The 54,700-nt window shown below is 71.8% G+C and carries 59 protein-coding genes (1 of these 59 only partly in view); 24 read left to right on the top strand and 35 right to left on the bottom strand.

Annotated features, from left to right (window positions below):
• Nucleotides 1–174, bottom strand: the beginning of a protein-coding gene (locus ACZ45T_RS08690; RefSeq protein ID WP_468439389.1) for an acyl-CoA dehydrogenase. The gene continues 1,653 nt to the left of window position 1, outside the view; the window shows 174 of its 1,827 coding nt (coding positions 1–174); the start codon lies at nt 172–174; its stop codon lies beyond the left edge, outside the window.
• Between the two features lie 172 nt (nt 175–346).
• Here ACZ45T_RS08690 and ACZ45T_RS08685 point away from each other — a divergent pair, with 172 nt between their 5' ends.
• The 4 genes from ACZ45T_RS08685 (at nt 347) to ACZ45T_RS08670 (ending at nt 3,698) form a co-directional block, all read left to right on the top strand.
• Entirely contained in the window at nt 347–814 is a 468-nt protein-coding gene (locus tag ACZ45T_RS08685; protein WP_468438874.1) for an SseB family protein, read from the top strand.
• 104 nt (nt 815–918) lie between these two features.
• Nucleotides 919–1,881 (top strand): ArsR/SmtB family transcription factor, encoded by a 963-nt coding sequence (locus tag ACZ45T_RS08680; RefSeq protein ID WP_468438872.1) that lies wholly within the window; start codon nt 919–921, stop codon nt 1,879–1,881.
• A gap of 130 nt (nt 1,882–2,011) precedes the next feature.
• Nucleotides 2,012–2,578, top strand: a complete 567-nt coding sequence (locus ACZ45T_RS08675) for a peptidase inhibitor family I36 protein (RefSeq protein WP_468438870.1) — start codon at nt 2,012–2,014, stop codon at nt 2,576–2,578.
• Nucleotides 2,579–2,696: 118 nt separating this feature from the next.
• On the top strand, nt 2,697–3,698 hold the full coding sequence (locus ACZ45T_RS08670) for a pirin family protein (RefSeq protein WP_468438868.1): 1,002 nt from the start codon (nt 2,697–2,699) through the stop codon (nt 3,696–3,698).
• Nucleotides 3,699–3,716: 18 nt separating this feature from the next.
• On the opposite strand, the gene ACZ45T_RS08665 is transcribed toward ACZ45T_RS08670, so the two are convergent.
• Together ACZ45T_RS08665 and ACZ45T_RS08660 are read right to left on the bottom strand one after the other, a co-directional pair.
• Nucleotides 3,717–4,778: an AI-2E family transporter gene (locus ACZ45T_RS08665; RefSeq protein ID WP_468438866.1), complete on the bottom strand. Its 1,062-nt coding sequence runs from the start codon at nt 4,776–4,778 to the stop codon at nt 3,717–3,719.
• A gap of 17 nt (nt 4,779–4,795) precedes the next feature.
• Complete coding sequence (locus ACZ45T_RS08660) at nt 4,796–7,021, bottom strand: SpoIIE family protein phosphatase (protein ID WP_468439387.1); 2,226 nt, start codon at nt 7,019–7,021, stop codon at nt 4,796–4,798.
• 159 nt (nt 7,022–7,180) lie between these two features.
• Between ACZ45T_RS08660 and aspS the strand changes: the two genes are divergently transcribed.
• On the top strand, nt 7,181–8,998 hold the full coding sequence (gene aspS, locus ACZ45T_RS08655) for an aspartate--tRNA ligase (RefSeq protein ID WP_468438864.1): 1,818 nt from the start codon (nt 7,181–7,183) through the stop codon (nt 8,996–8,998).
• Nucleotides 8,999–9,058: 60 nt separating this feature from the next.
• On the opposite strand, the gene ACZ45T_RS08650 is transcribed toward aspS, so the two are convergent.
• Nucleotides 9,059–10,540, bottom strand: a complete 1,482-nt coding sequence (locus ACZ45T_RS08650; protein ID WP_468438862.1) for a VWA domain-containing protein — start codon at nt 10,538–10,540, stop codon at nt 9,059–9,061.
• A gap of 294 nt (nt 10,541–10,834) precedes the next feature.
• On the opposite strand from ACZ45T_RS08650, the gene ACZ45T_RS08645 reads away from it, so the two are divergent.
• Entirely contained in the window at nt 10,835–12,922 is a 2,088-nt protein-coding gene (locus ACZ45T_RS08645; RefSeq protein ID WP_468438860.1) for a PhoX family protein, read from the top strand.
• A 65-nt stretch (nt 12,923–12,987) separates the two neighbouring features.
• Here ACZ45T_RS08645 and ACZ45T_RS08640 read toward each other — a convergent pair whose 3' ends face one another.
• The 4 genes from ACZ45T_RS08640 to ACZ45T_RS08625 form a co-directional block, all read right to left on the bottom strand.
• Nucleotides 12,988–14,247, bottom strand: a complete 1,260-nt coding sequence (locus ACZ45T_RS08640) for a sensor histidine kinase (protein ID WP_468438858.1) — start codon at nt 14,245–14,247, stop codon at nt 12,988–12,990.
• Nucleotides 14,235–14,945, bottom strand: a complete 711-nt coding sequence (locus ACZ45T_RS08635) for a hypothetical protein (protein WP_468438856.1) — start codon at nt 14,943–14,945, stop codon at nt 14,235–14,237. Before ACZ45T_RS08635 ends, ACZ45T_RS08640 begins: the two co-directional genes overlap by 13 nt.
• 140 nt (nt 14,946–15,085) lie before the next feature.
• Complete coding sequence (locus tag ACZ45T_RS08630) at nt 15,086–17,101, bottom strand: FUSC family protein (protein WP_468438854.1); 2,016 nt, start codon at nt 17,099–17,101, stop codon at nt 15,086–15,088.
• Nucleotides 17,102–17,191: 90 nt separating this feature from the next.
• Entirely contained in the window at nt 17,192–18,019 is an 828-nt protein-coding gene (locus ACZ45T_RS08625; RefSeq protein ID WP_468438852.1) for a hypothetical protein, read from the bottom strand.
• A 125-nt stretch (nt 18,020–18,144) separates the two neighbouring features.
• Between ACZ45T_RS08625 and ACZ45T_RS08620 the strand changes: the two genes are divergently transcribed.
• From ACZ45T_RS08620 to ACZ45T_RS08610, 3 genes are all read left to right on the top strand, one after another.
• A complete protein-coding gene (locus tag ACZ45T_RS08620; RefSeq protein ID WP_468439385.1) occupies nt 18,145–18,627 on the top strand; it encodes an RrF2 family transcriptional regulator in 483 nt (160 codons plus the stop codon).
• A 256-nt stretch (nt 18,628–18,883) separates the two neighbouring features.
• Nucleotides 18,884–19,282 (top strand): RidA family protein, encoded by a 399-nt coding sequence (locus tag ACZ45T_RS08615; protein ID WP_468438850.1) that lies wholly within the window; start codon nt 18,884–18,886, stop codon nt 19,280–19,282.
• 66 nt (nt 19,283–19,348) lie between these two features.
• Entirely contained in the window at nt 19,349–19,756 is a 408-nt protein-coding gene (locus ACZ45T_RS08610) for a hypothetical protein (RefSeq protein ID WP_468438848.1), read from the top strand.
• 53 nt (nt 19,757–19,809) lie between these two features.
• Here the strand turns inward: ACZ45T_RS08610 and ACZ45T_RS08605 are convergent, their stop codons facing one another.
• The 6 genes from ACZ45T_RS08605 to ACZ45T_RS08580 all read right to left on the bottom strand — a co-directional run bounded on the left by ACZ45T_RS08605 (nt 19,810) and on the right by ACZ45T_RS08580 (nt 22,757).
• The gene (locus ACZ45T_RS08605; protein WP_468438846.1) at nt 19,810–20,016 is read right to left on the bottom strand and encodes a hypothetical protein; all 207 of its coding nucleotides are present in this window, start codon (nt 20,014–20,016) and stop codon (nt 19,810–19,812) included.
• A 72-nt stretch (nt 20,017–20,088) separates the two neighbouring features.
• Nucleotides 20,089–20,475 carry a hypothetical protein gene (locus ACZ45T_RS08600; protein WP_468438844.1) on the bottom strand — a complete coding sequence of 129 codons (387 nt, stop codon included), beginning with the start codon at nt 20,473–20,475 and terminating at the stop codon, nt 20,089–20,091.
• Nucleotides 20,476–20,609: 134 nt separating this feature from the next.
• A complete protein-coding gene (locus tag ACZ45T_RS08595; protein ID WP_468438842.1) occupies nt 20,610–21,209 on the bottom strand; it encodes a class F sortase in 600 nt (199 codons plus the stop codon).
• 204 nt (nt 21,210–21,413) lie between these two features.
• Nucleotides 21,414–21,656, bottom strand: a complete 243-nt coding sequence (locus ACZ45T_RS08590; protein WP_468438840.1) for a hypothetical protein — start codon at nt 21,654–21,656, stop codon at nt 21,414–21,416.
• A gap of 27 nt (nt 21,657–21,683) precedes the next feature.
• Entirely contained in the window at nt 21,684–22,466 is a 783-nt protein-coding gene (locus ACZ45T_RS08585; RefSeq protein ID WP_468438838.1) for a CbtA family protein, read from the bottom strand.
• A 72-nt stretch (nt 22,467–22,538) separates the two neighbouring features.
• On the bottom strand, nt 22,539–22,757 hold the full coding sequence (locus ACZ45T_RS08580; protein WP_360896484.1) for a CbtB domain-containing protein: 219 nt from the start codon (nt 22,755–22,757) through the stop codon (nt 22,539–22,541).
• 218 nt (nt 22,758–22,975) lie between these two features.
• On the opposite strand from ACZ45T_RS08580, the gene ACZ45T_RS08575 reads away from it, so the two are divergent.
• A complete protein-coding gene (locus ACZ45T_RS08575; RefSeq protein ID WP_468438836.1) occupies nt 22,976–23,437 on the top strand; it encodes a histidine phosphatase family protein in 462 nt (153 codons plus the stop codon).
• 11 nt (nt 23,438–23,448) lie between these two features.
• On the opposite strand, the gene pucL is transcribed toward ACZ45T_RS08575, so the two are convergent.
• The 4 genes from pucL to ACZ45T_RS08555 all read right to left on the bottom strand — a co-directional run bounded on the left by pucL (nt 23,449) and on the right by ACZ45T_RS08555 (nt 27,519).
• Nucleotides 23,449–24,366 (bottom strand): factor-independent urate hydroxylase, encoded by a 918-nt coding sequence (pucL, locus tag ACZ45T_RS08570; protein ID WP_468438834.1) that lies wholly within the window; start codon nt 24,364–24,366, stop codon nt 23,449–23,451.
• Nucleotides 24,367–24,597: 231 nt separating this feature from the next.
• Nucleotides 24,598–25,947, bottom strand: a complete 1,350-nt coding sequence (locus ACZ45T_RS08565) for an aminotransferase class III-fold pyridoxal phosphate-dependent enzyme (RefSeq protein WP_468438832.1) — start codon at nt 25,945–25,947, stop codon at nt 24,598–24,600.
• A gap of 79 nt (nt 25,948–26,026) precedes the next feature.
• The gene (locus tag ACZ45T_RS08560) at nt 26,027–26,935 is read right to left on the bottom strand and encodes a PaaX family transcriptional regulator C-terminal domain-containing protein (protein ID WP_468438830.1); all 909 of its coding nucleotides are present in this window, start codon (nt 26,933–26,935) and stop codon (nt 26,027–26,029) included.
• On the bottom strand, nt 26,932–27,519 hold the full coding sequence (locus ACZ45T_RS08555; protein WP_468438828.1) for a GNAT family N-acetyltransferase: 588 nt from the start codon (nt 27,517–27,519) through the stop codon (nt 26,932–26,934). Before ACZ45T_RS08555 ends, ACZ45T_RS08560 begins: the two co-directional genes overlap by 4 nt.
• Before the next feature lie 95 nt (nt 27,520–27,614).
• Between ACZ45T_RS08555 and ACZ45T_RS08550 the strand changes: the two genes are divergently transcribed.
• The 6 genes from ACZ45T_RS08550 (at nt 27,615) to kdpC (ending at nt 33,349) form a co-directional block, all read left to right on the top strand.
• The gene (locus ACZ45T_RS08550; protein WP_468438826.1) at nt 27,615–28,631 is read left to right on the top strand and encodes an alpha/beta hydrolase family protein; all 1,017 of its coding nucleotides are present in this window, start codon (nt 27,615–27,617) and stop codon (nt 28,629–28,631) included.
• An 82-nt stretch (nt 28,632–28,713) separates the two neighbouring features.
• Entirely contained in the window at nt 28,714–28,836 is a 123-nt protein-coding gene (locus tag ACZ45T_RS08545) for a hypothetical protein (RefSeq protein ID WP_468438824.1), read from the top strand.
• On the top strand, nt 28,833–28,922 hold the full coding sequence (kdpF, locus tag ACZ45T_RS08540; RefSeq protein ID WP_468438822.1) for a K(+)-transporting ATPase subunit F: 90 nt from the start codon (nt 28,833–28,835) through the stop codon (nt 28,920–28,922). The genes ACZ45T_RS08545 and kdpF overlap by 4 nt, the downstream gene beginning before the upstream one ends.
• A 6-nt stretch (nt 28,923–28,928) precedes the next feature.
• Nucleotides 28,929–30,593 (top strand): potassium-transporting ATPase subunit KdpA, encoded by a 1,665-nt coding sequence (kdpA, locus tag ACZ45T_RS08535; protein WP_468438820.1) that lies wholly within the window; start codon nt 28,929–28,931, stop codon nt 30,591–30,593.
• Nucleotides 30,590–32,692 carry a potassium-transporting ATPase subunit KdpB gene (gene kdpB / locus ACZ45T_RS08530; RefSeq protein WP_468438818.1) on the top strand — a complete coding sequence of 701 codons (2,103 nt, stop codon included), beginning with the start codon at nt 30,590–30,592 and terminating at the stop codon, nt 32,690–32,692. Before kdpA ends, kdpB begins: the two co-directional genes overlap by 4 nt.
• Nucleotides 32,693–32,713: 21 nt before the next feature.
• Nucleotides 32,714–33,349, top strand: a complete 636-nt coding sequence (gene kdpC / locus ACZ45T_RS08525) for a potassium-transporting ATPase subunit KdpC (RefSeq protein WP_468438816.1) — start codon at nt 32,714–32,716, stop codon at nt 33,347–33,349.
• Between the two features lie 138 nt (nt 33,350–33,487).
• Here the strand turns inward: kdpC and ACZ45T_RS08520 are convergent, their stop codons facing one another.
• From ACZ45T_RS08520 to ACZ45T_RS08510, 3 genes are all read right to left on the bottom strand, one after another.
• Complete coding sequence (locus ACZ45T_RS08520) at nt 33,488–33,859, bottom strand: hypothetical protein (RefSeq protein WP_468438814.1); 372 nt, start codon at nt 33,857–33,859, stop codon at nt 33,488–33,490.
• A gap of 107 nt (nt 33,860–33,966) precedes the next feature.
• Nucleotides 33,967–34,170 carry a cold-shock protein gene (locus ACZ45T_RS08515; RefSeq protein WP_468438812.1) on the bottom strand — a complete coding sequence of 68 codons (204 nt, stop codon included), beginning with the start codon at nt 34,168–34,170 and terminating at the stop codon, nt 33,967–33,969.
• A 152-nt stretch (nt 34,171–34,322) separates the two neighbouring features.
• Nucleotides 34,323–35,072: a PP2C family protein-serine/threonine phosphatase gene (locus tag ACZ45T_RS08510; protein WP_468438810.1), complete on the bottom strand. Its 750-nt coding sequence runs from the start codon at nt 35,070–35,072 to the stop codon at nt 34,323–34,325.
• 156 nt (nt 35,073–35,228) lie between these two features.
• On the opposite strand from ACZ45T_RS08510, the gene ACZ45T_RS08505 reads away from it, so the two are divergent.
• From ACZ45T_RS08505 to ACZ45T_RS08490, 4 genes are all read left to right on the top strand, one after another.
• Nucleotides 35,229–35,549 (top strand): hypothetical protein, encoded by a 321-nt coding sequence (locus ACZ45T_RS08505; protein WP_468438808.1) that lies wholly within the window; start codon nt 35,229–35,231, stop codon nt 35,547–35,549.
• 19 nt (nt 35,550–35,568) lie between these two features.
• Nucleotides 35,569–36,936 (top strand): FAD-binding oxidoreductase, encoded by a 1,368-nt coding sequence (locus tag ACZ45T_RS08500; protein WP_468438806.1) that lies wholly within the window; start codon nt 35,569–35,571, stop codon nt 36,934–36,936.
• Between the two features lie 186 nt (nt 36,937–37,122).
• Complete coding sequence (locus tag ACZ45T_RS08495; protein WP_468438804.1) at nt 37,123–38,307, top strand: serine hydrolase domain-containing protein; 1,185 nt, start codon at nt 37,123–37,125, stop codon at nt 38,305–38,307.
• Between the two features lie 122 nt (nt 38,308–38,429).
• Nucleotides 38,430–39,362 carry a GNAT family N-acetyltransferase gene (locus tag ACZ45T_RS08490; protein WP_468438802.1) on the top strand — a complete coding sequence of 311 codons (933 nt, stop codon included), beginning with the start codon at nt 38,430–38,432 and terminating at the stop codon, nt 39,360–39,362.
• A 44-nt stretch (nt 39,363–39,406) separates the two neighbouring features.
• Here the strand turns inward: ACZ45T_RS08490 and ACZ45T_RS08485 are convergent, their stop codons facing one another.
• The 6 genes from ACZ45T_RS08485 to ACZ45T_RS08460 all read right to left on the bottom strand — a co-directional run bounded on the left by ACZ45T_RS08485 (nt 39,407) and on the right by ACZ45T_RS08460 (nt 46,810).
• The gene (locus ACZ45T_RS08485; protein WP_468438800.1) at nt 39,407–41,944 is read right to left on the bottom strand and encodes an ABC transporter permease; all 2,538 of its coding nucleotides are present in this window, start codon (nt 41,942–41,944) and stop codon (nt 39,407–39,409) included.
• Between the two features lie 95 nt (nt 41,945–42,039).
• Nucleotides 42,040–42,834, bottom strand: coding sequence for an ABC transporter ATP-binding protein (locus ACZ45T_RS08480; RefSeq protein WP_468438798.1), 795 nt, complete (start codon nt 42,832–42,834; stop codon nt 42,040–42,042).
• A 146-nt stretch (nt 42,835–42,980) separates the two neighbouring features.
• Nucleotides 42,981–44,249 carry a sensor histidine kinase gene (locus ACZ45T_RS08475; RefSeq protein WP_468439383.1) on the bottom strand — a complete coding sequence of 423 codons (1,269 nt, stop codon included), beginning with the start codon at nt 44,247–44,249 and terminating at the stop codon, nt 42,981–42,983.
• Nucleotides 44,246–44,938, bottom strand: coding sequence for a response regulator transcription factor (locus tag ACZ45T_RS08470; RefSeq protein WP_468439381.1), 693 nt, complete (start codon nt 44,936–44,938; stop codon nt 44,246–44,248). The genes ACZ45T_RS08475 and ACZ45T_RS08470 overlap by 4 nt, the downstream gene beginning before the upstream one ends.
• Before the next feature lie 218 nt (nt 44,939–45,156).
• The gene (locus tag ACZ45T_RS08465; RefSeq protein WP_468438796.1) at nt 45,157–45,819 is read right to left on the bottom strand and encodes a histone deacetylase; all 663 of its coding nucleotides are present in this window, start codon (nt 45,817–45,819) and stop codon (nt 45,157–45,159) included.
• A 52-nt stretch (nt 45,820–45,871) separates the two neighbouring features.
• Nucleotides 45,872–46,810 carry an alpha/beta fold hydrolase gene (locus ACZ45T_RS08460; protein ID WP_468438794.1) on the bottom strand — a complete coding sequence of 313 codons (939 nt, stop codon included), beginning with the start codon at nt 46,808–46,810 and terminating at the stop codon, nt 45,872–45,874.
• Nucleotides 46,811–46,935: 125 nt separating this feature from the next.
• On the opposite strand from ACZ45T_RS08460, the gene ACZ45T_RS08455 reads away from it, so the two are divergent.
• A complete protein-coding gene (locus tag ACZ45T_RS08455) occupies nt 46,936–47,559 on the top strand; it encodes a TetR/AcrR family transcriptional regulator (protein WP_468438792.1) in 624 nt (207 codons plus the stop codon).
• Nucleotides 47,560–47,828: 269 nt separating this feature from the next.
• The gene (locus ACZ45T_RS08450; protein ID WP_468438790.1) at nt 47,829–48,890 is read left to right on the top strand and encodes a sodium:calcium antiporter; all 1,062 of its coding nucleotides are present in this window, start codon (nt 47,829–47,831) and stop codon (nt 48,888–48,890) included.
• Nucleotides 48,891–49,064: 174 nt separating this feature from the next.
• Here ACZ45T_RS08450 and ACZ45T_RS08445 read toward each other — a convergent pair whose 3' ends face one another.
• The 4 genes from ACZ45T_RS08445 to ACZ45T_RS08430 all read right to left on the bottom strand — a co-directional run bounded on the left by ACZ45T_RS08445 (nt 49,065) and on the right by ACZ45T_RS08430 (nt 50,548).
• Complete coding sequence (locus tag ACZ45T_RS08445; RefSeq protein ID WP_468438788.1) at nt 49,065–49,367, bottom strand: hypothetical protein; 303 nt, start codon at nt 49,365–49,367, stop codon at nt 49,065–49,067.
• A gap of 49 nt (nt 49,368–49,416) precedes the next feature.
• A complete protein-coding gene (locus ACZ45T_RS08440) occupies nt 49,417–49,683 on the bottom strand; it encodes a hypothetical protein (protein ID WP_468438786.1) in 267 nt (88 codons plus the stop codon).
• Nucleotides 49,684–49,778: 95 nt separating this feature from the next.
• Entirely contained in the window at nt 49,779–49,976 is a 198-nt protein-coding gene (locus ACZ45T_RS08435; RefSeq protein WP_468438784.1) for a hypothetical protein, read from the bottom strand.
• Nucleotides 49,973–50,548 (bottom strand): DUF5994 family protein, encoded by a 576-nt coding sequence (locus tag ACZ45T_RS08430; RefSeq protein WP_468438782.1) that lies wholly within the window; start codon nt 50,546–50,548, stop codon nt 49,973–49,975. The genes ACZ45T_RS08435 and ACZ45T_RS08430 overlap by 4 nt, the downstream gene beginning before the upstream one ends.
• A gap of 293 nt (nt 50,549–50,841) precedes the next feature.
• Here ACZ45T_RS08430 and ACZ45T_RS08425 point away from each other — a divergent pair, with 293 nt between their 5' ends.
• Entirely contained in the window at nt 50,842–51,321 is a 480-nt protein-coding gene (locus tag ACZ45T_RS08425; RefSeq protein WP_468438780.1) for a DUF5994 family protein, read from the top strand.
• 54 nt (nt 51,322–51,375) lie between these two features.
• Here ACZ45T_RS08425 and ACZ45T_RS08420 read toward each other — a convergent pair whose 3' ends face one another.
• From ACZ45T_RS08420 to ACZ45T_RS08410, 3 genes are all read right to left on the bottom strand, one after another.
• Nucleotides 51,376–51,576, bottom strand: coding sequence for a hypothetical protein (locus ACZ45T_RS08420; RefSeq protein ID WP_468438778.1), 201 nt, complete (start codon nt 51,574–51,576; stop codon nt 51,376–51,378).
• A 156-nt stretch (nt 51,577–51,732) separates the two neighbouring features.
• Entirely contained in the window at nt 51,733–51,903 is a 171-nt protein-coding gene (locus ACZ45T_RS08415) for a hypothetical protein (protein ID WP_468438776.1), read from the bottom strand.
• 37 nt (nt 51,904–51,940) lie between these two features.
• Entirely contained in the window at nt 51,941–52,297 is a 357-nt protein-coding gene (locus ACZ45T_RS08410) for a PRC-barrel domain-containing protein (RefSeq protein WP_468438774.1), read from the bottom strand.
• A gap of 433 nt (nt 52,298–52,730) precedes the next feature.
• On the opposite strand from ACZ45T_RS08410, the gene ACZ45T_RS08405 reads away from it, so the two are divergent.
• Nucleotides 52,731–53,633 carry a helix-turn-helix domain-containing protein gene (locus ACZ45T_RS08405; RefSeq protein WP_468438772.1) on the top strand — a complete coding sequence of 301 codons (903 nt, stop codon included), beginning with the start codon at nt 52,731–52,733 and terminating at the stop codon, nt 53,631–53,633.
• Between the two features lie 179 nt (nt 53,634–53,812).
• Here ACZ45T_RS08405 and ACZ45T_RS08400 read toward each other — a convergent pair.
• Nucleotides 53,813–54,700, bottom strand: an 888-nt coding sequence (locus ACZ45T_RS08400; RefSeq protein WP_468438770.1) for an LAETG motif-containing sortase-dependent surface protein, incomplete at its 5' end; no start/stop codon positions are given.

Genomic DNA, 54,700 nt, shown 5'->3' with positions numbered 1-54,700 from the left:
CGCGAAGGACTCGGCCAGCTCGTTCTCGGCAAGGCGGGCGAGCTCGCCGAGGATGCTCTTGGCGGTCTCGGTGTCCATCTCCTCGAACGGACCGGTGCCGTACTGCTTGTCGCGGCCGAGCACCTCGAAGAGGTTGAACTCGATGTCGCGGAGATTCGACTTGTAGTGCCCCATGGCGACGGCTCCGTTAAGGCTCGGGGAGACAGGTTCCTCGTACATACCAATCGGTAATGTCATGATGCTACCCGCCGGTAATAAGACGCAACCCTTCACGACTGTGACCAGCGTCAAGCCTGGCGGGAAAAGCGTGTCCTGCGGTGCGGGGCCGGTCGGTAGGCTTCGCCCCATGTACGGCTACGACCAGAACGTGAGCGCGGGGCACGCGGGGCAGCAGTACGCCGCCCCGCAGCAGATGGCCGGCGGGTACGGCGAGCAGCCGCTCTACCCGGAGCCATCGCCGCCCTCGCTCGCCGACGCGGTGCGGGCCTTCACCACCGGGTCGCTGTCCGCGGAGGACTTCCAGCAGATCTTCGCCACCTCGAAGGTCTACTGCCCGCGCGGCGAGACCCCCGGATTCCTGGCGCTGCACAACACGCAGCAGCCGGTCATCCCCATGTTCACCACGCTCAAGGAGCTGCGCCGGTACGCCGGCAAGGAGTCCAAGTACTTCGTGATCACCGGCGCCGAGGTGATCGACCTGCTGCCGACCGGGTACGGCTTCGTCCTCGACATGGAGGGCGACCACCGGATGGTCTTCGACGCGAAGGCGGTCGAGCAGATGGTCGACTTCGCGATGCGCCGCATGTATGGCTAGACGCCATTGCTGCGCAGGCGGCTAGACGCCATTGCTGCGCGGGCGGCTGGACGCCGTGCGGGCGCCGAGGCCTGACGCATGACGGGGGGCGCGCTTTGCTGAGGGTGCAGTTCACCACCGAGGACCTGCTCAACGTCACCTTCGCGAGCGAGCCGCTCCCGCTGGTGGAGCTGGCGATGGCGCTGGTCGCCTGGCAGCGCCGCGACGAGCAGGCGGTTTTCGGCCGCTGGCGCAGCCGCGTCGGCCGGGAATTACCGGGCCGGGTCCGGCCGCTCCTGGACCTGCTGCGGCCCGACGGCGACAACCCGCAGTTCGTGGAGCCGTACTCGCGCACCCTGGACGAGGGGCTGGTGGCCGTACGGGACGGGGGCGCGCTGCTCACCGCCGAGGAGCTGGCCCGCACCGCCGCCCGGGCCCCCGGCCCGGCCTCCTGGCTGCGTGCGCTGTGGGACCAGGACCGCGAGGCCTGGGAGCAGCTCGGCGGCGCGATCAGGTCCGCGTACGAGGTGCTCGTCGCCCCGCAGTGGCCGCGCATCCGGCAGTCCTTCCAGGCGGACGTGGCCTGGCGCACCCGGCTGCTGGCCGCCCACGGCATCAAGGCGTGCCTGGCCAGCACCCATCCGCAGGCCGACTGGACGGGCTCGGTCTTCGAGGTCGGGCTGCCGCCCCACTACACGACCACCCTCGGCGGCCGGGGCCTGCTGCTGATGCCCTCGCCGTTCTGGACGGGCCGTCCGCTGCTGGCCGAGGGCCCGGAGGGGCCGGACGGCAGGCGCCTGCTGATGTATCCGGCGCTGACCCCCCTGCCGCTGGTCGGACCGGGCCCGGCGGAGGGCGCGCTGGACGCGCTGCTGGGCCGGACCCGGGCGGCGGTGCTCCAGCTGCTGATCCAGCAGCGCACGACGAGCGAACTGGCCCGCGACCTGCACATCAGCCTGCCCTCGGTCTCCGAACACACCCGCACCCTGCGCGCGGCCGGCCTGATCACCACCCAGCGCGACGGCAAGGCGGTCCTCCACTCGGCCACCGGCCTGGGCGTGGACCTGCTCCACAGCGGCGGCCGCTGAAGCTTTCGGGCACGCCCGAAACCATCGCGGCCGCTGCCGGGGGTCAGGAGTATCGGTGCCACGGGGGGATCCAACGGGGGAACCCCCGTCGACACCGGAGACGAGGGAGTCCGACGTGACAGAAGGTCGTATGGCGCAGCCCCGTGGGCTGTGGCGGATGTCCATCGCCGCGTTCAGCGCGGCGTGCGTGGCCGCTCTGGGGATGACGGCGGCCACCGCCGCTCCGGCGAAGGCGCCCTTCGCCGCCCAGTCCGAGCAGGCGGGGCTGAGCGCGGCGCAGGCCAAGGAGCTGCAGGCCAGGGTCGACGGTTACCTCGCCCGGGCCGGAGGCGTCCAGACCGCCGCGAACGAGATCACGTATGACGGCGCGCGGCTGACGCTGGCCCTGCCGGACGAGGAGAAGGCCCGCAGTCTGGCGGCGGGCGCGGGTCCGGCGCCGATCAGCTGTGCCTACGGGTACTTCTGCGCGTACAAGGGGCCGTTCTTCAGCAGCGACAAGCTGGACGTGTGGAAATGCAGCGACAACCTGTTCATCCCCTGGATCGAGACGAACGGGTCCTGGTACAACGACCAGACTCCCGGCACCCGCGCCCGCTTCCAGGGAGGTTCCGGCAACTCGTGGTACGTCGGCGGAGCCCCTTCGGAGCAGCGCCAGTGGGTCAATTGGAACGACATCTACTACATCGACCCCTGCTGACCAGCATCTGAGCGCACAGCGGACCCCCGGGGAATGGTTCCCGGGGGTCCGCTGTTCTGCGGGGTGTGGCAGAAAGTTCGAGTTTCAACTAAACTCGACGCAGAAGGAGGTCCTGACCATGCCCGCAGTGACTGTTGAGAACCCGTTGACCCTTCCGCGAGTGGCCGAGCCCCAGGCCGCCGTCGCGCGCAAGGTGCTGGCCGTCGTCTCCGCTCCCGGTGGGTTCGAGGGCGAGGGATTCCCGGTGCGCCGCGCGTTCGCCGGCATCAACTACCAGTACCTCGACCCGTTCATCATGATGGACCAGATGGGCGAGGTGGAGTACGCGCCGGGCGAGCCCAAGGGCACCCCCTGGCACCCGCACCGCGGCTTCGAGACCGTCACCTACCTGATCGACGGAACCTTCGTCCACCAGGACAGCAACGGCGGCGGCGGAGTCATCAACGGCGGCGACACCCAGTGGATGACCGCCGGTTCGGGCCTCCTGCACATCGAGGCCCCGCCGGAGTCCCTCGTCGTCAGCGGCGGGCTCTTCCACGGCCTCCAGCTGTGGGTGAACCTCCCGGCCTCCGACAAGATGATGCCCCCGCGCTACCAGGACATCGGCGGCGGCCAGGTCCAGCTGCTGACCACTCCGGACGGCGGCTCCCTGCTCCGCGTGATCGCCGGTGAGCTCGACGGCCACGACGGCCCGGGCATCACCCACACCCCGATCACGATGATCCACGCGACCGTCAGCCCGGGCGCGCAGATCACCCTGCCGTGGCGCGCCGACTTCAACGCCCTGGCGTACGTGATGGCCGGACGCGGGACGGTCGGCGAGGACCGCCGGCCCATCCGCACCGGGCAGACGGCCGTCTTCGGCGAGGGCGGCTCGCTCACGGTGCGCGCGGACGAGTCCCAGGACTCGAACGCCCCGGACCTGGAGGTCGTCCTCCTCGGCGGGCTTCCGATCCGGGAGCCGATGGCGCACTACGGGCCGTTCGTCATGAACAGCCAGCAGGAGCTCCAGCAGGCCTTCGACGACTTCCAGGCGGGCCGGCTGGGACGCATCCCCACCACGGCGCGCACGGGCCTCGGCCACCGCGGCACCGGTCCGGTGGACGAAGAGACGGCCTAGAGACGGCCTTGAGACGGCCTAGAGGTCCACGGGCCCGGGCGACGCATCCGCGGCGTACCGGGCCCGCAGCTCCGAGATCACCCCGAAGGCGGCCGCGGTCAGCGGGACCGCCAGCAGCATCCCCAGGATCCCGGCCACACTGGCGCCCGCCGTGATCGCCAGCATGACCACGGCCGGGTGCATCTGCACCGTCCGGCTCTGCACCACCGGCTGGAGCACGTTGCCCTCGATCACCTGGACCGCCAGCACCACGCCCAGCGCCCATGCCGCGACCACCCAGCCCCGGTCGGCGAAGGCGACCAGGACCGCGATCGCGCCGGACAGGAAGGCGCCGAGGTAGGGGATGTAGGCCGTCACGAAGACCAGGGCGCCCAGTCCCACGGCGCCCGGCACCCTCAGGACCAGCAGTCCGACGGTGATCAGTACGGCGTCGATCAGCGCGATGAAGGTCGTGCCGCGCATGAAGCCCTCGACGGCCTCGAAGGCGCGCCGGCCCATGGCCTCGATCATGTCGCCCGAACGGCTGGGCACCAAGGACCGCAGGCCGGTCGCGGCCCGGTCGGAGTCGCGCAGGAAGAAGAAGATCAGCAGGAGCGCGAGCAGGGTGGTCGCCAGCATCTGCCCGACCACGCTGAGACCCGCGATCACGCCGGAGGCGGCCGTGCCGCCGAACTTCGAGAGCAGGTCCTTCGAATTCTTGGCGAGGTCCTCCAGTGAGGTGCCGGCCGCCCCGAAGTGCTCGGCGAGGTCCTTGCCCGCCTTGCGCAGCGAGTCGATGATCTGGTCGCCGGTCTCGATCAGCGCCAGCACCACGACGTACGCCGCCCCGCCGACCACCGCGACCACGGCCAGACAGGTGAGCGCGGCGGCGAGGGAACGGTTCACCCGCATCCGCACCAGCCATCGGTGCATCGGCCCGAGCAGGGCCGCGCCGAGCAGGGCGAGCAGCACCGGGGTGACCGCGGCCTTGAAGGTGACGCACAGCCAGACCAGGACCGCGACGACGCCGGTGACCAGGAGGAAGACGGCGCACCAGGCGGCGACCCGCCGTACGGGCTCGGGCAGAAGGGAGTTCGGCACGCGGTCATCCAACCACGTCAGTCGGAGGCGGGCTTGGACTGCTCGTACAGCTCGAACCAGATCGACTTGCCCTCGCCCCGCGGGTCCACGCCCCAGGTGTCGGCCAGCATCTCCATCAGCAGCACCCCGCGGCCGCTGGAGGACATCTCGCCCGGCTGCCGCTTGTGCGGGAGCTCGTCGCTGGCGTCCGCGACCTCGATCCGCAGCCGGCGCCCGCCCAGTTCGCCCACCGCCTCCGCCACCAGCAGCGCGTCGCCGTCGGTGTGCGTCAGTACGTTCGTCACCATCTCGGAGACCATCAGCACCGCCGAGTCCACCTGGTCGGCGTCGGCCCAGTCGTGCAACAGCTCCCGGACCTGCCGGCGCGCGCCCGCGATCCGCTCCGGTTCCGCCTGGGCCACGGTCAGCGCCGTGCGGCGCGCCGGGCGGGCCGGGTGCGCGAGGGTGGAACCGCAGCCGCAGCTCTCGCCCTCGCGGCACAGCAGCACCACGGCTATGTCGTCCTCGCGGCGGTCGGCCAGCGGGCCGGTGGTGTGGTGCGAGGAGGGTCCGTGCACGGCCTGGACCAGCAGGTCGGCCAGCCTCTCGAGGTGGCCGTCCAGCTGCCCGCCGTCGGGGCCGCCGTCGAGACCGCCGTCGATGACGCCCTCGACGCCGCCCTCCGACCCGTGCTCGTGCGCGTCGGACTCCAGGACCGCGCGCAGCCGCGCCCAGCCGGTGTCCAGGTCGTGCCCGCCGGTCTCGATGAGCCCGTCGGTGCAGAGCATCATCGTCTCGCCCGGTTCCAGGGTGAACCGGGTGGTGGGGTAGTCGGTGTCCAGGACGATCCCGAGGGGGAGTCCGCCCGCGGTGGGACGCATCAGGACGGTGCCGTCCGTCATCCGGATCGCGGGATCGGGGTGGCCGGCGCGGGCCACCTCCAGCATGCCGGTCTTCGGGTCGCACTCCACGTACAGGCAGGTCGCGAAGCGCGGGCTCTGGAAGTCGGCGTCGTCGTACGGTTCGGCCTGGTCCTCGGCGCCCGCGTGCAGCCCGGCCAGGAAGCGGGAGGCGCGCGAGAGCACCGCGTCCGGGCGGTGGCCCTCCGACGCGTAGGCCCGTACGGCGATCCGCAGCTGGCCCATCAGCCCGGCCGCGCGGACGTCGTGGCCCTGCACATCGCCGATGACCAGCGCGAACCTGCCCGAGGGCAGCGGGATCATGTCGTACCAGTCGCCGCCGACCTGGAGGCCGCCGCCCGTGGGCACGTACCGGGCGGCGATCTGCATGCCCGGGATGTCCGGGCCGAGCTGCGGCATCATCGACCGCTGCAGGCCGGTGGTGAGTTCCCGCTCGGATTCGGCCACCCCGGCCCGCTGGAGCGCCTGGGCCAGCATCCGGGCCACAGTCGTCAGGACGGACCGCTCGTCGGGGGAGAAGGACGCCGGATGCTTGAAGGCGGCCATCCAGGCGCCCAGGGTCCGCCCGGCCACGATCAGCGGCAGGAAGGCCCAGGACACCCGGCCGAAGCGCTGGGCGAGCGGCCAGGCGGCCGGGAAGCGCCGTTTGTAGTCCTCGGGGGTGGGCAGGTAGATCGCCCGGCCGGTACGGACGACCTCCGCGGCCGGATAGTCCGTGTCCAGCGGCATGTCCGTGAAGGGCCCCTCCTCCCCGGGATCGTGCCCGTGGTGCCCGGTGACCGACAGCCGGTCCCCGGCCAGGCCGAAGACGGCCAGCCCGTCGGGGCTGAAGCCGGGCATGGACAGCGAGGCCGCGACCCGCAGCACCTCCGCGGTGGACCGGGCCTCCGCCAGGGCCCGGCCCGCGTCCAGCAGGAAGGCCTCACGGGAGCGCCGCCAGTCACCGGTGATGGGGGTGTGCGCGGCCGTGGTGCCGGGCTGCGGCTCGGCGATCTCCTGGATGGTCCCGATCAGCTCGTAGTCCAGCGTGCCGTCGGCCGACCGGTTCTCCACCGGCTTGGAGCGGCTGCGTACGGTCCGCAGGACACGCCCGTCCACGTCCATGATCCGCAGCCGGGCCTCGGCGAGGGTGCCCTCGGCGACGGCCAGGTTCACGATGCCGTTGATCTCGTTCCAGTCCACCGGGTGGAAGCGGGACCGTACGGCGACCTCCGGAAGCACGACGGGCTCGGCGGGCAGCCCGAGGAGCCGGGCGGCCTCGCCGTCGAGCGTGACCGTCCCGGAGGCGTTGTCCCATCGCCACAGGCCCGTCGCGATGGCGGCCAGGACGTCCTCGGTGCGCACCCGGTCATCTTTACAGGTCATACCCGTGACGTGCCTGTTCGCGGGCCTGGCCGGGCGCGTTTGGGCAGGCGCGACGGGAGTGCCCGACCGGCTCCGCTCCCGGACGGTAACCTTGGGACGGTTGAATCCACCTTGGTATCGCGAAGAACTGGATGACTGATGCACCGGTACAGGTCCCACACCTGCGGCGAGCTCCGCGCCTCTGACGTCGCCGCCGACGTCCGGCTGAGCGGCTGGCTGCACAACCGTCGAGACCTGGGCGGCATCCTCTTCATCGATCTGCGTGACCACTACGGCATCACGCAGCTCGTGGCCCGTCCCGGCACCGCCGCGAACGAGGCGCTGAGCAGCGTCACCAAGGAGACCGTCGTCCGCATCGACGGCAAGGTCGTCTCCCGTGGCGCGGACAACGTGAACCCCGAGCTGCCCACCGGCGAGATCGAGATCGAGGTCTCCGAGGTCGAGGTGCTCGGCGCGGCCGCCCCGCTGCCCTTCACCATCAACACCGACGACGGTGTGAACGAGGAGCGGCGCCTGGAGTACCGCTTCCTCGACCTGCGCCGCGAGCGCATGCACCGCAACATCATGCTGCGCTCGGCCGTCATCGCCTCCATCCGCTCCAAGATGGTGGCCCTCGGCTTCAACGAGATGGCGACCCCGATCCTCACCGCGACCTCCCCCGAGGGCGCCCGTGACTTCGTGGTGCCGTCCCGCCTGAACCCGGGCAAGTTCTACGCCCTGCCGCAGGCCCCGCAGCAGTTCAAGCAGCTCCTGATGATCTCCGGCTTCGACCGGTACTTCCAGATCGCGCCCTGCTTCCGCGACGAGGACGCCCGCGCCGACCGCTCGCCGGGCGAGTTCTACCAGCTCGACGTGGAGATGTCCTTCGTCGAGCAGGAGGACGTCTTCCAGCCGATCGAGCGCCTGATGACCGAGCTCTTCACCGAGTTCGGCAACGGCCGCGAGGTCACCTCGCCGTTCCCGCGGATCCCGTTCCGCGAGTCGATGCTGAAGTACGGCAACGACAAGCCCGACCTGCGCGCCAAGCTGGAGCTCGTCGACATCACCGACGTCTTCGAGGGCTCGGAGTTCAAGGCGTTCGCCGGCAAGCACGTGCGCGCGCTGGCCGTCCCGGACACCGGTGACCAGCCGCGCAAGTTCTTCGACGGCCTGGGCGACTACGCGGTCTCCCTCGGCGCGAAGGGCCTGGCCTGGGTGCGCGTCGGCGAGGACAACGCCCTCACCGGTCCGATCGCCAAGTTCCTCACCGAGGAGAACGTCAAGGTCCTCACCGAGCGCCTGGGCCTGGCGGCCGGCCACGCCGTGTTCTTCGGCGCGGGCGAGTTCGACGAGGTCTCCAAGATCATGTCCGGCGTTCGCGTCGAGGCCGCCAAGCGGGCCGGCCACTTCGAGGAGAACGTCTTCCGCTTCTGCTGGATCGTCGACTTCCCGATGTACGAGAAGGACGAGGAGACCGGCAAGATCGACTTCTCCCACAACCCCTTCTCCATGCCGCAGGGCGGCATGAAGGACCTGGAGGAGAAGGACCCGCTCGACATCCTGGCCTGGCAGTACGACATCGTCTGCAACGGCATCGAGCTGTCCTCCGGCGCCATCCGCAACCACGAGCCCGAGGTCATGCTGAAGGCCTTCGAGATCGCCGGTTACGAGGCCGAGACCGTCGAGCGCGAGTTCGCGGGCATGCTGCGCGCGTTCCGCCTCGGCGCCCCGCCGCACGGTGGCATCGCCCCGGGCGTGGACCGCATCGTGATGCTGCTGGCCGACGAGCCGAACATCCGCGAGACGATCGCCTTCCCGCTGAACGGCAACGCCCAGGACCTGATGATGGGCGCGCCGACGGTGCTGGAGGAGGCCCGTCTGCGCGAGCTGAACATCGCGCTGCGCAAGCCGGTCGAGACGAAGCCGGCGGACGCGAAGCCGATCGCGGAGGCCGTCCACCCGGACGCCGCGCGCTAGGCGTGAGCCAAACGGAAGGGCCCGGGATCGAGGATCCCGGGCCCTTCCGTCGTGTCCGGACTAGAACCGCTCCAGGACACCCTTGAGGAGTGCGGCGGAGGTCAGCTCGGTGGGGGCGGGGCCGGCGTGGAAGAAGCCGGCGTTCTCGGCGTCCAGCTTGCGCAGGAAGTCGAAGGCCTTGGCGTCGTGGTCACCGAAGGCGACGAACTGCCAGTGGATGCCGGGGGCGCCGGCGGCGGCGTCGGCGATCGCCTGGCGGGCGGGCTGGCGGTTGTCGGGGGCGCCGTCCGTCTGGAACACGACCAGGGCCGGGCCCTCGCCGCCGTCCTTCTGGTAGCGCTCGACGACGGCCTCGACGGCCACGTGGTAGCTGGTACGGCCCATGCGGCCGAGCTCGGCGTGGCGGGCCTCGACCCAGCCCTGGTGGTCGTCCAGGGTGAGCTCGGCCGTCCCGTCCACCTCGGTGGAGAAGAACACGGTGTGCACGGTCGCCGCCTCGTCGAGGTGCGCGGCGAGGGCGAGGGCGTGGTCGGCGAGGTACTGGGCGCTGCCGTCCTTGTAGAACCCGCGCATCGACCCGGACCGGTCCAGGACGAGGTACACCTTGGCCCGCGCCCCGGCCTTCCCCTTGCCCCGCAGCACCTGCCCGGCGGCCTTGTACGCGCCGACCACCTCGGGCGCCCGGCGCCGCACAGCGGCCAGCGCGTTGGCGGGCCCGTCGCCCGACGGCTCGGCCGCAGTGGCCTCGGCGGCCGACGGCTCGGCCTCGGCCGGGTCCTGCGCCTGCGGCTCCGCCGCAGTTACGTCGGCCTCGGCGGGCTCCGCGACCGCGGCGGCCAGCGGCTCGCCCTGCTCCGCAGCCACGGCGACCGGCTCCGCCTCGGCGGGCTCGTCCTGCGCCTGCGGCGCGGGCACGTCGGCCTCCGCGGCCAGCGGCTCCGCCTCCGGCGCGGTGGCCTCGGCGGCCGGCGCCTCGGCCTCGGCCGGGTCCTGCGCCTGCGGCGCAGCGGTCTCAGGCTGCTCCGCAGCCGCCGTGAGCGGCTCCGCCGCAGTTACGGCGGCCTCGGGCTCCGCGACCGCGGTGGCCAGCGCCTCGGCGTCGGCCTCGGCCTGCTCCGCAGCCACGGCGACCGGCTCCGCCGCAGCGGGTTCGTCCTGTGCCTCCGGCGCAGGTACGTCGGCTTCCGCGGCCAGCGGCGCGTCAGCATCGGGCTGCTCGGCCGCAGGTGCTTCCGGGCCGGGCTTCGCCGCAGGCGACACGGCAGGCGGCACCGCCGGCGAGCGGCGGGCCTCCGGGACCGTGGGGTCCGCCACAGGCGACGGCGCCGGGGCGGTGAGGACCGTGCCCGGCTCGCGATCCCGCGGGGCGGACTGCGGGGGAACCGTGGGGTTGTCGAAGGACGCCGCCACCAGTTCGGCGGCCACGTCCAGAGGGGTACGTTCCGTCTGGTTGGGGACAGCGGCCGAAGGGGTGTCCGTAGTCTCCGGAACGGATTCCGCGGACCGTCCGAATACCTTGCGCAACAAGCTCCGAATACCCATGGGCCAGGCCTTTCGCATGTGTGCGTGCGTCATTTGTCCGTGCTGCGCGGATGATCCCTGCCCAGAGTGGACACGTAAGGTTATCGGCCGCTCGGCTCGATCTTCGGCAGGGTCGCCTTTCGTGGCGTCCGGCTCCCAAAGCTCCGCACCCCGCTTTCGAACTGCCGCACCGACGTGCCGGGTTCACCGGCCGTTCATCCCAGCGCCGCCGCTTCGGCGCAACCCGGGCCTAGCGTCACGGCTGGATTGTTCCGACACGTTGTCGGCGCCCACGCAGCTACTCGGAGGACACTCGTGCGCAAGCTCCTGCCGCTCATAGGCAACCCGCATGGGAGCGGCCGTTCCGCTCTCACCTGTCGCTACCGCTGTGGTGACGCCTGCTTCCACGAGGTGCCCAACACCAGCGACAACGAGTACGCCGGCGATGTCATCGCCCGCGCCTACTCCCGCCGCTCGATGCTGCGTACCGCCGCCGTCGTGACGGTCGCCACCGCCGCCGGTACCGCCGTGGCCCTCAGCGGCCCCGGCCAGACCGCCAACGCCACCCCCGCCGGTGAGGCCGGGGCCGCGGGCGCCGGCAAGAGCGGCGAGGCCGCCCGCGGTCTGCGCTTCAAGGCCGTCGCGCCGAACACCGACGACAAGGTCACCGTCCCCGAGGGCCACGAGCAGAACGTGGTCATCCGCTGGGGCGACCCGATCGTCAAGGGCGCACCGGGCTTCAACCCCGACAAGCAGACCGCCGCCGCGCAGGCCGGTCAGTTCGGCTACAACAACGACTTCCTGAGCCTTCTCCCGCTCGGCGGCGACTACGAGCGCCAGCAGCTGCTCGTGGCCAACCACGAGTACACGGACGAGAACCTCATGTTCAAGGCGTACGACCCGGCCAACCCGACCCGCGAGCAGGTCGAGATCGCCTGGGCCGCGCACGGCCTGTCCGTGGTCGTCGTCCAGGAGGACCACCGCAGCGGCAAGCTGACCGCGGTCAACCGCCACCAGCTCAACCGCCGGCTGACCGCCACCAGCGAGTTCAAGATGACCGGCCCGGCAGCGGGCAGCGCCCTGCTGAAGACCTCGGTCGACCCGTCCGGAACGAAGGTGCTCGGCACCCTCAACAACTGCGCCGGCGGCACCACCCCGTGGGGCACCACCCTCCACGGCGAGGAGAACTTCAACCAGTACTTCGGCAACGCCGGCCAGGTCACCGACCCCACCCAGGCCGCCCGCCTGAAGCGCTACGGCGTGACCGCCGGCGCCACCGAGCGCAAGTGGGAGCGGTTCGACAAGCGCTTCGACGTCGCGCAGGAGCCCAACGAGTCGCACCGCTTCGGCTGGGTCGTCGAGCTGGACCCGTACGACCCGAACTCCGTCCCCCGCAAGCGCACCGCGCTCGGCCGCTTCAAGCACGAGGCCGCACAGCCCCGCCTGACCGAGGACGGCCGCCCGGTCGTCTACATGGGCGACGACGAGCGCTTCGACTACTTCTACAAGTTCGTCTCGTCGAAGCAGATGAAGAAGGGCAACTCGCGCGCGGCGAAGGAGCACAACCTCACGCTGCTCGACGAGGGCACCCTCTACGTCGCCAAGCTCACCGGTGACTCCCCGGCCGCCTCGATCGACGGCACCGGCAAGCTCCCCACCGACGGCGAGTTCGACGGCTCCGGCGTCTGGATCAAGCTGGCCACCGGCAACGTCTCGCACGTCGAGGGCATGACCGCCGAGGAGGTCTACGTCTTCACGCGTCAGGCCGCCGACAAGGTGGGCGCCACCAAGATGGACCGCCCCGAGGACGTCGAGCCCTCCCCGCGCACCGGCCGCGTCTACATCGCGCTGACCAACAACACCGACCGCGGCAAGCCGGGCAAGGAAGGCGCTACCGAGCCGAACCCGCGCAACCTGAACAAGCACGGCCAGATCCTGGAGCTCGCCGAGAACTTCGACGACCCGGCCGGCGACGGTTTCGCCTGGCGGCTCTTCCTGGTCGCCGGTGACCCGAACGACCCGGCCACCTACTTCGCGGGCTTCCCCAAGGACAAGGTCAGCCCGATCTCCTGCCCGGACAACGTGGCCTTCGACCCGCACGGCAACCTGTGGATCTCCACCGACGGCAACCAGCTCGGCTCGCACGACGGCCTGTTCGGCGTCGCGACCGCCGGCGACCGCCGCGGTGAGCTGAAGCAGTTCCTGACCGTCCCGCGCGGCGCCGAGACCTGCGGTCCGCTGATCCAGGACAAGCGCGTCCTGGTCTCGGTCCAGCACCCGGGCGAGATCGACGGCGCGTCCGTCGAGAAGCCGCAGTCGGTGTGGCCCGACGGCCCCGGCAAGATCGTCCGCCCCGCGGTCGTCTCGGTCTGGCGCAAGGACGGCCGCAACATCGGCGTCTGATCCGGCCTGTTGGGCCGAATGTTTCACGTGAAACACAGCTCACGTGAAACGTCGGCCCATCCCGGTCAACTCCCGTCCGGCAGTCGCCCGACGGGAAGCCCGAGCGTCGTCAACGCGCCCCCGTCCGGCGCGTTGGCGAAGCTCAGCGCGATCTCCAGCACCGCCGCCTGACCGGCCACGATCGTCAGGCCCAGGCCGTGGCCGCGCCCGCGGCCGGGGTCCCCGGTACGGAACCGCTGCGGGCCCTGCTCGATCAGCTCGGGCGGGTAGCCCGGTCCGTGGTCGCGGATCACCACCACCGGGCCCGTCACGGTCACCTCGACCGGCGGCCGGCCGTGTTTGTGGGCGTTGACCAGCAGGTTCGCCAGGATCCGGTCCAGGCGCCGCCGGTCGGTGAGCACCACCGTGTCCCGGACCACCCGTACCGAGGCGGCCAGCCCGGTCGCCGCGACGGCCCGCTCCACCGCCCGCCCGAGTTCCACCCGGGCGAGGTCGGCCCGTTCGACGCCCGATTCCAGCCGGGAGATCTCCAGCAGGTCCTCGGTCAGCAGGTGCAGGGCCTTGAGCCGGTCGTTGATCATTTCCTTGGGGCGGCCCTCGGGCAGCAGCGCCGCCGCGGCCAGCGAGCCGGTGAGCGGGGTGCGCAGCTCGTGCGCGACATCCGCCGTGAAGCGCTTCTCCGCCTCCAGCCGGTCCTGGAGGGACCCGGCCATCGAATCCAGCGCCTGCGCCACGTCCCGTACCTCGTCCCGTGAGCGGGCCGGCCGGGCATCGTCCCCGTCGGCCGGGAAGTCCACCCGGGCTTCCAGGTCGCCGGCGCTGATCCGGCGGGCCACGGCGGCCGTGGTCGCGAGCCGCCGGCTGATCCGGTTGGCGAGGAACAGGCCGGCCAGCGCCACCACCCCCGCCGCGAGCGCCGAGGAGGCGAGGATCGCGGTGTCGATGTCCCGCAGCCGGTCGCGGGTGTTCCCGTACGGGAGCCAGACCGCGAGGGCCTTGCCGTCGGCGGGCCCGGCCGCCCACATGACGGGCTCGTCCTTCCGCTCGCCGACCATGCTGCCGGTCCGCCCGCGCGCGACGAGCTCGCGCAGCGGTCCGGGCAGGTCGGCCGGGTCCAGGGCGACGTTCACGTCGCCGTGCGCGGTGCCGTACTCGTAGTGGCCGAGGGCGTGGTCCAGGTCCGCGTCCGCCTCCTTGCGGACCTCGCCCACGATCTGCCGGGCGACCACGTTGTGCACGAGGATCCCCAGTGCGGCGGCGACCAGGCAGCACACCGTCGTGGTGGTCAGGGCGATCTTCCAGCGCAGGCTGCTCAACGCCGGCATCGGGATCCGTCCCCGCTCAGGGGGAGTTCCGCCAGGCCCGGGCACTCGTCGAGGGTGAGCTGGGACAGGTTCATGATCCCGGCCTTCGGGTCCCACACGTAGTCGGAGACGGCGACGTACGCCGGGTTCGACGTGGGCTCGCGGACCGCGAGGTGCTCGGCGGCCACTTCCACGCCCTCCAGCACCGCGCGCCGGGTCAGGATCCGGGCGATCCGCCCGTCGTCCTGGACGGTGTAGACGCGCAGCTCACTGAGCCGGCCGTCGATGTCCAGGGCGGTGATCAGCTCCTCCCGGCCGTTGCCCGTCAGGTCGTGCAGGACCCCGGGGCGCACCGGACAGTCCGGTCCGCCGTCCACAGCCTGTGTGCAGAGCGCGAGCCGCTGGATCGCCCGCGGGTCCACGAGCCGCCCGGTCCCGCCGTCCCCGGCGGTGGCGGCGGTGATGTCGGCCCGTACGACGTCCAGCGCGCTCACGCCGCGCATGCTCAGCTCGGCCACTTTGGGCAGCCCCGGGATCACGGTGGCCGTCCCCGGCTTCTGGTCCGGGTCGGGCGGGACGGGGCGGATGTTCTTCCACAGGGTCTGCGGGGCGTGCACCGTGCCGAGGTCGCCCTCGCTCTTCAGCCCCTCCACATCGGCGCACCCCGCCGTGGCCGCCACGGCGGCGGCGATGGCCGGGAGGAGGCGGAGGCAGCGCATGGTCTGATGCTCCCCCGTCGGGTGGATCCCGGCCCGGACACAGGACCATCCGGGGGACCGGCCCTGCTCGGAGCACCGGCCTGACGGCCGCACCGGGGCTCCGCCCCGGACCCCGGTCCTCAAACGCCGGAGGGGCTGGACTATTGGGCGATGGCGCGGGCGGCCGCGAGTTCCTGGTGGACCGGGGCCAGCACGCTCGACTCGTCGGCCGCCGACTCCTCGCGGACCCGGACCGGGGTCGTGCTGCTGCGCACCCGCTCGGCCAGTTCGCGCAACTGCCGCGCGATGCCCTCCACCTCGCTCGCCGCAGGCGGCACCGCGCCGTGGTTGACCCGGACCCGCGCGGCGGTGGTCGCGTCCACGATCCGCTCGACGGCGACCACCAGCGGCCACCACGCGGCGGCCCGCTCCCCCGTCGGCGGGGGCTCGGTCAGCGCCCGCTGGAACTCGCTGCGCACGCCCGACAGGTCCCGGTAGATCCGCCGCCGGGCCTGGAGGCGGGCGGTCCGCGCCGCCGCGTGCGCGGCCTCGTCCGGGGCCGGGGCGAAGGCCCGTTCCACGTAGCGGGCGGCGTCGTCCACGGAATCGGCGAGCCGGTCCCCGATCCGGGTGTGCCAGCTCTCGGGCCACAGCAGGTACCCCGCGACGAGGGTGATGGCGCATCCGATGAGGCTGTCCAGCAGCCGGGGCCGGATCAGATCGAAGCCCTGGTGGTTGAGCAGGTCCGAGAGCAGCAGGATCACCGGGGTGATCGCGGCGGTCTGGAAGGCGTACCCCTTGGCGGAGAAGGCGGGGATCAGCGCCGCGAGCACCATCATCACCGGCACGGTCCACCAGCCCCGCGGCACCTCGGCGAGCACGGCGGCCGCGACGACCAGCCCGGCAGCGGTGCCGAGCGCGCGCAGCACCGCGCGGGAGAACACCGAGCCGAAGTCGGGCTTGAGGACGAAGGTGACGGTCAGCGCGACCCAGTAGGACCGCTCGACCTCGATCACCGAGACGAGCGACTGCGCGAGCCCGATGCACAGCGCGAGCCGCAGCCCGTACCGCCAGGAGGCCCCGGACAGCATCATGTCGCGCACGGCCCGGCGGGCCCGCACCCGTAGTGCGGCGGGCCGCCCGAGGCGGTCGTCGACGTTCGGGGTCCCCCCTGGGCCGTCAGGCCCAAGGGGCGGGTCCGGTTCGGCGAGGTGCACGATCCGCGCCGCATGGCGCAGGGCCCCGTCGATGGCCCGCTCGGCGGGAGCGTGCGCGGCCGGCAGATCCAGTACGGGGGTCCCGGTGCGGCCCTCCTCGACGGCCGCCGCCAGCTCCCGTACGGCCGCCGGGATCTCGGGCGGCAGCGGCCGGCCGCGCAGGTGCGCCGCGGGCGCGGCCTCCACCAGCGGGATCACCACATTGAGCTGGGCGAGCATCCGCACCAGCGAGGGGCTGCGCCCGTGCACCCGGGCCCGGCGGCCCAGCACCAGGTCGTAGGCCTGGTTCAGGGCCTGGGTCAGCTGCCGGCGGCGCTCGTCGTAGACGGCCCCGGGGCCGCCGGCGGCCTCCAGGGTGTCGGCCAGGGCCCGGTAGGTGGCGGCGACGGCCGCCCGCTCCGGCTGCCGGCCGCGCAGCGGCCAGCCCAGCAGGGTCAGCACGAGGACGAACAGCCCGCCCGCGCTCAGCAGCAGCGGGGCCGTCCACCAGGGTTGCGGCATCGGCAGTCCGGCGCCGACGACGGCGTTGAGCAGGAGCAGCAGCCCGGACACGGAGGCGACGGTGCCGATGGAGGAGATCATCCCGGAGACCAGGGCGATGAGGGTGAGCACGCCGACGGCCAGCCAGCCGTGGCCGAAGACCAGGGTGCCGAGCGCCACTCCGACGGCGCCCAGGAGCTGGGGTACGGCGATGTTCAGGACCCGCATCCGGTAGGCGTCGGCGGTGTCGCCGATGACTCCGGAGAGGGCGCCCATGGAGGCGAGCGCGCCGTACTCGGGCTCGTCCAGGGCGAATCCGACGGCGAGCGGGGCGGCCAGTGCGACCGCCGCGCGGGCCACGGCGGCCCAGGGGATCGGAGCGGTACTCGGCTTCAGGCCGCTGAGCAGCCAGGCGGGCGGGGCCAGCGGGTGGTGCCGGGCTCGCCGCGACGCTATGTGTTCGGTGCGTTCGGTACTCATTCCGCTTCCGTGCCGCCGCTAGCGAATCGGTTCTTCTGTGCTCTTCTGCGCTCTTCTGCGTCGTTCTACATATGTTGGTACCTTCCGAGCTTATGGGGTGCGGCGTTGTCGTCCCATCAGCCATGCGGTCAGCGCGGCGGCGAGCCCGATCGCCAGGACCACCCAGGCGGTGGTGCGCAGGAACGCGGTGAGGGCGTCGTACACCGCTCCCGCGGCCGACCGGTCGATGTCGGCGGGCAGGTCGTCCAGGGTGAGCCTGCGGCAGACCCCCACCGCCAGCCACAGCAGTCCCGCCCCGATCGCCAGCCCCAGGCCGGTGGCCATGACGGCCCGCCGCCGATGGAGGGCGACCGCGATGGCCGCCGCGGCCAGGACCAGGGTCAGTACGGGGAGCCAGATGCCGGCGATCTGGAGCATGCGGAAGCCCTTCCGGAGTGCGCCGAGATCGTCGTACTCCATGACCTTCACGGACAGGTGGGTCACCGGGATGCGGTCGGCGAAGGGCACGCCGTCGGCGACGAGTTCGCCCTTGACCTGGCCGATGACGGGCGCGAGGTCGATGGTGACGGCGTCGCCGTGGCCGGTGGTGAGCGCGTCGAGGAAGGCCGCGTGGGCGGCCCGGTTGGCCGCGTCCCAGGCGGTGCGGTAGGCGGGGGTGCCGGCGAAGGAGCGCAGGGCTTCGCCGATCAGGGCGTCCACCCCGCTCTGGAAGGGGCCCGCGTCGATCTGTCCGGCGAGGGCGCGGGAGGTCTGGGTGACGACGACGTTGCGCACGGCCGGGTCCTCGGCGAGCGGGGACATCGCGGCGGTGTAGCGGTCGGCGTCGCCCAGCTCGCGGTCGGCCCAGTACGCGACGGCGCTCGCGGGTACCAGGAGGACCACGAGCGCGAGGAGTACCGCCGACAGGATGGTGCGCACGTCACCAGGGAAAGCGGACGCGGGGCCGGGCGCGAGCGGTGTTGCTGCGGGCGGGTGGTGAACGGTCCGTCGGCGTGGCACCCTTGCGCCGGTAATCCTGGATATCTAATATCCAGGATATGAAGATGAGCGAGGGCGTCGAGTGGGCGCTGCACAGCTGCGTCAACCTGGCCTGGAGCGGGCCGGACCGGGCGGTGTCGGCGGCGCGGCTGGCCGCGTGGCACGACCTGCCCGCGGCCTACCTCAACAAGCAGCTCCAGGCGCTGGCCCGGGCGGGGATCGTCAGCTCTTCCCCGGGCCCCCGGGGCGGCTTCCGGCTGGCCCGCCCGCTCGCCGACATCTCTCTCATGGACGTGGTCGCCGCCGTCGAGGGGACCGAGGAGGCCTTCCGGTGCGCGGAGATCCGGCAGCAGGGTCCCGGCGCGGGTGACCCGGCGGCGGGAGCGGCCGGCGGACCGGCGTGCGCCATCGCGCACGCCATGACCCGGGCCGAACTGGCCTGGCGCAGGGCCCTCGCCGCCCAGAACCTCGACGAGATCCGCCGGCAGGCCGAACGACAGGCCCCGGAGGCCAGGGAGCGGCTCCGCGCCTGGCTCGCCGAGCGCTAGGTCGTGTCGTCAAAGTCCCGTCTGGCTGGCGGGGTCTGGCACGCACGCTCGCCGCGTTGTCGTCGGTCGCCGACGCTCCGCGTCGCCTCCCTCCTCCGCCTTGCGATCGCACGCACCAGACCCCGCCAGCCCCGCCCTTCGGGCGGCCGACGCGACTTTGACGACACTCCCTAGTGCGGTGGCCACGGCACCGGCCACACCACACCGCAGGTACGGATACGGATACGGATACGGATACGGATACAGGGAGCTCGGCATGACGCGCAGCATCATCAATCCGGCAGGACTCCACACCCCGACCGACTACGGCTACAGCCACATCGTCAGCGCCCCGGGCGAACAGGTCTTCATAGCCGGCCAGTACGGCTCCGACGAGAGCGGCCACGTCGTCTCCGAGGACTTCGCCGGCCAGGTCGAGCGGGCCTTCGCCAACCTCCGCACCGCCCTCGCGGCCGTCGGCCTCGGCCCAGCCGACGTCGTCCGCATCGGCACGTACATCGTCGGCCACGACCAGCAGAAGCTGGAGGTGCTCCTCAAGCAGCTGCACGCCACCTGGGGCACCGAGCTGCCCGCCCAGACCCTCATCGGGGTGGCCGCGCTCGCCCTGCCCGACATGCTCTTCGAGATCGACGCGGTCGCGGTGCGCACGCCCTGAGCAGTGATCCACTTGCCGGTCGGGGGCGGCGGGTGTGCCCTGGATGATGGAAGAGAGGAGCCCGTCATGGCACATGCGGCACCCACCGCCCACCGGCGGCACGGCTGGCAGTCCTCGGACATGGCCCACCTGAGCAGGAGCGCCTACACGCGACCACTGCTCCTGGGACTGGTCTACGGCGTCTGGGCCGCCTTCATCAAGCGCCAGATGGGCCCCGTGGACGCGGGCAACGTCTTCTACGGGATCCTGTGCGGCGTGCTCTTCGCCGCGATCATGTTCGGCCTGGCGAGGATCGGCCCCCGCCTCAAGCGCGAGGTCCACGCCGTGGCGTACGGCGTCTTCGCGGGCGTCGCCGCGGGCTACCTGCACAGCCTCACCAACTCGTCCGTGCTCCGCGCCACCGTCATCGGCCTCTTCGTCGGCCTCGGTGTCGGCGGGGCGGCGTTCTACCGCTACTACACGCGCGAGGACTGACAGGGGTGCGGGAGCCGGTTCCCGGGCTGCGTGCCCGGGAACCGGCGACCTTCCTACGCGTCCGGGTCCGCAGCGGCGGTCCGCTGCGGTTCGCTATCGGAGGCGAGGGACGCGACGGGCTCGACGGCCTCGGCCGGGGCCTTCGGCGACGAGGCTGACGAGGCCGACGCAGCCGTCTCGTCCTGCCGGACCGGCGGCGTGAAACGGGTGACTTCGGCGCGGAGCATGGCGTTCAGCGCGGTGAACGGGTCGATGGGCATGGCGGAACCTCGCGGTGTTTCAGAGGGTGAGGGGTGTGGGGGTTGCGCTGGGATTCAGGGCCGCAGGCCCGCTCAGCAGCGCAGGACCACACTCCGCACCGACCGCAGGGACAGGGCCGGCCGGGCCGTCCCCGCGGTGGGCCCACACGACGGGGCATCCGGATGTTTCACGTGAAACACCGTCAGCGGTGACCGCCGTACGCCGGGCAGCCCGCGCACCCACGTCCGTACGGCCGCCCGGGACTCGGGGTCGGCAGCCGGATCGGACTGGCCCTCCGTGGGTTCGGCGGGCTCGGCGGGCCGAGTGGGCGCCGTGGGGGCGGCAGGCGCGGTGGACGCCGGCGGGAACTCGGCGGCCGCCTGGCCGGCCGGACCGGCGCCGAACACGCACAGCAGCACGACACAGGCCACGGTCAGAGCCCTGGTCAGTGCCGTACGCGCGCGTTGCCTCCCGCTCATGCGAGGGGTGTGCCCCGCCGCGCGGGACGACTCCCGGAGGGGCCGGAAGAAGCCGCCGACCGGGGGACGAAGACACCCCCCACGGCTGAACGGGTGGCCGCGGGTTGATCCGACCCTGATCCGCCGGACACCCCCTAGCGCGTGCGGCGCTGCCCCGTCAGCCGGGCCAGGACCGCGGTTTCGCCGCCGACCAGCCGCAGTTGGGCCCGGCCGGACGGGTCCTCGCGGCCGGGGGCCGCGCCGGGTGAGACCCGTACGACGGTGAACACCGCCGTACGGCTGTCCGCGCGGGGGACCTCGATGGTCCGGCCCCGCCGCAGCTTGCCGAGGCGCAGCCCGGCTCCGGTGACCACGGCGGTGCCGGCGGTACCCGGCTCGGGCGTGCCGGCGTCCCAGGCGATGTCCTCGTGCTCGCCGGTCAGCGGCACGTCGAGCCCCAGGCTCGGGATGCGCAAGCGCAGGGGCTGCGCCGCCCGGAGCGGTGCGGTGGCCGCCCGCAGCGGCCCGGCGGCGCTCCTCGGCGACCGGGTCCCCCTGCCGGGGGTGTGGGAGCCGGACTGCTCCAGCTCCCGCACGAGCCGGCGGTGCCCGGACAGTCCCAGCGCCCGCGAGGGCAGTGCGTCGTCGGTGGTCACGGCCGCGGGCCCGGCACCCTCGGTCCGGTTCAACGCCACGATGCCGGTGGACAGCAGAGCCACCGTCAGCGAGGCGACGACCCACTTGGTGCGGGGCATGAGAATCCCTCCTGTCCGGCTCGTGCGGCCGGGTTCATGTGAGCAGTGGACACCCCCTCTGCCCACCCGCACCCCGTGAAACACGTGGGGCTGACAGGACGTCACGGGCGTGTCGCCACCCGATCCACACATCCCCGCAGCTCGTGCCGGGTCCTCCCACCGGCCACCCGGGTCGCCCACCGTGCGCCCGAACGGGTGACGGGGTCACATGACGACGGCCGCGGTGCCCGCGCCCATCAGGACGGCGGCCAGGTGCACGGCCGGGTGGCCGTAGTCGCCGTACCAGAGGTGGCGGGCCAGGCCGCCGAGGGCGGCCAGGCCCGCGATGACGCCGATCTGGCCGAACAGGGTGACGGCGCAACAGGGGGCCAGGAGCAGCAGCAATGAATTCAGCCAGAACGGGCCGGCGCCCGTCCAGCCTCGCCATTCCTTGATCGCCGTCGGCATGTACGACCGGCCCCCTCTTGTGCTTGGTCAACTCGTCGGCTGCACAGCCTCCTTGGGTGCGGAGGCCGGCACAAGGGCCCGGTCGGCTAGAAAACCGAAGGCCAGGCCGAAAGTCGTCCACAGCGCGGTCTGGATGGCCAGGGACGCGAGGCGGAACTCCCAGATCAGCGCGGCCGGGAAGTCCGCCGGGACCTCGTTCACGCCGGGCAGCGTGGCGTACGAGATTCCGACGGCCACGACGAAGGCCGCACCGGCGGCGATCGACGCGTTCCAGGCGCCGAGCTTCGGCGCGAGCCTTCTGCCGAGGATCAGCGCGCCCGCCGCCAGCAGCGCGCTCAGGGCGATCATCAGCAGGTAGAGGGCGGTCCGCCGGGCGGCCGTGTCGGGGTCGCCGACGGCCGGCGGGTTGGCGGGGTACTTGAAGAACGGCACCAGGGTGATGGTGACGAACAGGCCCGCGGCGACCAGCACGGCCGTGGCCCGCGGGCCGAAGAGGCCGATGCGGCCCAGGGCGTAGCAGTAGACGAGCGCGGCGATGCCGCCGAGCGCGACCCCGTACAGCAGGACGCCGGTGCCGAGGCCGGCCGTGGCCTGGAGGGCCCGGCTGACCGGGGCCTCCGCGCCGTGGTCGTGGACGGCCGCGCCGTGGTCGTGGGCCGCCGCGGCGGCGGCCCCGGCCTCTTCGATGGCGATCGCCGCGTCCACCTTGGACTCACCGAGGAGGTACGCGACGAGGAAGGCGACCGCGCCGGCCAGCAGGCCGGCGAGCATGCCGCGGATGAGCAGGGTGCGGGGGGAAATGGAGTTCATCGATCGGTTTCCCTCGCTGATCACTGATCGCTGAAAACGGAGCCGTTGGCGGGTGACTCGGTGGCAGACGACTCAGTGGCAGGGGAAACCGAGCAGGTGGCGGCCGTCGTGCAGCCACTCGTGGATGGTCTCGCCCTCGAAGACAGCGGTGGCGCCCTGCTCGGCGCCGACGAAGTACAGCAGGACCAGCATCAGGATGCCGACGAACGCCGCCCAAGGGGCCAGCGCGGAGAGCGAGATCGGGGCGACGACGGGTGCGGTCGTCGTGGGCACGGCGGAGTGGGCGGCCATGGCAGAACCTCCAGGGGGAACACGCGTCCCGGTCAGTGGTGCTCGCGATGACGGTGGCGGGTCTGACTTGCCTCCCCCTCCGGGAGGATTCACAGTGGCGCGACCGTGCCGGATTCTCACCGGTGCTTCCGCCGTACCGTCGTCATTCAGTTGTGTCGTCGTGACCGTACCGCGCTTACGCTCCCCTTATGAAGACCCCGTTGGTACGAGTCCGGCTCGTGAGACTCCCACTGGACGCAGCCGCCCGCCAGGGGCGCTTCGGTCACGCGCAGCCGTGCCCCGGTCACGAGGGCCTGCGCGGCATGGACACGGGGGAGTGGGCGGGGCGCACCCTGGACGAGGTGGCGGCCGAGGACCCGGCGGCCCTGCAGGCCTGGCTGACGGACCCCGGATTCGCGCCGCCGGGCGGGGAGTCCGTGGACGCGCTGATCGCCCGCGTCGGGGCGGAGTTGGCCGCCCTCGCCCCGGGTACGCACCGGGCCGTGGTCGACCAGGCCGTCGTACGGGCAGCGGTGGTGCACGCCCTGGAGCTGCCCGCGGCGGCCTTCTGGCGGCTGGACGTGCGGCCGGAGTCGGTGACCACGCTCACCGGGCGCGCGGGCCGGTGGAACCTCCTCGTGGGACAACCGGAGGAACAGGAGCAGGAGCAGGAGCAGGAGCAGGAGCAGGAGCAGGCGTAGGAGCAGCGGTGTTACGCGACGATCCAGTCCGACGTCGCGATCACCGGTTGCACGCCCTCGCGGTGCACGGTGCCCTCGATCAGGCCGTACATCCGGTCCGCCGCGAAGTAGACCTCGTTGTCGTTCTTGAGGCCGAAGGGCTCCAGGTCGACCAGGAAGTGGTGCTTGTTGGGGAGGTTGAGGCGCACCTCGTTGACCTTGGGGCAGTTGTCGAGCACCCGCTCGGCCATCTGGTTCAGGGTCTGCTGCAGCGAGTACGAGTACGTCTCCGCGAAGGCTTCCAGCATGTTCTTGCGGACCTTCTTGTACGACTGGTCCCAGTCGTACGAGGCGTCGTCGGCGGCCAGCGCCGAGTGCGCCCAGCGCGCGGTGACCTTGGTCGCCAGGATGCGGTCGTACGCCTCCTGCAGGGTCGTGTACTTGTCCTTGATGTAGCCGTGGAACTCGGAGTTGGTCGAGTTCATCACCGTCAGGTCCTTCAGACCGGAGATGACCTGGAGGCCCGTCGTCTCGCTGTAGGTGATCTGCGCGGTGCGCACCTCCTGGCCCTTGCGGACGAAGGAGTGCTGCTCCTTGCGCGTCGGGACCGGGATGCGGTCCCACACGTACTCCTCGATGCGGATCTGCGCCTCGCGGATCGGCTGCTGCGAGGAGACGAAGTGCTTGGCGAGCAGGATGCCGAAGGCCTCGGGGGAGGCGATGCCGTGCTCCTTGCCGAAGGCGTACACCGTGTTCTTGGTGGTGTCGGTCGGCAGGCAGTTGGCGTTGTCGCCGGTGAGGTGGACGTCGCGGAAGTCACCGCGGAGCGCGACCGAGACGTTGAGGTCGCGGATCTCGTGCCAGGAACCGTCGGCGCCCTTGCGAGTGACCTTCACGATGCGGTTCTCGGCCTTGCCGTACTGGTTCTGGGCCAGGACGTGCTTGCTCATGCGATGACTTCCTTCGGGTACACGGAGTCCGGCTGAGGGGATCCCGTACGCCCGGCGTCCAGCGGTCGGCCCGCTCCCCGCCGTTCGGTCACGGAGGACCGCCCCGGGACTGACGTGCATCCCGGTCCGTAGGTGCTCTTTCGGATTTCAGCACGCATCCGTGCTGTTCGTAATGGCGCAAATCCTCCGAGAGCGGCACCCACGGATTGGGCGACCGTGCGTCCGCGCAGGTCAGGTGGTGTGCGCGTCGGCGACCGACAGGGCCTCGTCGAGGATCGCCAGGCCCTTGGCCACGTCCTCGGACGAGATGTTGCACGGCGGCGCGACGTGGATGCGGTTGCCGGCGAGCAGCGGCCACAGGCCGCCCTTCTTCAGGGCCGCACCGAACTCCGTCATGGGCGCGTTGTCGGCGCCCGAGGCGTTGTACGGGACGAGCGGCTCGCGCGTCTCCTTGTCCCGTACGAGTTCCAGCGCCCAGAAGGTGCCCAGACCGCGGACCTCACCGACCGAGGGGTGCCGCTCGGCGAGCGCGCGCAGGCCGGGGCCGAGCAGCTCCGCGCCGGTGCGGGCGGACTGCTCGACGATGCCCTCCTCCTCCATGACGTTGATCGTCGCGACGGCGGCCGCGCAGGCCAGCACGTGCCCGGAGTACGTCAGCCCGCCCGGGTAGGGCCGGCGGGCGAAGGTCTCGGCGATGGCGGCCGAGATGGCGACGCCGCCGAGCGGGACGTATCCGCTGGTCACGCCCTTGGCGAAGCAGAGCAGGTCGGGGGTGACGTCCCAGTGCTCGGACGCGAACCACGTACCGGTCCGGCCGAAGCCGACCATGATCTCGTCGAGGATGAAGACGATGCCGTAGCGGTCGCAGAGGGCGCGCACCCCGGGCAGGTAGCCGGCCGGGTGCACGAGAACGCCGGGGGCGCCGCCGACGGTCTCCAGGATGATCGCCGCGATGGACTGCGGGCCCTCGAAGACGATCGTGTCCTCCAGGTGGCGCAGCGCCCGCTCGCACTCCTCGGCCTCGGTCGCCGCGTAGAAGGGCGAGCGGTAGGCGAAGGGCCCCCAGAAGTGCACGACACCGGCGGTCGCGGAGTCGTTGCCGAAGCGGCGGGCGTCGCCGGTCAGGTTGATCGCGGTGGAGGTGGCGCCGTGGTACGAGCGGTACGCGGACAGGACCTTGGGCCGGCCGGTGTGCAGCCGGGCCATGCGGACGGCGTTCTCGACGGCCTCGGCCCCGGCGTTGGTGAAGAAGATCTTGTCGAGGTCGCCGGGGGTGCGCTCGGCGATCAGCCGGGCCGCCTCGGAGCGGACGTCGACGGCGAAGCCGGGCGCGACGGTGCACAGCCGGGCCGCCTGCTCCTGGATGGCCGCGGTGACCTTGCGGTGCTGGTAGCCGATGTTGGTGTAGACGAGCGCGCTGGAGAAGTCGAGGTAGCGGTTGCCCTGGTAGTCCCAGAAGTACGACCCCTCGGCACCGGCGACGGCGAGCGGGTCGATGAGCTCCTGCGCAGACCAGGAGTGGAAGACGTGCTTCCGGTCAGCGTCTTTCACGAGGGCGAGGGCGTCGGCTTCTGCGTTCATGAAACGAGCGTAGTTGTCCAGGATGTGGACACGGCGGCGGTCGCCCCGTCCGCCGGGCGCGGCTCGGGTCGCCCCCGGATCAGCCGAGGGCCTCGCCGTACAGCCGGAACAGCCGGGGGCCGCCGGCCGGGGCGGCGGCCGCCAGCCGCGCCCAGGCATCGGCCGCCGCCGCCCGGGCCGTCGCCCCCGGCCACGGCTGCGGCAGCAGCTCCGGGGGGAGCAGCGGATCCGGCAGCATCGCGGCGGAGAAGGCCGCGGCCAGCGCGACGGCCCGCGCCAGCCCCGCCACGGCCGCGTCCACCGCCACCGCGCCGTCTGCCGCCACCGGGCCCTCCGCCCCGTCCGCCGCCGAGGCCCCGTCCGTCGCCTCCGCCCCGTCCGCCGCCCGACCCGGGTCCTGCGCCAGGGCGCGCAGCGCCTCGTACCGGTCCGCGATCTCCGCCAGGGGCCACAGCCGTGCCGCCAGGGCCCGCGGCTCCGCGGCCGCGCCCACCGCCAGGTCCCGGGTGCTCAGGCAGCTCAGCGCCTCCGACAGCCCCAGTTCCGCCGCGTGCGCCCGCACGTACGGGCCGATGGCGTTCGGCGTGACGTACAGCCCGCCCTGCACCGGCGCCGCCCCGAGCCCGGTCAGGGCGTCCCGCAGGGAGTCCCGCGCCGCCCGCGCGGATTCCGGTACGGCGAAGGCGAAGGCGTGCCAGACCCCGTCCCACGGCTCCAGGCCCCGGTCCTGCCGGTAGGCGTGCCGTACGAACTCCACCTCCGGTACGAGCGGCAGCCCGGGCCCCGCCCCCACCGTCCGCAGCACGGCCCGCCGCCCGCGCCCCTCCACCGCGAAGCGGCCCTCCGCCACCAGCCGCTTCACGCAGAGCCGCACCTGCTGGTCGGTCATCCCGAGCAGCCCGGCGACCTCGTACAGCTCCTCGCCCGCGACCGTCCCGTCCTCCCGGACCAGCGCGTGCACGACCGTCCTGGTCGGGATCCCGCTCACCACGTCACCGCCTTGTGCATCGTCGTCACCGCTCCGAATCCCAGCACATCCCGCAGCCAGGGCGTCCGCTGCACCCGTACCGCCCTGAATCCGTGCCGCTCGTACAGCGCCCGCGCCCGCGGGTTCTCCGCGATCACGTCCAGCCGGATCCGCCGGCACTTCTGCTCGACGGCGATCGCCTCGATCTCCCGCAGCAGCAGCCCGCCGATGCCCCGGCCCCGCGCCGCGGGGTCCACGGCGATGCCGTCCATGACCAGCTCGCCGCGGGCGGGAGTGCGTTCCAGCAGGGCCAGCAGGAAGATCCGGGGCAGGCCGCGCAGCCGCCCGTACTGCGCCCTGACCGCGGCCGCGTCACCGCCGACCAGACCGCGCCCGGCCAGCTGGTAGCCCGCCACGCCCACCACCCGGCCGTCCTCGGCCAGGGCCGTCACCGCCCGGTCCGCATGCAGGTGTCCTGCGATGAACCGCCGCCCGGCCTCGGCGGGGCCGAGCGCGCGGCCCAGCTTCCCCCCGAAGGCCTCCCAGTACAGCTCGGCCACCCGCTCCTCGGCGCCCTCGGGCACCCCGCGCCGCAATGTCGTCATACGCACGAGTCTAATACGCTCATTCACGCTACGATCGTTTTCAGTTCGATCGAAAATGAAGTCGAAGGGCAAGAAGACAGAAGAAGGGTGCCGCCATGTCCCGCACGCTCCGCACCGCACTGCTCATCGCCTTGACCACCGCCCTCCTCGCGGCGGGCCTCACCGGCGTCGTCCTCTGGCAGCAGAGCTACGAGCTCCACGAGGAGCGCGTCACCGTCCCCGCCGCGGGCCACCAGCTCCCCGGCGTGCTCGCCACCCCCGTCGGCAAGGGCCCCGGCCCCTTCCCGCTCGTCGTCCTCGTGCACGGGGACGGCGAGGTCGACGCCACCCACGAGGGCTTCTACCGCCCCTACTGGGAGGCCTTCGCCCGCGCCGGCTACGCCTCGCTCTCCCTCGACAAGCCCGCCGACTGGCTCGGCCAGACCATGGACGACCGGGCCCGCGAGACCGTCGACGCCATCGCCTGGGCGGCGCGCACCCGGCCCGAGATAGACGGCGCCCGCATCGGCCTGTGGGGCGCCAGCCAGGCCGGATGGGTGCTCCCCAAGGTGGTGGCGCAGGCCCCGGCCCCCGGAGTGCGCTTCGTCATCGCGGTCGGCACCGCCGTGAACTGGGACCGCCAGGGGGAGTACAACCTCCGGGCCGAGCTCCGCGCGTCCGGGGCCGGCGCCGAGCGCACCGCGGCCGCCCTGCGCACCCGGGAGGCCACCCTGGCGCTGCTGCGGCGCGGGGCGACGTACGAGGAGTACCGCGCGAGTCCGGGTGCCGACGCGGAACTCACCGCGGAGCGCTGGGCGTTCATCAGCCGGAACCACACCGCGGACGCGACCGCGGACCTGCGGGCGATGCCGCACGTCCCGGTGCTGCTGATCTCGGGCGCCGACGACCGGAACGTGGACGGCGCCGAGACCGAAGCCGCGTACCGGACCCTGCTCGCGCCCGGCACCCTCACGGTCCGCCGCTATCCGGGGGCGAGCCACTCCCTGCTGCGCACCGCGGTCGAGCGCTCCTCCTGGCGGCTGACGCTGACGGCCGTGTTCACCCCGCGCGCCCTCTTCCCCTCCGGCCTGCTCGCCGACCAGCAGCGCTTCCTGGAGGAGCTGCCGCGTTAGGGAGTCGTCAAAGGCGCGTATGCGGGCGTATGGGGCCCGTCAAGGGAGGCCGGCGGGCCCCGAAAAGGCGTTCCACTCGGAGATGTCCGAATATCGCCCCTCGTACCAACGGGAGCTCACGATGGCCGATCTGGCCTTCGTCGCCACCACGATCGCGCTCTTCGCGCTGGTGGCCTTCATCGCCAAGGGGGTGGCCAAGCTGTGAGCGCCGAAAGCATCGTCGGTCTGCTGGTCGCCATGTCCCTCCTGGGCTACCTCGTTCTCGCCCTCGTGTACCCGGAGAGGTTCTGAGCCCCGATGAGTCCCGTCCTTGCCGGGGTGCTCCAGCTGCTCGCGCTCGTCGCGGCGCTGGCCCTCGCCTACCGCCCGCTGGGCGAGTACATGGCCCGCGTCTACTCCTCGAAGAAGCACTACGCGCCCGAGAAGTGGATCTACAAGGCGATCGGCGCCAACCCCGACGCCGAGATGCGCTGGCCGGCGTACGTGCGCTCGATCCTCGCCTTCTCCGCGGTGAGCGTGCTCTTCCTCTACCTGCTGCTGCGCGTGCAGGGCAGCCTGCCCGGCTCGATGGGCTTCGCCTCCATCAAGCCGGACCAGGCCTTCAACACCGCCGTCTCCTTCGTGGCGAACACCAACTGGCAGTCGTACGCCGGTGAGCAGGCGATGGGCCACGTCGTGCAGACCGGCGGGCTCGCGGTGCAGAACTTCGTGTCCGCCGCCGTCGGCATGGCCGTCGCGGTGGCCCTCGTACGGGGCTTCGCGCGCTCCCGCACCGGCGAACTCGGCAACTTCTGGGCCGACCTGGTGCGCGGCACCGTCCGCATCCTGATTCCCCTCGCGGTCGTCGGCGCGCTCGTCCTCGTCGCGTGCGGGGTCATCCAGAACTTCTCCGGCATCCACGAGGTCGGGCAGTTCATGGGCGGCTCGCAGCAGTGGAACGGCGGGGCGGTCGCCTCGCAGGAGGTCATCAAGGAGCTCGGCACCAACGGCGGCGGCTACTTCAACGCCAACTCCGCGCACCCCTTCGAGAACCCGACCCCCTTCTCGAACCTCTTCGAGATCTTCCTGATCCTGCTGATCCCCCTCTCCCTGACCCGCACCTTCGGCCGCATGGTCGGCTCGGTCAAGCAGGGCTACGCGATCCTCGCGACGATGGCCACCATCTGGCTCGGCTTCACCGCGCTGATGATGTGGACCGAGTTCACCCACCACGGCCCGGCGCTCCAGGCCGCGGGCGGTGCGATGGAGGGCAAGGAGACCCGGTTCGGCATCGGCGCCTCCGCGATCTTCTCGGTCGCGACCACGCTCACCTCGACCGGCTCGGTCAACTCCTTCCACTCCTCCTACACCGGGCTCGGCGGCGGCATCCAGCTGCTGGGCATGCAGCTCGGCGAGATCGCACCCGGCGGTGTCGGCTCCGGCCTCTACGGCATGCTGATCATGGCGATCATCGCGGTGTTCATCGCCGGCCTGATGGTCGGCCGCACCCCGGAGTACCTCGGGAAGAAGATCGGCACCCGCGAGATCAAGTTCGCGGCCTGCTACATCCTCATCACCCCGGCGGTGGTCCTCGGTTTCACGGCCGTGGCCATGGCGCTGCCCACCCCGGCCCAGTCGATGGCCAACTCCGGTGCCCACGGCTTCTCCGAGGTGCTGTACGCCTACACCTCCGCCGGAAACAACAACGGCTCGGCCTTCGCGGGCCTGAACGCCGACACCCAGTGGTTCAACACGACCACCGGGCTGGCCATGCTGCTCGGCCGGTTCCTTCCCATGGTCTTCGTCCTCGCACTGGCGGGTTCGCTCGCCGAACAGCAGCCGGTGCCCGCCACGGCAGGAACGCTGCGGACCGAGAAGCCGCTGTTCACCGGCCTGCTCGTCGGCACGATCCTCATCGTCACCGGTCTCACCTACTTCCCGGCCCTCGCGCTGGGTCCGCTTGCCGAAGGGCTCGCCTCATGAGCACCATCACTCCTACCCGCGCGCCCCACCAGGACGCTCCCACCGGCCACAAGGAACCCGACCAGGGCCGGGTCGGCGGAGGCCTCTTCGACCCGAAGCAGCTGGTCGAGTCCTTCCCGGACGCGGTGCGCAAGCTCGACCCGCGCGTGATGGTGAAGTCGCCGGTCATGTTCGTGGTGGAGGTCGGTTCCGTACTGACCACCGTCCTGGCGATGGCCGACCCGACGAACTGGTTCGGCTGGGCGATCACGGCCTGGCTGTGGCTGACGACGATCTTCGCGAACCTCGCGGAGGCGGTGGCCGAGGGCCGCGGCAAGGCCCAGGCCGACACCCTGCGCAAGGCGAAGACCGACACCGTGGCCCGGCGGCTGAACGGCTCGGTGGAGGAGCAGGTGCCGGGCACGGAGCTGCGCATCGGCGACCTGGTGGTCTGCGAGGCGGGCGACGTCATCCCCGGTGACGGTGACGTCGTCGAGGGCGTGGCGTCGGTCGACGAGTCCGCGATCACGGGTGAATCCGCCCCGGTCATCCGGGAGTCGGGCGGCGACCGCTCGGCCGTCACCGGCGGCACGAAGGTCCTCTCGGACCGCATCGTCATCAAGATCACCACGAAGCCCGGCGAGACCTTCATCGACCGCATGATCAACCTGGTCGAGGGCGCCGCCCGGCAGAAGACGCCCAACGAGATCGCGCTGAACATCCTGCTCGCCTCGCTGACCATCGTCTTCCTGCTCGCGGTCGTCACCCTCCAGCCGTTCGCGATCTACGCGGGCGCCGAACAGTCGCTGATCGTGCTGGCCGCGCTGCTCGTCTGCCTGATCCCCACCACCATCGGCGCGCTCCTCTCCGCCATCGGCATCGCCGGCATGGACCGGCTCGTCCAGCGCAACGTCCTCGCGATGAGCGGCCGCGCGGTCGAGGCCGCCGGTGACGTCTCCACCCTGCTGCTCGACAAGACCGGCACCATCACCCTCGGCAACCGCCAGGCCTCCGAGTTCGTGCCCGTCAGCGGCGCCACCGCCGCAGAACTCGCGGACGCCGCACAGCTGTCGTCCCTGGCCGACGAAACGCCCGAGGGCCGCTCGATCGTGGTCCTCGCGAAGGAGAAGTACGGGCTGCGCGAGCGCCACCAGGGCGAGCTGGCGCACGCCGACTGGATCCCCTTCACCGCCCAGACCCGTATGTCGGGCGTCGACGTGGAAGGTCGCAAGGTCCGCAAGGGGGCCGCCTCGGCGATCACCGCCTGGGTCGCCGAACAGGGCGGCCGGGTCGCGGCCGACGCGGCCGCGCGCGTCGACGCGATCTCCTCCCTCGGTGGTACCCCGCTGCTGGTCGCGGCCGAGGACGAGAAGGGCGCGCGGGTCCTGGGCGTCATCCACCTCAAGGACGTCGTCAAGGAGGGCATGCGCGAGCGGTTCGAGGAACTGCGCCGCATGGGCATCAAGACCGTCATGATCACGGGCGACAACCCGCTGACCGCCAAGGCCATCGCCGAAGAGGCGGGCGTGGACGACTTCCTCGCGGAGGCCACCCCCGAGGACAAGATGGCCCTCATCAAGCGGGAGCAGGCCGGCGGCAAGCTCGTCGCGATGACCGGTGACGGTACGAACGACGCCCCGGCGCTGGCGCAGGCCGACGTGGGCGTGGCCATGAACACCGGCACCTCGGCCGCCAAGGAGGCCGGGAACATGGTGGACCTGGACTCCAACCCCACCAAGCTCATCGAGATCGTCGAGATCGGGAAGCAGCTCCTCATCACCCGGGGCGCCCTGACCACCTTCTCCATCGCCAACGACGTCGCCAAGTACTTCGCGATCATCCCGGCCATGTTCGCCGTGGTCCACCCCGGCCTGGACAAGCTCAACATCATGGGCCTGCACTCGCCGCAGTCCGCGATCCTCTCGGCCGTCGTCTTCAACGCGCTCGTCATCATCGCCCTCGTACCGCTCGCCCTCAAGGGCGTCCGGTACCGGCCCACCAGCGCCGACAAGATGCTCCGCCGCAACCTCGCCGTCTACGGACTCGGCGGCCTGATCGCCCCGTTCATCGGCATCAAGCTCATCGACCTGCTCATCTCCCTCATCCCCGGGCTCGCCTGAATTAGGAACGTGCTGACGACCATGAACAACACTGTCGGTAACACCGCGCGCCTCATCGGCGCGGGCCTGCGCGCCCTGCTCGTCCTGACGGTCCTCTGCGGAGTGATCTACCCGCTCGCCGTCACCGGCATCGCCCAGGCCGCCTTCGCCCACCAGGCCAACGGCTCCGAGATCAAGGACAAGAGCGGTCAGGTCGTGGGCTCCGCGCTCATCGGGCAGAGCTACGGGGACGACCTGCACTGGTTCCAGCCCCGGCCGTCGGCCGGACTCGGCGAGAACACCATCAACACCCAGTACGAGCTGTTGATCTCGGGTGCCTCCAACAAGGCCGCCGACCACCCCGACCTGGTCAAGGCGGTCAACGAGACGAAGGCGGAGGTGCTGGCCGACAACACCGTCCCCGGCTACACGCCCGAGGCGGCGCAGGTCCCGGCCGACGCCGTCACCTCCTCCGGCTCCGGCCTCGACCCGAACATCTCCCCGGCGTACGCCGACCTGCAGGTGCACCGGGTGGCGTCCCTCAACGCCCTCCCGGTGGAGCAGGTGCGGAAGCTGGTCGCGGAGCACACCGAGGGCCGCACCCTCGGCTTCATGGGCGAACCCCGGGTCAACGTGCTGGAGCTGAACGTGGCGCTGAAGGAGCTGACCGGGAAGTAGCGGCGCGCCACCTGCCGATATCACCGTTCCGGCAGGTGGAGAATTCGCCGAAGGCGGCCCCCGCGTTCGAGTGCGGGGGCCGTTTTCCGGTATTCAGGGGCAGGGGGAGGGGCAGGGACAGGAGTGGGGGGCAGGGGCCTATTTGTCGGAGTAGCTGAAGTCTCCGACGGTCCAGGCACTGACGTCCTTGACGGCGATCCGGTACATTCCGCCGGTCTCGGGGATGCCCAGGGTGCCCTGGAGGATGCGCGCCACGTGGAAATGCAGGTGTGAGGGTGCCCCGGCGGGCTGTCTGGCGCCTCCTCCGGAGGACCGGAAGATCTCGGCGAACGGGCCCAGCTGGTCGGAGTCCCGGAGGACCTCCGCCACCCGCTGACGCCAGACGCTCTCGGGGGCGAGGCGGCCTGTGATGACGGCGCCGTGAACCACGACGGTCAGGGACATCTGATTGGTCTGCTCCGACTCGACCATGGCGGCGAGATCGAGGAGCAGGTCGTCAGGGATCGACATGGGCACGGACTCTAGCAAGCCCGTCAAGGTCCGGCGCGGCATCGACGGCCAACGAGCCGAGGCCCGCACCTCAGGGTGCGGGCCTCAGCTGCGGGTACGCGTGGGCGTCAGGCGGGAACGATGTTCTCGGCCTGCGGGCCCTTCTGGCCCTGCGTGACGTCGAAGGTGACCTTCTGGCCTTCCTGAAGCTCACGGAAGCCGGTGGAGGCGATGTTCGAGTAGTGGGCGAACACGTCGGCGCCGCCACCCTCCTGCTCGATGAAGCCGAAGCCCTTTTCCGCGTTGAACCACTTCACGGTGCCAGATGCCATATTAATTCTCCTGAAAACTGCGCCCAACGGATACTGCAACGGGCGCCACACTAGCACAGGAAAAGCGACGGTGTGGAAATTCTTCCACTCGTAATTCGGCATCTGCAGTAATAGATATCCGATCCTGAAAGTCATATGAACGACGCCGTGCCTTAGAGGGTGTCGCCGATGCGTACCAGCGCGAGCGTGATGTTGTCGGGGCCGCCGGCATCGATGGCGGCCCTCCACAGCTCGAAGGCGGCCCTGCCGTCGTCGTGCACCCGCAGCAGGGCCTCGATCTCCTCGTCGGGCACGGGATCGGTCAGCCCGTCGCTGCACACCAGGTAGCGGTCGCCCTCGGAGAGCGCGAAGGACACGATGTGCGGGGTGACGTCCTCGTAGCCGCGGCTGCCGCCGAGCACCTGCGTGACCGCCGACGTGGTGCGGTGTCCGGGGGCCGGCGGCGGGCTGTCGTCCACGCTCACCTGGTGCAGGACGCCGTCCTGCCCGGCGCGGAACACCTTGCTGTCGCCGACGTTGAAGGCCAGCAGGGAATCCGCCAGGACGAGGGTCCCGGCGACCGTGGTCCCCATGGTGGCCAGGTCAGGGCGCCCGTCGGTGGCCGAGTACACCGCGCGATTGCACAGGTTCAGAGCGTCACCGACGGTTTGCGCGCCGTCGAGCGAGGGACCGAGCGCGGCCAGTTCGTTCACCACGAGCGCGCTGGCCACCTCGCCGCCCGGCTGCCCGCCGAGCCCGTCGGCGACGGCCACGACGAGCGGTCTGCCGTAGGGGAACAGCAGGGTCTGGGGGTTCTGGGTCACCGTCCCGCAGAGCGTCCACGGCCCGACGACGAGGCTGTCCTCGTTGTGCTCGCGGATCAGCCCGACATGGCTCAGGGCGGTCACGGCTATGTACGGCACCTTGGCGTCCCGCCTTTCCGTAACGACAACGGCAGACGCGTCCCTCGCCACCATTGTCGCGCCGCCCCGGCATGCGGGGCGCGGCCCGCCGGAGCACGCTGGTCCTGGAGCTGCCTGTCCCTCGACCGGCGGCCCGGCCAGGAAGGATTTCCGGAGATGTTCGCGAGGCTGAGCACCTACCAGGGATCACCGGTTCCCCCGGAGGGGGACCTGACCGCGCAATCGGAGGCGGTCGTCAGGCAGGTCCAGGACGTTCCCGGCTTCCGGGGCGTCTACTACCTCGTCGACCGGGCCACGGGGGAGGCCAAGTCGCTGACCTTGTGGGAGGACGAGGGGACCATGCTGGCCAGCGAGGAGCAGGCCGCCCGGATCCGCGAGGAGACCGCCCAGCGGGAAGGCCAGCGGATCGTCTCGGTGGAACGGTTCGAGGTGGGCTTCAGCCACCTCCAGCCCGGCCACCGTCAATCCGAAGCGTGAGCCACGAGGAGCGATGGTCATGGGCAAGCTCTCGATCGACCAGTTGCGCGAACGGGTACGGGGACCGGTCGTCACCCCTGACGACGAGGCCTACGACGAGGCGCGCACGGTCTACAACGCGATGATCGACCGGAGGCCGGAGGCCGTCGTACGCTGCGCCAACGCGGGCGACGTCATGGCAGCGGTCGACTTCGCACGGGAAAACGGACTGGACCTGGCGGTACGCGGCGGCGGGCACAGCGTGCCCGGCTTCGGCACCTGCGACGGCGTGGTGGCCGACCTGTCCGCGATGCGTGGTGTCCGCGTCGACGCCGCGCGCCGGACGGCGCGCGCGGAGGGCGGCGCGACCTGGGGCGACTTCAACGCGGCGACCCACGCCTACGGGCTGGCCACGACCGGCGGGATCATCTCCACGACGGGTATCGGCGGGCTCACCCTCGGTGGCGGCATCGGGTACCTCTCCCGCGGGCTCGGCCTGAGCTGCGACAACCTGATCTCGGCCGATGTGGTGACCGCGGACGGCCGGATGCTCGTGGCGAGCGAGGAGGAGAACCCCGACCTGTTCTGGGCGCTGCGCGGAGGAAGCGGCAACTTCGGCGCGGTGACCTCCTTCGAATACCGGCTCAGCCCCGTCAAGGACATCTACGGCGGACCGATCCTCTTCGAGCTGGAGGACGCCGCCACCGTCCTGCGCTCCTTCAGCGAGCTCATCGCCGACGCCCCGGAGGAACTCGGCGGCTTCCCGGCCTTCCAGATCGCCCCGCCGCTCCCGTTCATCCCGGAGGACCGCCACGGCGACACCTTCGCGCTGATCGTGGCGTGCTGGTCCGGGCCGCTCGACGAGGGTCCGCGCGCCGTCCAGGCCTTCCGCGACTTCGCACCGGTCGTCGCCGAGCACGTCGGTCCGATGCCGTATCCGGCGCTCAACAGCGCCTTCGACGCACTCGTACCGCCCGGGCTCCAGCACTACTGGAAGGCCAACTTCGTGACCGAGCTCAGCGACGCCGCGATCGCGGCGCACGTCGAGCACGCGGCGCGCCTCCCCGTCGTGAACTCGACGGTCCACATCTATCCCATCAACGGCGCCTGCCACCGCGTCGCCCCGGACGCGACGGCCTTCGCCTACCGCGACGCCTCGTTCGCCACCGTCATCGCCGGAATGTGGCCCGACCCCGCCGACAACGAGGCCAACACCGCGTGGGTCCGCGACTACTACGAGGCGACCGCCCCGCACTCGGAGGAGGGCGGATACATCAACTTCATGGCCGACGACGACCAGAGCCGGATCAGGGCCAACTACAAGGGCAACTACGACCGCTTGGTGGCGGTCAAGCGCACGTACGACCCGGGGAACCTGTTCCACATGAACCAGAACATCAAGCCCTAGCCGCCGTCCGCCGTCCGCCGCCCGCCGTACATGGGACCGGGGTACCGGGCATGGGACCGGAGTACCGGGGGTTGTCCCCACGCGGTGTGGGCGTGCTGTCCGGCTGTTTCCGTGGATCTTCTGGCGCCAGGCTGAACGCATCGCAATCGTCGATGCAACCAGCCCGGCGCACAGGGGAGTTCACTCATGGCTGTTCGTTTGTCCGTTCGTTCGCAGAAACCGCGGCGTGTCCGTGCGGCCGCGGCGGTGGCGGTCATCGCTGCCGCCGCCCTGGCCGTGGCCGGTACGTCACCCGCCTCGGCGGCGCAACCCCAGGGCCCGCGGGACCCCGTACGCCAGGGGCTGGAGCGGCTGGTGGACGAGGACCGGTTCCCGGCCGCGCTGGCCGCCGTCACCGGTCGGGACGGGCGGACGCGCAACTACACCGCCGGGGTCGCGGAGTTGAGGACCGGTGCGAAGGTGCCGGTGGACGGGCAGGTGCGGGCGGGCAGCAACACCAAGACCTTCACCGCCACGGTGGTCCTGCAACTGGTCGGCGAGGGCAAGGTCGATCTCGACGCGCGCGTCGAGCGGTACCTGCCGAACCTGCTGCGCGGCGAGGGCATCGACGGCCGCGACATCACCGTACGGCAGCTGCTCCAGCACACCAGCGGACTGCCCAACTACACCGCCTTCATGCTCGACGACGTCCTCGGTGAGGGCCGCCACACCTACTACCAGCCCCGCGACCTGATCGACGTGGCGCTGGCCCACAAGGCCGACTTCGCCCCCGGCACCGGCTGGGCGTACAGCAACACCAACTACATCGTCGCCGGGCTGCTCATCGAGAAGGTCACCGGCCGCCCGCTGGCCGAGCAGATCACGAAGCGGGTCATCGACCGCATCGGGCTGCGCCACACCTACTTCCCCGGCGTGGGCGACGAGAGCATCCGGGAGGCCCACCCCAAGGGCTATCACGCGGCGAAGCCCGGTGAACCGCTCCAGGACGTCACGGAGTTGGACCTTTCCTGGGGCTGGGCCGCGGGCCAGCTGATCTCCACGCCCGGCGACCTGAACCGGTTCTTCTCCGCACTGGTCGGCGGCAAGCTCCTTGCGCCCGCCCAGCTCGCCCAGATGCGCACCACCGTCAAGGCCGAGGGTTCCGGCTGGCCGCCCGGCACCGGGTACGGCCTCGGGGTGTCGAGCACGCCGCTGAGCTGTGGCGGCCTGGCCTGGGGGCACGGCGGCGACACCCCCGGCTTCCACTCGGTCCCCGGCGCCACCGACGACGGCCGCGCCGCCACGATCGTCGTCACCGCCAACACGGCACCGAACCCGGAGGGGTACGCGCACTCCGACGCGCTCCTCGACGCCGCCCTGTGCAAGAGGTAGCGGTCCGCGGCGGGGCGGAGCCACGGGGCATGGCCGTAAACGGCTGGTCCGGCGCGGTACCCGGGGGTTACGTTCGTTGCGACCTGGACCGTTCCCGCTCTCCGCAGCATGAAGGCAGCCTTGTGACGTTGATCCGTTCCGCTCACCCCCACGAACTCCCCGCGCTGTTCGAGTATCCGGACGACGCCGAACGCAACGCCGCGACCCGTGCGTACCTCGGCGAGCTGCTGGAGGCGAAGTGCACCCGGCCCGAGTGGTGCCTGGTCGCCGAGGACGACCGGGGGCGGCTGGTGGGCAGCGTGGTGCTGTGGACCCTGCCGGGACAGGAGGTTCCCTATGCCTTCGTCCTGTTCGAGGCCCCGGCAGGGGAGGAGCAGACGGGGGCCGCGTTGCTGGAGGCGGCCGTCAGGGCGGCGCGCGAGCTCGGCGCGCAGGAGCTGGAGCACGTCGTCGACTCCCCGGCGCAGGCACCGCAGTTCCAGCGGTGGCCGGAGCGCCGGGGCGAACTGCTGCGCGACTCCGGCTTCGGGGTGATCCGCGACGGGCGCAGGTTCAGTCTGCGGGTTCCCGGTGAGCTGCCGGCCGACGATCCCCGGCTGACGTTCCGCTGCCTCGCCGATCTCGGTCCCGGACCGTTCGTCGACCTGCTGGAGGAGCTGCTCGTCGAGACCGAGGACGCCCGGCTGACCGCCGATGTCCAGGCCCACGGGGCGCGGGGGGCGGCCGAGCGGCTCTTCGAGGACATGACGAAGCTGCAGCACGAGCCGCGCTGGTGGGAGATCGGCTACGACACGGACGGCACCCCCGCGGTGATCAGCCTGCCGGCCCGGAACCCCAGCGTGCACGTGATCGGCTTCGTCGGTGTCGCGCCCGCCCACCGCGGCAAGGGGTACGCCACCTCGGTCGTCGTCCGCGGCACGCGGATCCTCGCGGCGCACGGGGTCACCGAGATCCGCGGGGACTGCGACGCGGCCAACACGGCCATGGCGAAGGCGTTCACCAGGGCCGGTTACGAGAACTTCGCCGACAGGCTGGAGTTCAGCCGCGCCCTGTGACCCGTCGGGGCCACCGGGCTCCGGCGGGCGTCACTGCGCCGCAGTTACTGCGCCGCCGTCGCGGCGGGAACGTCGACGCGGGCGGCCCTGCGCGCCGGCCAGAGCGAGGCGAGCAGCGCGCCCCCCAGGGCGATCAGCACGCCGAGAGCGAGGCGGCCCCAGGGAACGACCAGCGCGTAGCCAGCGACGGTCTCCTGGAGGGTGTGTCCGAGGGCCCAGCCCAGGAAGACGCCCAGCACGGTGCCGACGGTCGCCCCCAGCGCGCCGACGAGCAGGGCCTCCAGGCGGATCATCCGGGTCACTCCGGCGCGGTCGAGGCCGAGGGCGCGCAGGGTGCCGATCTCCTTGCGGCGTTCGAGGACGGACATCGCGAGGGTGTTGGCGATGCCCAGCGCCGCGATCACGAGGGCCATGGCGAGGAGGGCGTAGAAGACGTTGAGCTGGGCGCCGATGTCACCGCTGTACTGCTCCTTGACGCCTGCCCGGTCGAGGACGGCCAGGGCGGGGTTGTCGCCGAGGGCGTGGGTGACGGTGCGCAGCGCGGCCGGGCCGGGTCCGCCGTCCGTGGCGACGAGGATCCCGGCGGTGTGCGGTGCGGGGTCGTACCGGGCGACGAGGGAATCGGCCGCGGTGATGCTGGGCAGCAGGTTGCTCTGCGGGTCCATGCGGTAGACGGCGCCGATGGTGACGCTGCCGTGCCGCTCGCCCCCGCGCTCCAGGGGGAGGGTCTGGCCGACCTGCCAGCCGGCCTCCTCGGCCTTGAAATCGGCGACGGCGATCCGGCCCTTGGCGAGGCTGTCGAGAGAGCCGTCGACGACGTCGTAGCGCAGCAGCCGGCCGATGGCGGCGGGGTCGACGCCGGTCAGGACGGAGTCGACGCCGGCCAGGCGGTATGCGGTGGACTGGTTGAGCGGGCTGACGGCGGCGCCGGGCAGCTTCGTGAGGGCCGCAGCCGTGTCGGAGGTCAACCGCATGCCGCCCGCGGCGGGTTGGACCAGGTAGTCGGCGGTGAAGTCGTGGGTGGTCGCCCGGTCGAGGTACTGGGAGGCGGACGCCCCGAGGACGGACAGGCCCGAGGCGAGGGTCAGGGCGAGGGCGAGCGCGGCGGCGGTGGCGCCGGTGCGGCGCGGGTCGCGCACGGTGTTGCGGGCGGCGAGGCTGCCGTGCACCGGGTGGAGGCGGGTCAGCAGTGGCCGGAGCAGGGCGACGAACGGCCGTGACAGCAGCGGGATGAGGACGATCGCCCCGGTCAGGGCGAGGGCCGTGCCGACGCCGATGGTGGCGCGGGCGTCCTTCCCGCCGCCCAGGGCCCCGTACACGACGGTGGCGGTGCCGGTGAGCGTGAGCGCGGCCCCGATGCCGGTGCGCAGCGAGCCGGTGCGCGCGGGCGCCGCGGGTTCGGCGGCTCCGAGCGCCGCGATGGGCGCGATGGCCATGGCCCGGCGGGCCGGCAGCCAGGCGGAGACCACGGTCAGGACGGTGCCGGCCAGCATGGACGTGATCACGGTGCCCGCGGTGAGGACCACCGGTCCTGACGGGGCGTCGGCGGAGGTCAGGACGGTACGGAGCAGGGCGGCGACCCCGGTGCCGACGGCGAGGCCGACCGCGGAGGCGGCCGCGCCGACGAGGAGGGACTCGGTCAGCAGGATGCGGCGCACCTGCTTGCGCGAGGCGCCGACGGCCCGCATCAGCGCCAGCTCCCTGGTGCGCCGGCCGACCAGCATGGTGAAGGTGTTGGAGATGAGGAAGGCGGCGACGAACAGGGCGACCGCGGAGAAGCCGAGGAGGATCTGGTTCATGGTGCGGTTCTCGCTGGTGGCGCCGACCTCCCGGATGTGGGCGAGCTGGGCGCCGGTGGCCGCGCTGGTGTCCGGGGGCAGCAGCGGCCGGACGCGTTCGAGGAGCTGCTGCGGGGCGGTGCCGGGGGCGGCCGTGAGTTCGACGCTCTGGTAGCGGCCGGGTTCGAGGAAGAGCCGCTGGGCGGTGTCGTTGGCGAAGAGGACCAGGGTGCCGTCGGCGGGGAGCCTGGTTCCGTCGGTGCGGAACACCCCGCTGAGGGTGTAGGAGGCGACGCCGTCGTTCGTGGCGACGCGTACGGTGTCGCCGGCGCGGTAGCCGCCCCGCGCGGCGGTGGTCTCGTCGAGGGCGATCGCGCCGTCGGCGGCCGGACCGGAACCCTGGGTGAAGCGGTAGGCGGGGTCCGTGCCGTCCGCTCCCGGGGCGTGGTTGGCGCCCCGGTGGGACGAGCCGTGGCCGATCAGTGCGCCGTCGCGGCCGGCGACGGCGGCGAAGCCGTCGACCCGGCCCGCGGCGACGGCGACGCCGGGGACCCGGGCCAGGGCGGTGACCGTACGGGCGTCGATCCCGGCAGCGCGGCCGCCGTCGGTGGGGCGTGCATCGGAGGCGATGTTGACGGCGACGCGCGCGGAGCCGTCGGTCGCCCGGGCGGTGGCGGCACGGGTGAGGCTGTCGCCGAAGACGAGGCTGCCGGCGAGGAAGGCGACGCCGAGGACGACCGCGAGCGCGGTCATCAGCAGGCGGGCCTTGTGCGCGAGCACGTTGCGCAGGGCGGTACGGAACATGGCGGGTGCGGATCCCTGGGAGGCGGGCTCGACGGGCGCGAGCGGGTGCGGGCGGTGGCCGGTGCGGCGGCGGGGCGGGGGCGGTCGGGCCGGCGTCAGCCAGCGCGTGAGCCGGTGCGTGCGCCGGTGTCGAACGCCTTCATCCGGTCCAGGACCCGCTCCGCGGTGGGCCGCACCATCTCGTCGACGAGGCGGCCGTCGGAGAGGAAGACCACACGGTCGGCGTGGGCGGCGGCGACGGGGTCGTGGGTGACCATGACCACGCTCTGGCCCAGCTCGCGCACCGAGTCGCGCAGGAAGCCGAGGACCTCGCTTCCGGCGCGGGAGTCGAGGTTGCCGGTGGGCTCGTCGGCGAAGACGATCGCGGGCCGGGAAACGAGGGCGCGGGCCACCGCGACGCGCTGCTGCTGCCCGCCGGACAGCTGCCCGGGCCGGTGGCCGAGGCGCTGGGAGAGGCCGACCATGGAGATCACGTGGTCCAGCCACTGCCGGTCGGGCCGGCGGCCGGCGATGGTCAGGGGGAGGGTGATGTTCTCCAGCGCGGTCAGCGTCGGCAGCAGGTTGAACGCCTGGAAGACGAAGCCGATCCGGTCCCGGCGCAGGGCCGTGAGCTGCCGGTCGTCCAGCGTGCTCAGTTCGGTGGTGCCGATGCGCACGGACCCGGAGCTGACCGAGTCGAGCCCGGCGGCGCAGTGCATGAGGGTGGATTTGCCGCAGCCCGAGGGGCCCATGATCGCGGTGAACTCGCCCTCCCGGAAGGCGATGCTGACCCGGTCCAGGGCGACGACACGGGTGTCGCCGCTGCCGTAGACCTTCGACAGGTCGGCGGTGGCGGCCGCGATCCCGTCCGCCGTGTGCGGCGCGAACGGGGCGAGGGAGCTGGCGGTCACGGGGGACTCCTCTTCGGGTGCGGAAGGTGCACTTCGAAGGGTGTCCGGGGAACGTATCGGGGCCTGGGCCGCCGTGTATCGGTGTCCGCGCGGGCTCGTAGCAGTCCTGTAGGGGCGGGTGGGCGGTCGGTCGGGCCGTCGGGCGGTCAGTCCGGCAGGCGAAGGGTGGCGACGGCGCCGCCGTCCGGGGCGTTGTCCAGGCGCAGTTCGGCGCCGAGGAGCCGGGCCTGGCCGAGGGCGATGGTCAGGCCCAGGCCGTGGCCCGAGCCGCGCTCCGCCCTGCCCGTGTGGAAGCGGCGCGGGCCGTCGCGCAGCAGGTCCGGGGGGAAGCCGGGGCCGTGGTCGCGCACGACGACGGTGCGGCCCGCGACGGTGACCCGTACCGGGGCGGCCCCGTGCCGGTGGGCGTTGACGACGAGATTGCCGACGATCCGTTCGAGGCGGCGCGGGTCGGTCTCCACGGCTTCCCCGGTCTCCCCGGTCGCCCCGGACACGGTGACCTCGGTGTCGAGTCCGGTGCGCCCCACGGCCTCGGAGACGACCGCCCCGAGCGGCACCCGGGCGCGGACCGGATGTTCGGCTCCGGCGTCGAGGCGGGAGATCTCCAGGAGGTCCTCGACCAGGCCGCGCAGATCGCGTACCCGGGCCCGGAGCAGATCCTCCGTCTCGCCCGGCGGCAGCAGATCGACGGCGGCCAGCAGACCGCCGACGGGGGTGCGCAGCTCGTGGGCCACGTCCGCGGTGAACCGGCGCTCGGCACGCAGCCGCCGGCCGAGACTGTCGGCCATGAGGTCGACGGTGGCGGCGATCTCTGCCACCTCGTCGCGGCCCTCGGTGGGCCCGGTCCGGGCGTCCAGGTCCCCGGCGGAGATCCGGCCCGCGGTCTCGGAGACCCGCCGCAGGCGGCGGCCCAGCAGCCCGGCCCCGTAGACGGCCAGCGGCACGGCCGCCGCGAGCGCGGCCAGCGAGGCCACCGTCATGATCACGTCGAGCCGGCGCAGCCCGTGGAGCTCCGAGCTCATGTTGACCCGGACGGCGAGCACCGCGCTGTCCGGGCCGCCGACGCGCTGCGCGGCCCAGACGCTCGGCCCCACGTTCCCGTCGACGTGCCCGTCGTAGGCCGTGTGCCGGGCGCCGTCCGCCGGACGGCGCAGTACGGCGGGCAGCCCGGCCGGATCGAGCTCGGCACCGTCCATCAGCGTTCCGGTGCGCCGGTAGGTGTCCATGGCCGAGTACACGGTGTTGAAGGCCTGTGCCTCGGCCCGGTCGCGGATGTCCATCGCGGTCCACAGGTGCACCAGCACGCCCACGGCCGCCACGACCAGGCAGGCGGTGGCCGCGGCCAGCGCGGCGATCTTCCAGCGCAGGGACACGCGTTCCGGCCGCAGCCGGTGGAGCGGGCGCACCGGCCTCAGCGCCTGAGCTTGTAGCCGAAGCCGCGGACCGTCTCGATCCTGTCCCGGCCCAGTTTCCGGCGCAGCCGCTGCACGCACAGGTCCACGACCCGGCTGTCGCCGTCCCAGCCGTACTCCCAGACGTTGCGCAGCAGGGTGTGCCGTTCCAGCACGATGCCCGGATGGGCGGCGAACTCCAGCAGGAGCTTCAGTTCGGTCGGGGTGAGCGCCACCGGGGTTCCGGAGACGAACACCTCCAGGCCGCCGGTGTCGATGGTGAGGTCCCCGAAGACCAGCGACTGCCCCTCGGACGGTGCCGCCGCCGCCCCCTCGCCCGCGCCCGCGTCTACGCCCGCGGTCGGCCCGGGCCCCGGGGCGGGCGCGTAGGTCGCCCGCCGCAGCAGCGAGCGGATGCGTGCCACGAGTACGTAGGTGTCCACGGGCTTGACCACGTAGTCGTCCGCCCCGGCCTCCAGACCGGCGACGACATCGAGCCCGTCGCCGCGCGCCGACATCATCAGAACGGGCACCAGGCTGGTCTCCCGGACTCTGCGGCACAGGCCGATCCCGTCGAGCCCGGGCAGCATCACGTCCAGGATCAGCAGGTCGAAGGACTCGTCGCGGAAGAGCTCGAGGCCCGCGAGCCCGTCGGCGGCGGCCTTCACCCGGTAGCCGTAGCGCTCCAGGGCAATGGCGAAGGACCGGCGCATCAGGTCGTCGTCCTCCACCAGCAACACGCGAACGGGTCGCGAGGAGGCCGGAGCCGGGGCGGGCGAGGACACGGGCAGAGGGCTCCTGTTCGGACGGTCGTGAGGGCCGTTTGGAGGGAACGATATGGCATACATCGGGCGCGTCCATCCGCTCCGCAGCAGCGGATGGACAACCAAGCGCCACCTGATACCCGCCCGATACAAACCCGCCCCGACGATCAGCATCCGGTGAGCAGCTCCAGCAATTGCCCCGACGTCCAGTTGCCGGCCGCGCCCGGGCAGGCGGCCAGGTAGTCGGCGATGTCGCGGCCTTCCCAGGGCCCCGACTCCAACAGGCCGCCGCCCAGGTGCCGCAGGTACGCGGCGGACGGCATGCGCGGCTCGACGTCGTGGAGCGTCCACGGCGCGGTGAACGTCACCACGGGAATGCCCTCGATCGCCCCCGGGCAGATGAGCGTCTCGTACCGTCCGGTGCCCAGCTCGTCGCGGCCCTCACGGAGCACCCTGGTCAGGTCGAGGTCCGCTCCCGGTTCCCTGTACATCTCCTGGGCGGCGATGTCCGACATCTGACCCACCGTCACCAGGTGGGCCCGCCCTCGCGTACGACCGGGCGCCGTCGGGTCGTAGAAGCCCCTGCCGCCCGTCCACACGACGGACTCGGTGGCGAAGTACAGGCATCCGTCGAGCTCGACGGGGATCGACCGCTCCGGCGCCCGCCCGTCCCGGCACCCCGGATACGCGTGCTCCGCACCGGGCGGGGTTCCCCCGGTGAGGTACGCGGTCAGCCGCGCCATGCGCATGTTGGAGCCGTAAGAGGCGTACCAGACACGCTCGGGGGCCGGGAACTCTCCGGCCAGGGGGGCCGCGACGTGGACGGTCATGCTTGCTCTGCTCCTCGCGTGGGGGGAGGGGGAGGGGGAAGCGTCCCCGTTCCTACGCGTCGACCGCGGCCGGGTCGCGCGAGTCGACGTCCTCCATGAAGCTCAACATCCGCGCGTTGACCACGTCCGGGTGGTCGATCTGCGGTCCGTGCCCCGTCGCGGCGATGACCTCGGCGCGCGCCCCGGGGATCAGGCGCGGCACCCGCTCCAACTGCCGCTGCGGGTGCACCAGCAGGCTGCGCTTGCCCATGATCACGTAGAGCGGGGTCCGGATGGAGCGCAGCGCGTCCTCGGCCAGCGGCAGCGGCGCGGGACGGCGGATCCGGAAGGCCCGGGCGCCCGCCTGGACCCACTTGCGCAGCTCGGGAACGGCGATGACCGGCTGCTCCAGCCAGGAGGCGAGGCGCGGACGCAGCGCCTTGGGGGCGAAGCTGGCGAAGAGGCTGACGAAGACCCAGGCGAAGAAGCGCAGTCCCACCTTCTCCAGGCCGCCGGGGTCGAGGGCGGTGACCGAGGCGAGCCGTCCGGGCCGGCGGTGGGCCTGGTTGAGCACCAGCCAGCCGCCGTAGGAGGAGCCGACGAGGTGGACCCGGTCGAGCCCGAGCGCGTCGAGGGCCTCGTCGAGCCACTGGGCGGCCCGCTCGGGCTGCCACATGGGCTCGCGGTGGACGCTGCGACCGGCGTCGCCGGGGGTGTCCAGCGCGTAGACGGGCCGGTCGGCGCTGAGTGCGGGGGTGTTGGGATACCACATGGCCGAGCAGTAGCCCGCGCCGTGGATCAGGACGACCGGCGTACGGGACTCGGCGGCGGGGTCGGCGGGGCCGTACCGGTAGACGTGCGTCGTGCCGAAGCTCGTTTCCACGTCCGTCTCGGAGCGGACGGGCGCGCCCATCGCATAGAGCACGTCGCTGGCGGCGAAGTAGCGGTCGCGCAGGGTGTCGTTCACGTAGCGGCCGACGTCGCGGCGTACACGGGTCGTGTTCTCGGGCACGGGGCACCTCCGGGAAGATCCGTTCTTCGTGATACGACCGTACCATAATGGTGGTACGGCGGTACCATAAAGAAGTCCGGGGAGCGGACCGCGACCCCACCACCGACGGGCGGAGACACCGGAACATGCCGAAGCGTGTGGACCACGAGGAGCGGCGGGCCCAGATCGCCGAGGCGCTCATCCGGGTGGCGGGGCGGCGGGGACTGCACGCCGTCGGCATGCGCGACGTGGCCGCGGAGGCCGGCGTGTCACTCCGGCTCGTGCAGTACTACTTCGAGACGAAGGAGAAGCTGCTCTTCTACGGGCTCCAGCACCTGACCGACCGCTTCACCGCGCGGGTCGGCGCCCGCCTCCGCGCCGCCGGTCCGGACCCGGGCCCGCGCGCGACCATCGAGGCGCTGCTGCTGGCCTCCCTCCCGGTCGACGAGGAGAGCCGCACCTTTCACCTCCTCTACACCTCCTACTCGATCCTTTCCGTGACCGACGAGGCGCTGGCCGCTCAGCCCTTCATCGACAACCCCGACGCCGCGGAGAACGCTCTGGCGGGCCTGCTCGAACAGGCCCAGGCGTCCGGCCTGGCCGACCCGGGCGCCGACGCGCGCACGGAGGCGATCAGCCTGCTCGCGATGGCGGCGACCATGGGCACCAGCATCCTCGTGGGCCAGCGGAGCCCGGAGTCGGCCATCGCGGTACTCCGCCACCACCTGGACCGGATCTTCACGACCGCCGGGACACCGGCGGCCGGCTAGTCCGCCCGGACCGGGCCTGGTTCCGCGGGCGGTCCGTGTAGGGTTGGTGGCTGCGAAGGGGAGTAGCCCCGCAATACCGGTCGTCGACACACTGGAGCCCTCGGGTTCCCGGTGGCCGGGCCCGCACCGCTTCACGGGTGTGGGCGGGCGAGACCTTCGGCCCATTGTCGACGTCGATTTCAGGCGTGTCGGCGGGGTCGAAGCTGCCGCCGCCCCTCGCGATGGTCGCCCTCGAAGCCCCCGCCGGTGCGGGAAGGCCAGGCGAATCCGTGATCCATTTCGTACTGCTCATCGTGTGCGCGGTAGCGATCTATCTCTCCTGCGAGTGGTTCGTCAACGCGGTGGAGTGGCTGGGTGAGCGCCTCAAGGTGGGCAAGATGGCGGTCGGCACGATCCTGGCCGCCTTCGGTACCGCCCTGCCCGAATCCGTGGTCACCCTGGTCGCCGTGACCACCGGCGCCACCGATGAGGCCAAGAACATCGGCGTGGGCGCGGCGATGGGCGGCCCCCTCGCGCTGGCGACCGTCGCCTACGGCGTGACCGGCGCGATGCTGCTCCTCAAGCGCCGCAAGGAACGCACAGCCGTCCTCACCGGCGCCGGCGGCCCCGGCCGGGACGTCTCCCCGCCGGGAAGCGAGGCCCTGGGGGACGCCAAGGACATGAAGCGCCTGGCGAAGGACCAGAAGTGGTTCCTGCCGATCTTCGTCTTGAAGGTCGCGCTCGGCCTGGTCGCCTTCGCCTTCAAGCCCGCCCTGGGCATGCTGTTCTTCGCCGCGTACGCCGTCTACTTCTGGCGCGAGATCCGTTCCAGCCGCGCCGACCACACCGAGGACGAGGACGAGGAGCTGGAGCCGCTCAAGCTCCAGCCCAAGGCGGCCTCCCCGGCGACCTGGGCCGTCGTCGTCCAGACCGTGGCCACCCTTGTGGTGATCTTCTTCGCCGCGCACTTCTTCGTGAAGCAGCTGGACGTCATCGGCCCGATGCTCGGCCTGTCCGGGGCGGTCACCGCTCTGCTGCTCTCCCCGATCGCCACCGAGCTCCCCGAGATCATGAACGCGGTCATCTGGGTCCGCCAGGGCAAGGTCAAGCTGGCACTCGCCAACATCTCCGGCTCCATGATGATCCAGGCCACCGTGCCCAGTGGCATCGGCCTGATCTTCACCAGCTGGCACTTCGACGGCGCCCTGATGTGGTCCGGGATCGTCACCATGGCCGCGATCGTCTACCTCCTGCTGACCATGCGCGCCCACAAGCTGACCCCCGGCCGCCTGGCGGTGGCGGGACTCTTCTACGTCGTCTTCGCCGTGGGGCTCGTCCCGGTCCTCGTCTGAGCCCAGTGGCCGGCGCGTGGCGCCGGCCACGGGACCAGGGTGCCGGTCAGGTCCCGGTGAGGTGCTCGGGGCGGACCGGCGTCCTGTTGAGCTCCAGGCCGGTCGCGTTGACAACGAAGCAGGCCCAGGTCGGGCGACCTGGGCCTTCTTGTATCCATGACCGCCAGGCTTCACTCAGCCGTGCGCCTCCTCCTCGGACTCCTCCTCCTCGGACTGTTCCTCCTCGGACTCCATGCGCAGGATTCCCTCGTGGGTCAGGGTGACCATCGCCGGGGTGTTGCCGGGTTCCCAGTCGACGGTGATCAGGCCTTCGCCCGCCAGGTAGGTGCAGGCGGCGGCCAAGTCCTGTTCCGGTACGCGGAGGTCGCGCCGCAGCTGCGCTCCGGTGATGCCGAGGAGGCGGTTGCCCTCGACGGCTTCGTACAGGACCCGGAGCACCTGATCGCGGTAGGCCTTGCGTTCGCGCAGTGTGGCCATGACCGCGTCCTTTCGTGTGCGGGGTGGGCTCCGGGGCCCGTCGGGGCTCTCAGATCTCGTCGGAGTGGGCGCCGGGGCTTACGGGGGTCCGGCTGGCGGCCAGCCAGGTGCGGGCGGGGCCGGCGGGTGTGGCGGTGTCCACGGTGAGGTGGAGGCGGGTGTCGCCGTCGAGGCCGGGATAGCTGCGCTGTTCCGCGCCGGCGAAGCAGTGGCGAAGCGCCTCCGCGACCGCTCGGGCGGCTTCGGGCGTGTGCGCGATGATCCGCACCTCGGCGTGCCCGAGCGACGGCAGTGTCTGGGTCTCGATGTACTTCACGTGGGCGTGTTCCCTTCGGAGTGGGCGAGAAGCCGGCAGGCGGGGGCGCCGTGGCGCCCCCGCCCGCTGCCCCGGGTCGGAGGATGGTCTGTTCCTCACCGGTCGGCATCCGTGAGGTGGGCTCGACGACTGGTGTCGGCCGGCAGGCCGGGAGGCCTCGGCAGGGGGTCGCTGAAGTGGTGGGCTGTGATCCGGGCGTCGTGCTGGGCGTTCAGCAGGTGGATCAAGCGCATTCCGACTGCGATCGCGAGGACGATCGCCGCGATGAGGACGAGGGTTTCCACGGAGCTCACCGCCAGCCGTTTCCGGGCAGCGGGAGGGCGCTTCGTCCCATCGCGTTCCCGAAGGGGGACATGCACGCCCCGCCTTCGTCCTCCCAGGTGGCTTCCCGGCGGAGGGCGTCGCGGATGCCGCGCCCCATGACGGTCTCGTTGGCCATGAGCACGCCCGCGGTGAGGACGCTGCCCGGTATCGCCGCGGCGGCCATCAGGCGGGCCGCGGCCGTGGGTGCGGTCTCGGGCGGGATCACGAGGAGGTCCCAGCGGCCGACGGTGTAGGAGAGCAGGATCAGCTTGTCGGGGTCCTGTTCGGTGAACCAGCCCACGTGCAGCGTGCGCCCGTCCACGGCAACCGCGTGCGGGACGAGGGGCCAGCGGGTGGGGTTCACGGTGACGCGCGTGACGCGCCCCCAGGGTTCCTCCAGGGCGGCGACGAGCGGCGGAAGCTCGGCTTCGAGGTCGCGGGAGTAGGGCCACCAGGCTCCGTCCAGCTGGCCTGCGAGGGTGGTCTTCGGGGTGAGGGACACGCGTGCCGGAAGCTCTGCGGCGAGGTCGCGGGGCGCGGTCCGGTCGAGGGTGCTGGTCATGATGCGGACCTGCCCGCGGACTGCCTGTCGGCAGCCCGGCCTTTAGGCGATCGCCGGAAATGACACCCGCGTGAAAACGGGTGCGCGAGATACTCCCGGTGCTTTCACTGTACGCCTGTTCGGCGGACTCTGACCGGCTTGACCAGGTATTTTCCGGCGGGCGGTGGAGCGGGGGGCGGGAGTATCGTGAAACGACGGCGGCCTCGTGCGCGTCGCGGACTGGCCTTGGCGTTGGTATCGGTGCCGACCTGCGACGACGTACGGCCACCCCCCCCGTAGACGGGCGGACCCACATGGCTGACTCCGACACCCCCCGGCCTTCCCCACTGCTCCTGCCGGATGCGATCCACCAGGCCGTCAAACCTGGTACGGCCCTGTTGCGGCTGGAGACCACGCGGTCCCGGGAGGGGCTCCTGGACGGTGCGTGGTGGCCGCGCACGCGCGACATCGAGACCGAGCTGCCCGCGCTCATCAGCGTGTTGACGGGGCACCTCGGGCCGATCACCCGGGTGGGCGTGGATGCCTCCGCCTGGAACGGCCTCCCGACCCGCCTGGTCATCGACGACCAGGTCGTGCACCTGGACTCCGACCCGGTCGGCGACGACACCGTCCTCATCACTCGCGGCCACAACGACCACTTCGCCCTGCTGGTGGTTCCCCCGGACACCACCACGGACGCCGCCCGCGAGGCGATGGCCCGCGCCGTCCGCGCCGACAACATCACCGAGGCCGCTCAGCTCCTCGTCGCCACCACGCCCGAACCCGAGGCGTAGTGCCTGCGGACCGGCCGGGCTCTGGGCGTGGGGGCGAGTGGTGCGGTGCTCTGGTCAGAGCGTCTCGTCGTGCAGATCCTCTTCGCGCAGCAGGTCGTCCTCGCGGCGGCGCGAGGTCGCCTTCTGGTCCTTCTCCTGTCCCTGCTCGCGGGACGACTTGCCCGGCTGGGGGTGTGCGGGGTCTCCGGGGCGATGGTGCTCCTGCGCCTCGCGGCCCTTGCCCGGCTCCTGCCGCTTGTCCTGCTTACCGCCCATGACGGCGACTCCTTTTGCTGCGTGGGTACGGATTCCCCCCGGATGACGCTGACATGAGCCGTTGCTGTCTGCATCATTTGGAATGCGAAGCGGGGCACACGGGTGACGCCCGTCCTGCGCCGAGGCCCCTTTGGGCAGTGGAACGCCGCGGCCGTGCTAGCGAAGGTGGCGGCGCTGCGATCGCCGGGACCGTCGTGTGGCGATGAGGGCCACGTCTGCCACTACGAGCAGGATGGCGATGATCAGGAGATAGAGCATGCCGTCCACCACCGCGCCGATCAGGCCCAGGACGACGGCCACGAGCAGCAGGAAAAGGAAGATCGCCATGCGGCGGACACCTCCTCCGGCACGGGGCTCGAGACGGTCAGCGGCGCGCGAGCTTTCGTTCGCCGCCGACGCCCGGCTGGTAGGCCAACCCGTAGTAAGTGAAGATCGCTTCCTCCTGCTCGGAGGGCAGGATGTCGTCGGTGCCGATGGTCGGGGCCTTCCTCACGACCGCCTTGGTGTGCGCGACCTTGACGTAGCCCGGCCCCAGGATCGCCTCGTCGAGGGGAACGAAGACCAGGCGCCGGCGGGTGGGCAAGCCGGTGAGGACGGTGGCCACGGCCGGCTCGTCGGTAGCGGTGTTCACGTAGATCGCTTCCAGCGCGCCGATCCTGTGGCCCTTCACGTCGACAACGTCGCTGTCGCGCCACTCGCGGATATCGGCTGAATGGATCATGCGTCGCTCCCTGGGGCGGGACCACGCTGACACAACGGCCCCGGCACATTCACACGCCGGGGCCGCCCTTCCGGGTCGCCACACGTGAGAGTGCGTTGACCCATCTACCATGCTATGCCCGTTGCGCATCTCCGGCATAAGCGATTTTTTCGCGGTGATCGCGACGAGGGCGCGGGGTGATCGTCGGGGCAGTGGCCGTCGGGTTCTGGTGTTCTCTGGGGCTGGCATATTACGCAGAAATCTGTATCGGATTCTTATTTATTGTGACCGGAAAATGCGGTCAGCCGGGTGAAATTTAATGCGAAGTTCAGGTCGCTATGCGCCCGGAGCGAATTGCCGTGCATGACACGGGGCCAAGGCGCATCCAGCTGGCCGGGCCGTGGCAGTGTTCTCGCCAGGGCAAGGTATTTTTTGAAGCGGAGGTATGCGCCCCGTGGGTGTCAACGTCAATCCCACCGTCAGCAGGCGTCGGCTGGGATCGGAGCTACGCCGGCTCCGGGAGATCACGGGTATGACGACGCAGCAAGTCGCGGCACGCCTGCTGATTTCCCAGCCCAAGATCAGTCTGCTGGAGAACGGCCGCCGCCTCATCAAGCCGCGCGACGTGCGTGATCTCTGCGGGCTGTACGGAGTTCAGGACCAGCGGCGCGTTGACCAACTGATGCAGCTGGCCGGCGAATCGGGCCGGCAGGGCTGGTGGAACGCCTACGACGACATTCCGTACGGCGCCTACATCGGCTTGGAGGCCGAGGCCGCCGCTATCCGAATCTACGAGCCCTTGGTGATCCCCGGCCTGCTGCAGACCCCCGCCTACGCCCGGGCGGTCATCGCAGGAACGATCCCTCACGCCACTGCCGAACAGGCTGCCACGCGCCTCCAGGTGCGGATGCGGCGCCAGGATCGGCTGCGTACCCCGGGCAGCCCCCTGCGCTTATGGGTCGTGCTCGACGAATCGGCGCTGTGGCGAGCCGTGGGCAGCCGCGAGGTCATGCGCGAGCAGCTGGCCCATCTGACCCACCTCGGCGCCCAGCCGCACATCACCATGCAGGTTCTCCCCCACGATGTGGGTGCGCACCCGGGCGTCTCGGGACAGTTCTCGCTGCTCGAGTTCGTCGACGCCACCGATGTGAACGTGGTGTATCTGGAGAGGTTCACCAGCGACCTCTACCTGGAGAAACGATCCGACGTGCAGCGTTACAGCGACATGTATGCGCACTTGCAGGCCCAGGCGCTGAGCCCGGACGGTACGCGGAATTTCATCGAGGAAGCCATCAAGGCGTACACGGGCACGGAATTCCGGCCAGACGTCCGCGCGCTCTCCCTGCCGAACGTGTGACTGTGTTCGGCGCGGATCACTCGCGAACCCACTGAGCCCCTGGACGACGTGTCCAGGGGCTCAGCCGCCGAACGGCGGACCGGACGGGTCCCTTTGCGCTTGATCGAGCTTCAGCCCCTGCCGCCGCTGAGTGCACAGCCGTCGGTGACGGCAGGGGAGAAGGTCACGACTGCGATGGGCTAGTCCTGTCGGGTTGCTGTACCTCGCCGCCGCTTCACGGCGAAGAAGGCCGAGCCTCCGACGAACGCCAGCGCGGCTGCGGTGGCGGCCATGATGCCGGTCTCGCTGCTTGAGCCGGTCGAGGCGAGTTCGGGCGACGCCTCCTTCGGCTGCCGGCCGGTGGCGGCGTTCACGTGGGCGAAGTTGACGCTCTTGGCTGTGTGGCCGGGAGCGAATTGGCCCAGAGCATCGTCGAGGCCGCCAGGCAGGAAGTCGGCCCACGGGGGCTTGCCCTGGTCGTGGCCGTCGTGGCCGTGGCCGGGCTTGCCGTGGTCGGGCTTGCCGTGGTCGTCGCCGCCGTGGCCGGGCCCGCCGTGGTCGCCATCGTCGTGACCGTGGTCGCCCTCGTCGTCACCGTGGTCGCCCTCGTCGTCACCGTGGTCGTGATCGCCCTCGTCGTCGTGACCGTGGTCGTGATCGCCCGAGTCACCCTTTTCACCCTTGTCGCCGCGAGGCCCCTTGGGTCCTGCGGGTCCTGCGGGTCCTGCCGGTCCGGCGGGTCCGGCGGGTCCGGCGGGTCCGGCCGGTCCGGCGGGTCCTACCGGTCCGGCGGAACCGGTGGGGCCGGGGGCTCCGGTGGGGCCGGGTGCGCCGTCGGGGCCGGGGGCTCCGGGGGCGCCGGGGCTGCCGCTCGGGCCGGGGGCGCCGGTCGGGCCGGGGGCGCCGGGGCTGCCGCTCGGACCGGGGGCACCGGTGGGGCCGGGGGCGCCGTCGGGGCCGGGGGCGCCGGGGCTGCCGCTCGGGCCGGGGGCTCCGGTGGGGCCGGGGGCGCCGTCGGGGCCGGGGGCGCCGGGGCTGCCGCTCGGGCCGGGGGCTCCGGTGGGGCCGGGGGCGCCGTCGGGGCCGGG

It is taken from the genome of Streptomyces sp. NPDC030995 (assembly GCF_055571215.1).
Note: the sequence above shows the minus strand (reverse complement) of the source record. Positions and strands in the feature narration are given on the sequence as shown.

Excerpts from the sequence above, each read along its gene's own strand:
- ACZ45T_RS08410 (WP_468438774.1), bottom strand. The coding sequence starts at position 52,297 with ATGATCCATTCAGCCGATATCCGCGAGTGGCGCGACAGCGACGTTGTC.
- ACZ45T_RS08565 (WP_468438832.1), bottom strand. The coding sequence starts at position 25,947 with ATGAACGCAGAAGCCGACGCCCTCGCCCTCGTGAAAGACGCTGACCGG.
- ACZ45T_RS08445 (WP_468438788.1), bottom strand. The coding sequence starts at position 49,367 with ATGGCCACACTGCGCGAACGCAAGGCCTACCGCGATCAGGTGCTCCGG.
- ACZ45T_RS08485 (WP_468438800.1), bottom strand. The coding sequence starts at position 41,944 with ATGTTCCGTACCGCCCTGCGCAACGTGCTCGCGCACAAGGCCCGCCTG.
- ACZ45T_RS08580 (WP_360896484.1), bottom strand. The coding sequence starts at position 22,757 with ATGGCCGCCCACTCCGCCGTGCCCACGACGACCGCACCCGTCGTCGCC.
- ACZ45T_RS08670 (WP_468438868.1), top strand. The coding sequence starts at position 2,697 with ATGCCCGCAGTGACTGTTGAGAACCCGTTGACCCTTCCGCGAGTGGCC.
- ACZ45T_RS08640 (WP_468438858.1), bottom strand. The coding sequence starts at position 14,247 with ATGCCGGCGTTGAGCAGCCTGCGCTGGAAGATCGCCCTGACCACCACG.
- ACZ45T_RS08415 (WP_468438776.1), bottom strand. The coding sequence starts at position 51,903 with ATGGCGATCTTCCTTTTCCTGCTGCTCGTGGCCGTCGTCCTGGGCCTG.
- ACZ45T_RS08495 (WP_468438804.1), top strand. The coding sequence starts at position 37,123 with ATGGCTGTTCGTTTGTCCGTTCGTTCGCAGAAACCGCGGCGTGTCCGT.
- ACZ45T_RS08650 (WP_468438862.1), bottom strand. The coding sequence starts at position 10,540 with ATGGGTATTCGGAGCTTGTTGCGCAAGGTATTCGGACGGTCCGCGGAA.
- ACZ45T_RS08595 (WP_468438842.1), bottom strand. The coding sequence starts at position 21,209 with ATGCCCCGCACCAAGTGGGTCGTCGCCTCGCTGACGGTGGCTCTGCTG.
- kdpA (WP_468438820.1), top strand. The coding sequence starts at position 28,929 with ATGAGTCCCGTCCTTGCCGGGGTGCTCCAGCTGCTCGCGCTCGTCGCG.
- ACZ45T_RS08455 (WP_468438792.1), top strand. The coding sequence starts at position 46,936 with ATGCCGAAGCGTGTGGACCACGAGGAGCGGCGGGCCCAGATCGCCGAG.
- ACZ45T_RS08555 (WP_468438828.1), bottom strand. The coding sequence starts at position 27,519 with ATGACGACATTGCGGCGCGGGGTGCCCGAGGGCGCCGAGGAGCGGGTG.
- ACZ45T_RS08605 (WP_468438846.1), bottom strand. The coding sequence starts at position 20,016 with ATGCCCATCGACCCGTTCACCGCGCTGAACGCCATGCTCCGCGCCGAA.
- ACZ45T_RS08430 (WP_468438782.1), bottom strand. The coding sequence starts at position 50,548 with ATGACCAGCACCCTCGACCGGACCGCGCCCCGCGACCTCGCCGCAGAG.
- ACZ45T_RS08590 (WP_468438840.1), bottom strand. The coding sequence starts at position 21,656 with ATGCCGACGGCGATCAAGGAATGGCGAGGCTGGACGGGCGCCGGCCCG.
- ACZ45T_RS08505 (WP_468438808.1), top strand. The coding sequence starts at position 35,229 with ATGTTCGCGAGGCTGAGCACCTACCAGGGATCACCGGTTCCCCCGGAG.
- ACZ45T_RS08465 (WP_468438796.1), bottom strand. The coding sequence starts at position 45,819 with ATGACCGTCCACGTCGCGGCCCCCCTGGCCGGAGAGTTCCCGGCCCCC.
- ACZ45T_RS08610 (WP_468438848.1), top strand. The coding sequence starts at position 19,349 with ATGGCACATGCGGCACCCACCGCCCACCGGCGGCACGGCTGGCAGTCC.
- kdpB (WP_468438818.1), top strand. The coding sequence starts at position 30,590 with ATGAGCACCATCACTCCTACCCGCGCGCCCCACCAGGACGCTCCCACC.
- ACZ45T_RS08630 (WP_468438854.1), bottom strand. The coding sequence starts at position 17,101 with ATGAGTACCGAACGCACCGAACACATAGCGTCGCGGCGAGCCCGGCAC.
- ACZ45T_RS08620 (WP_468439385.1), top strand. The coding sequence starts at position 18,145 with ATGAGCGAGGGCGTCGAGTGGGCGCTGCACAGCTGCGTCAACCTGGCC.
- ACZ45T_RS08585 (WP_468438838.1), bottom strand. The coding sequence starts at position 22,466 with ATGAACTCCATTTCCCCCCGCACCCTGCTCATCCGCGGCATGCTCGCC.
- ACZ45T_RS08420 (WP_468438778.1), bottom strand. The coding sequence starts at position 51,576 with ATGGGCGGTAAGCAGGACAAGCGGCAGGAGCCGGGCAAGGGCCGCGAG.
- ACZ45T_RS08425 (WP_468438780.1), top strand. The coding sequence starts at position 50,842 with ATGGCTGACTCCGACACCCCCCGGCCTTCCCCACTGCTCCTGCCGGAT.
- ACZ45T_RS08635 (WP_468438856.1), bottom strand. The coding sequence starts at position 14,945 with ATGCGCTGCCTCCGCCTCCTCCCGGCCATCGCCGCCGCCGTGGCGGCC.
- ACZ45T_RS08685 (WP_468438874.1), top strand. The coding sequence starts at position 347 with ATGTACGGCTACGACCAGAACGTGAGCGCGGGGCACGCGGGGCAGCAG.
- ACZ45T_RS08600 (WP_468438844.1), bottom strand. The coding sequence starts at position 20,475 with ATGAGCGGGAGGCAACGCGCGCGTACGGCACTGACCAGGGCTCTGACC.
- ACZ45T_RS08520 (WP_468438814.1), bottom strand. The coding sequence starts at position 33,859 with ATGTCGATCCCTGACGACCTGCTCCTCGATCTCGCCGCCATGGTCGAG.
- ACZ45T_RS08545 (WP_468438824.1), top strand. The coding sequence starts at position 28,714 with ATGTCCGAATATCGCCCCTCGTACCAACGGGAGCTCACGATGGCCGAT.
- ACZ45T_RS08615 (WP_468438850.1), top strand. The coding sequence starts at position 18,884 with ATGACGCGCAGCATCATCAATCCGGCAGGACTCCACACCCCGACCGAC.
- ACZ45T_RS08675 (WP_468438870.1), top strand. The coding sequence starts at position 2,012 with ATGGCGCAGCCCCGTGGGCTGTGGCGGATGTCCATCGCCGCGTTCAGC.
- aspS (WP_468438864.1), top strand. The coding sequence starts at position 7,181 with ATGCACCGGTACAGGTCCCACACCTGCGGCGAGCTCCGCGCCTCTGAC.
- pucL (WP_468438834.1), bottom strand. The coding sequence starts at position 24,366 with ATGAGCAAGCACGTCCTGGCCCAGAACCAGTACGGCAAGGCCGAGAAC.
- ACZ45T_RS08470 (WP_468439381.1), bottom strand. The coding sequence starts at position 44,938 with ATGCGCCGGTCCTTCGCCATTGCCCTGGAGCGCTACGGCTACCGGGTG.
- ACZ45T_RS08500 (WP_468438806.1), top strand. The coding sequence starts at position 35,569 with ATGGGCAAGCTCTCGATCGACCAGTTGCGCGAACGGGTACGGGGACCG.
- kdpC (WP_468438816.1), top strand. The coding sequence starts at position 32,714 with ATGAACAACACTGTCGGTAACACCGCGCGCCTCATCGGCGCGGGCCTG.
- ACZ45T_RS08550 (WP_468438826.1), top strand. The coding sequence starts at position 27,615 with ATGTCCCGCACGCTCCGCACCGCACTGCTCATCGCCTTGACCACCGCC.
- ACZ45T_RS08515 (WP_468438812.1), bottom strand. The coding sequence starts at position 34,170 with ATGGCATCTGGCACCGTGAAGTGGTTCAACGCGGAAAAGGGCTTCGGC.